The sequence below is a fragment of the Pseudarthrobacter sp. PvP004 genome (genome assembly GCF_017876035.1).
Taxonomy (GTDB): domain Bacteria; phylum Actinomycetota; class Actinomycetes; order Actinomycetales; family Micrococcaceae; genus Arthrobacter; species Arthrobacter aurescens_A.
Genome location: NZ_JAGINL010000001.1, coordinates 974,508 through 1,031,189, shown reverse-complemented (window position 1 = coordinate 1,031,189; position 56,682 = coordinate 974,508). Strand labels below are relative to the sequence as shown.

Genomic DNA, 56,682 nt, shown 5'->3' with positions numbered 1-56,682 from the left:
TCAACCGCCTTGTGGACCGGTACTCCAAGAAGGCGTTGAAGCAGGCCAAGAAGAACGGCTGGGGTGTTCCTGGACTGACCTGGATGCCTGGCGTCGATCCCGATCCGTTCGGGCACTAAGCCATGGCCACCAGCCCTCACGCGGAGCTTTTCGAGCTCCTGGACATCACCGGCGAAGATGCCGCTGAATGCGCGCACCTTTTGGAGACGCCTCCGGATGAGCCTGTTCTTCAGGCAATGGAGGCGATGCAGGAGAGGCTTGGGACCTTTCCGGTGGACAGCATCCGGGCAGACGGTGCCGCGGAGACGGTCTGGATCGAAGCCCTGCTCCGCTTCGCACCGTCAGTTCACGCATACCACCTGGATCTCGGAATTAGTCCGGCTGTGTCGGCCGCGTCCTTGGCAGACCTGGGTTTACAGCTCCGTATCAACCGACGAGTCCACGGCCATTTTGGGCTGGACACGTGGAGCTGGCTCACGCTGCACATGGCCGGCAATTTGTTCCGGCTTGGCCGGCTGCAGTTCCATTTGGTTCCAACCGACGGCCAGGGTTCAGACTGGGTTCTTGGCGTCCATATCCCCGAAGATGGAGGCCTCTCCCCCACGTTGGTGGATGCCAGCTTTGCCGAGGCGAGCTCTTTCTTCCCCCGGTATTTCCCCGACAAACCTGCCCGTAAGGCGACGTGCGATTCCTGGATGCTGGACCCGTATCTGATTGAGCGCCTGCCGGACAGCAACATTGCCTCGTTTGCCCGCCGCTTCACGCTGGACCGTTGCACTGATGCCCCTACGGATGCCGTCTATTTCACCTTCAGGCAACGGGGACTGGACAACCTGGATAGGCTTCCGCGGGAAACCTCACTCCAGCGCGTGGTCCTGGAACGGATCGACGACGGCGGCACCTGGCAACTGGGGCACGGTCACCTGGCACTGTAGATGGTTTGCTGGTCCGGGCAAGAGGACAGGACCCGCTTCATGGCATCCTTTTCGGCCTGCGTAATCCACAGCTGATATGCCGCTTTCACCGAGACTTGCCGGGCGACGTAATGGCAGCGGAAATTCTTGTTGGCCGGCAGCCACGTGGCGGCGTCTCCTGCACCCTTCTTGACGTTGGCGGGACCGTCCGCGGCGATCAGGTTCAGCGGATCGTTTGCGAACATTTGCCGCTGCTGAACAGTGAGCTGCTGGGCCCCTTTCTGCCACGCGTCGGCGAGGGCCACCACGTGATCGATTTGAACGGCGGCACTGGTGTCCTGGCCTCTTTGGAAGGTCACTTGTGCCCCTGTGTAGGGTTCGTGAAAGCTACCACCGGCGACCTTGCACGATGAACCCTCCGTGAATTCGACGCCCGAGAGGTCCCTCCGCAGGATGTCGTTTCGTGTATCGCATCCGTTACGGTCAGCGTCCGCCCAGGCTTGACCGAAAGCGGCCCTGTCGTAGTCCGTTTTTGCCCCCCGCCCTTTGACCGGGAGCCGCTCCAGGGCGTCGCTTGCCCTCTCCGGGGTAACGGGCGCCGCACCGCGAAGGGGTTTCATCCAACCGGGGTTGTAGACAGGGGCTTCGCTTGGGCCGACTGCCCACGGTTCAGCGGTACTGAATTGTCCGGTGGTGAAAAACCAGGACAGCCCTGCCACGATGGTGGCGGCCGCCAGTCCAAGAATGGCCCACGCTTGACGTGACCTTCTCCGGGCGCGCTTGTAGGCAGACCATGTGGTACTCAAGAGACTCCATCCAGTGGGGCAGGCAATGTCCTATGAGCGTAGGACAGGGCCCCGACAGTCAGAGCCGATATCCACAGTGTGTAGGAGAAGTCACACTGCGGGCATGGGGCTTTCTCAGCGGCCTATTGCTCACGCATTACACGCTGAAGGTCCTCCGTTGCCACCGCAAGGAGGCCACGCAACTGTTCAACGCGCTGATCCGTGACGTCACCGGCCGCGTTAGCTGCGATAGCTTGATCCAGAAGTTTCTGGGCTTGTTTGTGGTTGGCCTTCGCTACGTCCAGGGCGTGCTCCAGCGTGGTCTCATGTTCCAACGTTGATTCGTTTTCCATGAACCCATTTTGATCAGGTTTCCCGGTTGATACCAGTGACTCAGCCGGGAAACCCGCCAATAGTTCGGAGCGCCTAGGCTCCTGCCCCTTCAAGCACCGCGATGGGAGCAATCACGTCACGGGCGGGGAAGGACGGCGGGTTCACACCTGCCATTTCTTCCATGACACGCACAACCTGGCAGGAGTAGCCGAACTCGTTGTCGTACCAGACGTAAAGAACCAGGTTCTTGTCGTTGGAAATCGTTGCGAGGCCATCAACAATGCCGGCGCGACGCGAGCCAACGAAGTCAGTGGACACCACATCGGGAGAGTCGATGTAGTCGATTTGCTTGCGAAGGTCCGAGTGCAAGGACATTTCGCGGAGGAAGTCGTTGACTTCGTCGCGAGTAGTGCCGTTCTCAAGGTTGAGGTTCAGGATGGCCATGGAGACATCCGGGGTGGGTACGCGGATGGCGTTGCCCGTGAGCTTGCCCTGCAACTCGGGCAGCGCCTTGGCTACAGCCTTGGCGGCACCGGTCTCCGTAATGACCATGTTCAGTGCTGCCGAACGGCCGCGGCGGTCACCCTTGTGGAAGTTATCGATCAGGTTCTGGTCGTTGGTGAACGAGTGAACCGTTTCCACGTGGCCGTGAATGATGCCGAACTTGTCGTTGATAGCTTTCAGCACCGGCGTGATGGCGTTGGTGGTGCAGGATGCCGCGGTGACGATCTTGTCGTCATCGGAGATGTCCTTGTGGTTGATGCCGTGGACGATGTTCTTGAGGTCGCCCTTGCCTGGTGCCGTCAACAGGACGCGGGCAACGCCCTTGCTCTGCAGGTGCTGGGCGAGGCCATCGGCGTCGCGCCAGCGGCCGGTGTTGTCCACCACCAAGGCATCCTTGATGCCATATGCGGTGTAGTCCACAGTGGCAGGGTTGTCCGAGTAAATGACCTGGACCTGCACGCCGTTGGCGGTGATGGTGTTGGCTTCCTCGTCCACGCGGATGGTGCCCTCGAAGGAACCGTGCACGGAGTCGCGGCGCAGCAGGCTGGCGCGCTTCACCAGATCGTTCTCAGCGCCCTTGCGAACAACGATGGCGCGGAGCCGCAGACCGTGTCCGCCACCGGCCTTTTCAATGAGGATGCGGGCCAGGAGGCGGCCGATGCGGCCGAAGCCGTAGAGAACGACGTCGGTGCTGGTGCGGTCGTCGGCGCCACGCTTTCCCACGATCTCGGCGAGCTCGGCACGCAGGTACTCATCCAGCGAGGCGCCGTTGCCTTCGGCCCGGAACTTCTCGGTCAAACGTGCAATGTCAATGGCTGCTGCGCCGAGTTCCAGCTCGGACAGGGCGTTCAGCAGCGGTGCGGTCTCTTCGAGCAGAAGCTCGTGGTTGCTCATCCGGCGCGCAAAGCGGTGGGCCTTCAGGATGTTCATGGTGGACTTATTGATCAGGCTCCGGCCGTGGATGCTGGTGACCACGTTGTTTTCCCGGTACAACCGGCCGATCACCGGAATCATGGCCTCGGCGAGAGCCTCCCGGCCCATCCACTTATCAAGACAAGAATCTGACGTCTGGCTCACAGAACTACCTTCCTTGGGTCAACCACATACGTCCTCGTATGCAGATGGCAGCGGCCGCCCGGAGTGATCCTGCGGCACATGCGCCAGCGGGCTTCGGTCCACCCACAGCGCCTTGAACGAGAGCAAAGAAAATCCGCCGGCTGCGAACGCAGTCCCGGCGGCAGAACATCTACGTTCAGTAACCATTCTAGGGCGGAAGGAAGGGCTGCAGGCCGCCCCAGGGCGTGAAATCACTCACACGGCACAAATCCGGGAGTCATAAATGGATGGGTCGACCGATACGCCGGGTTCTGTCATCCCCTGCCGTTACCAGCAAGGGAGTAGCGGCCATCCATCTACGAACGCCGTTGCCGACGCCCTCCAGCAGCCTACCCGGACACTCGGGCGAGCAGCCCTCAAACGTGTCCTGTCTGGCCTTGCTCCGGGTGGGGTTTACCTAGCCTCCCCGGTCACCCGGGGAGCTGGTGGTCTCTTACACCACCGTTTCACCCTTACCTGCTGCCCCGCGATGCAAACATCACGACGCGCAGGCGGTCTGTTCTCTGTGGCACTGGCCTGCGGGTTACCCCGAGTGGGCGTTACCCACCACCCTGCTCTTCGGAGCCCGGACGTTCCTCGAGCCACTTCCGTGACGCGCGACCGCCTGGTCGACCCATCCGCCGTCCAGTCTACCGGCGTTGGGGCCAGGCAAAGTCCCCGGTAATATCGACTGGTGCTGATTCTGCTGCCGCCTTCCGAAGGCAAGACCCCCGCTGCCAACGGTCCCGCCATAAACTGGGAATCGCTCAGCTTCCCCGAACTGAACCCTTACCGGGCAAAAGTACTCGAAGCACTGGGTATGGTGAGCGCGCACGAGGATGCACTGACGCTGCTGGGGGTCGGTGCCTCGTTGCGGGACGACGTCGAACGTAATACCCGGCTGCATGCCGAACCAGCCGCTCCCGCGCATCAGGTCTATTCAGGGGTCCTCTACGACGCCTTGGGCTACAACAGCATGACGCCAACGCAACGCCGCAAGGCGAGCGAATCCATCCTGGTGGTTTCCGCCCTGTGGGGCGCCATAGGCTTCGGCGACCACGTGCCCGCCTATCGGCTGTCGATGGGAACGGCATTGCCCGACGTCGGGCGCCTCGCCTCCTACTGGAAGCCGCAGCTTAACGCAGCCCTCGCCTCACGCGCCGAGGGCGAACTCTTGGTGGATTGCCGTTCCAGCACCTATGCCGCTGCCTGGGCTCCCCCGGCGACGCAGACGGTTAACGTCAACGTGATCAACGAAGCGAACGGCAAGCGCACGGTTGTCAGTCACTTCGCCAAACACACCCGCGGCGAACTGGGCCGCCACCTGCTGACCCGGCGCGGCAAAGCGCCGGCAACCCCGGATCAGCTCCTGAAGGCTGCCCGGGAGATTTGGACTGCGGAACTTGTTGAGGGCACGGCCCGCAAGCCGCACGCGCTCAACATCATCCTCACCACCTGAGTGTCCAACCGGCGTTGGGCTGCGTCAGTTCCACTCCGCCGAACGGACCAGGATGACACCTGAGTCCGGGCAAAACACGATCTCGTCCTCTGCTGCAGCTTTGACTTCGGCAAGGTCGCCGGGGCTGAGCATCATGCCGGAGCCTTCGGACTTGCCGTGGAACAGACGGGCTGCGCCGACACCGCGCTTGGCAATGGTCTTCTCGTAGATGGCAAGTACTCCCGCGTCCAGCGATTCCGCGAAGGCGGCGCGCTGTCCACGAACCACCGTTTCCTCGGCTGCAATCTCGGCAATGGCTTCGTCCAGCTCCGCCCGGATGCTGCCGAACGAGCCTTGGATATCGTCCACGATCGACTGCTGAGCGGCCTGACGCTCGCGCAATGTATCCAAGCGTTCCAGGATTTCGAGCTCAACGTCTTCAAGGTCCGAGCGGCGCTTGTTGAGTGAGGCAATGTCACTCTGCAGCGCCACCAGGTCCTTGGACAGGCCGGTGCCGCTGTTAAGCCGGGTCTCGTCCCGTTCAATGCGGGTTGCTACCTGCTCCACATCGGCTTCTGCCCTGCGAAGTTCGGTCTCGGCGTCATGGACGGCAATTTTGGCAGCGCCGAGTTCGCCGTTGGCTACATTCAACGCATCCGTGAGGTCAGTGATGCGTGGATCGGTTTCCAGGACCTTCCGGCGGCCGGCAAGCGACCTGAGCTTGGCATCCAGTCCCTGCAGTTCAAGCAATTTCAATTGTTCTGCCGGTGCTGCTTTCGCCACGCTTACCTCCGCTAATCGCCACCGGGCCTGGGGATCAGGTCCGGCCGGACCGCCACTATCTGTCAGGGCTGTCCGTATCTTTCTAGACTCTAGTCCCCGCCGGGAGTGAGTATGAAGTCCCAGGGATCGCTGTTGGTGCTGCTGACGCGGATCTCGACGTCGTAGCCTTGGTCCGCGAGCACGTTGCCCAGCGCTTCAGCGGCAGCAGGGAGCCACAGCCATTCACTGGCAAAGTGCGAAACGTCGATCAGGTAGGGTCGGCCGTTGGTGGCACCTTCGCGCGCCTCGGATGCCGGGTGGTGCCGCATGTCTGCTGTGACGTACACATCCGCGTGGCTGGCCCGAACGGCATCGAACAAGCTGTCCCCCGCACCACCGCAGACGGCAACGCGCCGGATCAGGCCGTCTTTGTCTCCAGCCACCCGGACTCCGCCTGCGACGGCGGGCAGCATTTCAAAGACGCGGGCAGCGAAATCACCGAGCGTCTCGAGATCAGGCAGGTCGCCTACCCTGCCAATACCTTCCTCCGGCAATCCGTTGCTTGCAGCCGTCAAGGGCGTAACGTTCTCCAACCCAAAGGCGTCAGCCAGGACATCGGAAACCCCGCCAACGGCTGAATCACCATTCGTGTGCACGGTCAGCAGACCAGTCCCGGCCTCTATCAATCGGTGTACCGCAAGGCCCTTCGCGGATGTGGCCGCCACGGAGTTGACCCCTTTGAGAAGCAAGGGGTGGTGGGTGATGAGCAGTTCGGCCCCCCACTCCACGGCCTCATCGATCACGGCCAGCGTGGGGTCAACGGCAAAGAGGACTTTGGTGACAGGGACGTTTGGCCGTCCGACAACCAGGCCCACCTCGTCCCAGTCTTCAGCCAAGGACTCCGGCCAGAGTTCCTCGACAGCCAGCAACACCTGACCGAGCGTAGGATCACCGCTGGCGTCAACTGTTTCGTCTTCTTCGACGGAATCCGCATCCGAAATGTCGGTGTTTACTGCTTCCATGCTCTTATTCTTCCCTACTGAGGCCGATTTCTTCCCTACTGAGGCTGATCAGGCAGTCGCCGCTCCCACGGCACCTCCCCGGTGCCGTAATTCTCCCGTAAGGTGAAGCGGGAATCATCAGGCCCTCCGATCCATTGAAGAGAACATGAAAACTTTCGTACTTGGCGGCGGCTGCTTCTGGTGCCTTGATGCCGTTTACCAGAAGACCCGCGGCGTCAGCTCGGTGGTGTCCGGTTACACGGGCGGCCACGTCCGCAATCCCGACTACTACGAGGTCTGCTCCGGCACCACTGGTCATGCAGAAGTAGTCGCGGTGACATTTGATGAAACCGTAGTTCCGGAGGGAGTCATCCTGGACATGTTCTTCGCCCTCCACGACCCCACCACATTGAACCGTCAGGGCTATGACGTGGGGACGCAGTACCGTTCGTCGATGTTCTACACAACCACGGAAGAAAAAGTGTTGTTCGAGGAAGCCATTGAGCGCGCCCAGGCCCTCTGGTCCGATCCGATTGTGACCGAGGTCAGCCGCCTTCCCGAATTCCATGAGGCCGAGGAAGTCCACCAGAATTACTACGCAAAGTTCCCCTATCAGGGGTATTGCCAGGTGATCATTAACCCGAAGCTGGCAAAGGCCCGGAAATATTACTCTGCATGGCTTACTGCTTAGCAGGGTTTCGACCCTGCTGGTTAGGCTGACCTCAGCATTCCCTCTTCAGAGATAGGCGTAATTTTCATGGCAAGGATCTACGACGACGTCACGCAGCTGGTCGGTCGCACCCCGCTGGTCCGTCTGAACCGGCTCACAGAAGGCCTCGACGCCACGGTTGCAGTCAAGCTTGAGTTCTACAACCCGGCCAACAGCGTCAAGGACCGCATTGGCGTGGCCATCATTGATGCTGCCGAAAAGTCCGGCGCCCTGAAGCCCGGCGGAACCATCGTCGAAGGTACTTCCGGCAACACCGGCATCGCCCTGGCACTGGTGGGTGCAGCCCGCGGATACAAGGTCATCCTGACCATGCCTGAGACCATGTCCACCGAGCGCCGCGTCATGCTGCGCGCTTACGGTGCAGAAATCGTCCTGACGCCCGGATCCGAAGGCATGCGTGGCGCCGTCGAGAAGGCACAGGAAATCGTCGCCAACACGGAGAACTCCATCTGGGCGCAGCAGTTCGCCAACGAGGCCAACCCGGCGATCCACCGCACCACTACCGCCGAGGAAGTCTGGGAAGACACCGACGGCGAAGTGGACATCTTTGTTGCCGGCGTGGGTACCGGCGGTACCATCACCGGTGTTGGCCAGGTCCTCAAGGAGCGCAAGCCGGGCGTGCAGATCGTGGCTGTTGAGCCCAAGGACTCCGCGATCCTCAACGGTGGAGCCCCCGGCCCGCACAAGATCCAGGGAATCGGCGCCAACTTTGTTCCGGAAATCCTGGACACCAACGTTTACGACGAAGTCCTGGACGCCACGCTGGAAGATTCAGTCCGCGTAGCCCGTGAACTCGGAGCCCGTGAAGGCATCCTTGGCGGTATTTCCTCCGGCGCCATCGTGTGGGGTGCACTGGAACTGGCCAAGCGTCCCGAGAACGCCGGCAAGCTGATCGTCGCCGTCGTCTGTGACTTTGGAGAGCGTTACATTTCCACGGTCCTGTTCGACGACATCCGTGGCTAACACTTAGCCCGCACACCTTCATTTCCTGTAGAAAGGTCTTTGTGAGCTTCTTCGCAAGGCTTAAGGAAGACCTCGATGCCGCCCGGTCACACGACCCGGCGGCTCGAGGCTCTTTTGAGAACTTTTTCGCTTATTCCGGTTTGCACGCCATTTGGGCGCACCGGGTGACTCACCGGCTCTGGCAGAATCCGGCACTCCGTTTTCCTGCCCGCCTGATTTCCCAGTTGGCCAGGTTCCTTACCGGCATTGAGATCCATCCCGGTGCAACCATTGGCCGGCGATTCTTCATTGACCACGGCATGGGGGTGGTGATCGGTGAGACCGCTGAGATCGGCGAGGACGTGATGATCTATCACGGCGTCACGCTCGGCGGCCGTTCATTGGCCAAGGTCAAGCGTCACCCGACCATCGGCGACCGCGTCACCATTGGCGCCGGCGCAAAGGTTCTGGGTCCCATCACCATCGGTGCGGGAAGCGCCATCGGCGCCAACGCCGTGGTGGTGAAGGACGCACCACCGGAGTCCATCATCACAGGCATCCCAGCCACGTGGCGGCACCGCGACGCCAGGTCCGAAACGAAGCCCGCTGTGGACCCGGCTGAGTACTACATCGAGTATCGGATCTAGCCGGCTAGCCTTCTGTATAAATTCCAGAAGACAGCGTCGAAGGCGCGGTCCGGAAGAACCCTTCGCAATGCCAGGACGCTCCAGGCCCCCCTGCCCACCGGGTAACGGGTTCTGGGGCGTTTTGCCGTTGCGGCGCGAACTATGGTTCTTGCTACAACACGCGCCGGCGTCGACAACACGTGGCCTGATCCGGAGGTGGAGGCCAGTGCTGCAGCCACGATGTGCGCTTGTTCTTTGTAAGGTCCACCACCCGATATAGTCAACAGGCCCTCGCCCGCGATGGTGCCCCATTCACTATCCGTTCCCGACGGCTCGATAACGACGACGTCGATGCCGTGTGGCTTAAGCTCCAGCCGCAGGGAATCGCTCAACCCCTCCACCGCAAACTTTGTCCCGTGATACCAAGCCCCCAATGGTTCATATATTTTGCCGCCAATGGAGGTTACGTTGATGATCCGGCCCGAGCCGGCGAGGCGCATCCCGGGAATGACAAGTTGGCTCATCCTTGCCAGGCCTATGACGTTGACTTCGAACTGGCGCCTGCCCTCAGCCATCGGAACTTCCTCGAGTGAGCCGTAGGAACCATATCCGGCATTGTTGACCAGCAAATCGATCCGCCCGTGGGCCGCTTCAACCAGCCCCACCGCAGACGCCATCGATTCTTCCGAGGTGACGTCCAAGGACATGACAGTGATGCCGTGCTGCTTCAGCGGTTCCATCTTGTCCACACGGCGTGCGCCTGCATAGACAGTGAAACCGGCTGCCCTGAGTGCTATGGCCGTGTCGAAGCCGATCCCGGTGGAGGCCCCGGTGACAAACGCGATACGGGATGCCATGGGTGGTCTCCTTCAGTTCATAAGGGGAACGGCAAACAATTCACTACGGCAAAGGCCGGTCCATCCCAGAGTATCTGGGAGGAACCGGCCTTAAGGAAAGGTGCTGCTAGTGGGTGTCGACTGCCGAGATCTCGGACTTGTCTTCGCCCCAGAGGGTGTGGAACGTACCCTCGGTGTCCACGCGACCGTAGGTGTGTGCACCGAAGAGGTCGCGCTGGCCCTGGATCAGGGCAGCGGCAACGCGCTTGCGGCGCAGGCCGTCGTAGTATGCCAGCGAGGAGGAGAACACCGGTACCGGGATGCCCAGCTGGACGGCGGTGGCCACAACCCGGCGCCACGCCGGAAGTGCCTCGGCGATGGCCTTGGTGAAAGCCGGCGCGAACAGCAGGTTGGCGGGCTTCTCCTCGGCTGCGTAGGCCTTGGTGATGTCCTTGAGCAGCTCTGCACGGATGATGCAGCCTGCACGCCACAGCGAAGCGATCTCGTCCAGCTTGAGGTCCCAGCCGTACTCCTTGGCAGCGGAGGTCAGCATGTCCAGGCCCTGAGCGTAGGAGACCAGCTTGGAGGCGTAGAGCGCCTGGCGGACATCCTCGACGAAGGTCTCGGGGATTTCCACAGAGGCTTCTTCGCCGGCCAGCAGTTCCTGGCCAAGTTTGCGCTGCTCCGTCTGGGAGGACAGTGCGCGGGCAAACACGGACTCGGCAATGCCGGAGACCGGGGACCCGAGTTCCAGGGCGGAGATGACCGTCCAGCGGCCCGTGCCCTTCTGGCCTGCTGCATCCACCACGACGTCGACGAACGGCTTGCCCGTCTTTGCGTCAACGTGTCCCAGGACCTCGGCGGAGATTTCGATCAGGAAGGAGGAAAGGTCGCCCTTGTTCCATTCAGCGAAGATCTTGGACTGCTCGGCGGGCTCAATACCAGCGCCGGAGCGGAGGAGATCGAATGCTTCACCGATGACCTGCATGTCGGCGTATTCAATACCGTTGTGGACCATCTTGACGAAGTGGCCGGCGCCGTCGGTGCCGATCCATGCACAGCAGGGTTCGCCGTCGACCTTTGCGGAGATCTTTTCCAGCAGCGGGCCGAGCGCGTCGTAGGACTCGCGCGAGCCACCGGGCATGATGGACGGGCCGTTCAGCGCGCCTTCTTCGCCACCGGAAACGCCGACGCCTACGAAGTGCAGGTCCTTCTTTGCCAGCGCGGCTTCGCGGCGGCGGGTGTCCTCGTAGTGCGAGTTACCGGCATCGATGATGATGTCGCCGGCTTCAAGCAGCGGTTCCAGCTGCTCGATCACGTTGTCAACGGGAGCGCCTGCCTTGACCATGATCAGGACACGGCGGGGCTTTTCGAGGGAATCGACGAGTTCCTGCAGCGTTTCCGTGCGGATGAAGTCGCCGTCCGTGCCGTGCTTTTCCAGCAGGGCGTCAGTCTTTTCCACGGAGCGGTTGTGGAGAGCCACGGTGAAGCCGTTGCGGGCGAGGTTGCGGGCCAGGTTGGCGCCCATCACCGCAAGGCCGGTGACACCGATGTGTGCTGACATCAAAACTCCAATTCGTTCGTGTACAAACAGTCCTCTGTTTCCCGATAGGGCACGCAGGAAGCGATTTCAAAACCAGGGGCTGCAATAAACCATACGTATTTAAACCTTGGGCGGGAAAGCGGCGCCCACGTTTTGGAACGGTGCCGCGTCATAAACAGTCTATGATGCCGCCCCGGTTCCAGCTGCGCGCAGGACGCCTCCGCGCCATTATGCTTACCTCTATGTCAACCAGCCTCCACCACCGCGCCGTAGAGCACCTGGGCACCAGGATCGTCGGTGGTGCCCTTCCCACCGGCCACGTCATGTTGGCGGAGCATCTGGAAGACGAACTGAAAGTCTCCCGCTCCGTGGTCCGTGAAGCTGTCCGTGTGCTGCAATCGCTGGGACTTGTGGAGACCATCAAGCGTGTGGGCATCCGGGTTCTGCCGGCCCATCGATGGAATCCTTTCGATCCTTTGGTGATTCGTTGGCGTCTTGCCGGCGAGGGGCGTGGCGCCCAGTTGAGGTCGCTCGCCGAGCTGCGTTCCGCCGTCGAGCCTGTCGCAGCAGAACTGGCCGCCGGGAACGCGCCCGAAAGTCTTCGGCAGGAGTTGGTGGGCATCTCGTTGGCCATGAAGGAAGCCGGCGATGCCGGTGACATGGCCCGGTTCCTGGACCTCGACATCCGGTTCCATGCACTGGTCCTCTCGGGCTCGGGCAACGAGATGTTCGCCAACTTGATCGGCCAGGTCACGGAGACCCTCACGGGCCGAACCGTCCACGGGCTCATGCCTGAACACCCCCAAAAGCAGGCGCTTCAGTGGCATATGGACGTGGCCCATGCGATTGACGCCGGAGACGGTTCCCTGGCGCGCGACGCCGCCGCAAAGATTATGCGTCAGACCATCGCGGAGCTGGCACCCAGCTGGAATGACCAGCCCCGCGTCTTCGTCCCCGTAGCCAAAAACTAGCTACGGCTGGAAGTTCAGCAGCACTTTTCCGGATTCAGCGGAGTTCTTCGCCACCTCAAAAGCCTCCAGGCCTTGGGCCAGGCCGAATTCGTGCGTCACCACAGGGTCGACGAACAGCGAACCATCGGCCAGGGCAGCAATGACCTCATCGATTTCGTCGTTGAAGCGGAACGAGCCAAGGAGTTCCAGCTCGCGGGTGATGGCGAGGGAGATGAACACCGGCTGTGGTCCGGATGGCAGTAGTCCCACCATCACCACCTTGCCGCCACGGGTAGCACCCTTGATGGCCGAGGCCAGTCCAAAATGGCTGCCTGATGATTCAATGACCACGTCTGCGTCCACCGCCGCGATAGCCTCCGCATCGTCGCCTTTGAGGACGTCATCCGCCCCCACGGCGCGCGCAATCTCCAGGGGCTTGTCATGCATGTCGACGGCGACAATCCGGGCCGCGCCGGCACGCTTCAGGACAGCGACCGCCAGCGCACCGATCGGACCACTGCCGATCACGAGCGCCGTTTTTCCTTCGACGTTTCCCGCGCGGCCTACAGCATGCCAAGCGACACTGGCGGGCTCAACCAGGGCGGCAGTGCGGAGATTCAGGTTCTCCGGAAGAGGGCGCAGCATCCTTGAGGGAAGGTTTGCGTAGCGGCTGAACGCGCCGTCCGTGTGGGGGTACCGGGCAGCACTGCCAAGGTAGGTGCAGCCCGGGGAGAGGTTGGGCCGGTCCTCGGGGTATCTAACATCGCCGGGTGCCGGGGTTGCCGGGTGGACGGCCACTGGGGTCCCCTCAGCGGGGCCGGTACCGTCCGCTGCCTGCTGGACCACCACGCCAACGATTTCGTGGCCCAGGACCATGGGCTCTTTGAGGATGGACTCCCCCGCTGCGCCATGCAGCCAGTAGTGAAGGTCTGATCCGCAGATCCCGCCGTAGGCGATCTCCACGATCGATTCGTCTTCTGCCGGAGTGGCCAGCGGGACGTCCTCAATCCGGAGGTCACCTTTGCCGTGGGCAACTACAGCGGGGCCGGAAGCTGGAAGGTTGATGCCCATCAGACCACCACCGTCATTCCGCCGTCGACGAAGATCGTCTGGCCGTTCACGAAGTTCGAGGCCTGGGAGGCGAGCCATACGGTGGGGCCGGCAAGGTCTGCCGTGGTGCCCCATCGGTTGGCCGGGGTCCGGCCAAGGATCCAGGAGTTGAAGTCAGCATCATCCACCAGGTTTTGGGTCATTTCCGTGTGGATGTACCCCGGCGCGATTCCGTTAATCTGCAAACCGGAGGCGGCCCACTCCGCGGTCATGGCGCGGGTGAGGTTGCGGAGACCGCCCTTGGCAGCCACATAGGGGGCGATCGTGGGGCGTGCCAGGTCCGTTTGGACCGAGCAGATGTTGATGATCTTGCCGTGACCCCGGGGGATCATATGCCTTGCCGCTTCCCGGCCTACCAGGAAGGCGCTGGTGAGGTCGGTGGTGATGACGCGGTCCCAGTCCTTGACGTCGAGCTCCAGCATGGGGACACGGTGCTGAATTCCGGCGTTGTTCACCAGGATGTCCAAAGGCCCGACGTTCTGTTCGATCCAGGCCACCCCCTCAGCGGCGGATCCAGCGTCCGTGACGTCGAAGGCCCGGCTGTGGACCCTGCCCACCGGATAGTCAGCGGCCATGGCCTGGTGGGCTTTCTCCAGGCGTTCAGTGCTGATGCCATTGAGCACCACCGTCGCTCCGGCATCGGCGAGGCCCCTGGCCAGGGCGTTGCCGATTCCCCGGCTTGAACCAGTGACCAAGGCAACCCGCCCGGTCAGATCGAAAAGTCCACTCATAGTTTTGTTCTTCATTCCTTCTGGTGTTGCGCCGGTTCAGTTGCTGTTCGACGTCGCGGCTGGTGAAAGGCTTAGGTTTGCGATGGTCTGACGGACAACGGCAAGGTCGTGATCTCCGAGTCCTTGGCGTTTGAGTTCGGCATAAAGGTCGATTGCCGCCGATGCCATGGGGACGGCGGAGCCAACGGCTTGTGCGCTGGTGAGCACGAAGCCGAGGTCCTTGTGCATAAACTTTGCCGGCCCGGTAGGCGCATAGTCCTTGGCGGCCAAGCGTGGGCCAACGTTTTCCAGCACCCGGCTTCCGGCCAGCCCTCCGGAAAGGACCTCAAAGAGTGCCTCCACGTCCATGCCGGCGCGTTCCGCGAGTTCGGCCGCTTCGGCGAGGGCCGCCGTCGTTGTTCCGACGATGAGTTGGTTGCACGCTTTGGCGAGCGACCCCGAACCCAGCGGCCCCATGCGCCGGACGGTAGTCCCCATGGTTTCCAGGAGTGGTTGGAGAGCTTCGAACTGGCCTTCGGTGGCCCCCACCATGATGGCGAGGCTTCCGCGTTGCGCCCCGGCGGTACCGCCGCTGACCGGCGCATCCACCACCTCGGCGTTGCCGCCGGATGCCTGGTGAACAGTTTCGCCAAACAGTTGGACCGCAGTTGGCGAGACGCTGCTCATGATGACGACGGCGGTGCCCGGCCGGGGTGCCTTGTTCCGCCATGATTCGAGCAGGTCCGCTGCGGCTTCCTCGATGAAGGGCAGATCGGGGAGCATGAAGATGATGGTGTCTTCGTCCCGCAGCTCCGCCACGGCTGCTGCGCGCCGGACGCCGGAAAGGCCTTCAAAAACGGTCTCGGATCGGTTCCAGGCGGTGACGTTCCAGCCGGCTGCCGCCAGGTTTGAGGCCATGGGCGCTCCCATGAGTCCCAAGCCAACGAAGCCCACGCGTTTGCTGGTCATGGTAGGTAACACCTCACTTCTTTGTGGTCATCTACGAGATTACTGTTCAATATCCTAGCCTCCATTCAGTATGATGAACACCATGACGACTGATGAACTTACCATCGCCATCGCTGTACCGCTCGAAGCAGAGCACGTAGAGCTGATCCGCGCTGTAGATCCTTCCGTAACAGTTCTCTACCACCCCGAGCTTCTTCCGCCTGAACGCTTTCCCGCAGATCACGCGGGCGATCCGGAGTTCAAGCGCACTCCGGAGCAGGAGGAACGCTACTGGGACATGCTGAACCGGGCGCAGGTCCTGTACGGCTTCCCCAACGAAAGTCCAGCCGGCTTGGCACGCATCGCCGCGAGCAACCCGCACTTGCAGTGGATTCATGCCATGGCAGCGGGAGCGGGTGGCGCGGTCAAGGCTTCCGGGCTCGACCCGGAAACCCTGCAGAAGTTCCGCGTGACAACGTCCGCGGGCGTCCATGCCCTGCCCTTGGCGGAATTTTCAGCCTTCGGCATCCTCAACGGGTTCAAGCGCAGCGCCGAGATGGCACAAGATCAAGCCGCCAAGGTTTGGCCCGAGCTGAGAACACCCACCAAACTTGTCAACGGCTCAAAGGTGGTCATCGCAGGCCTCGGCGAAATTGGCTTGGAGACTGCCCGAATTGCCCGGGCCTTGGGTATGAAAGTCAGTGGAACCAAGCGCACTGTGGAAACCATTGAGGGAATCGAGGAGGTCACCAACAATGATGGTCTCCCCGGCCTGGTGGCTGATGCCGACGCAGTGATCAATACACTTCCCGGCACGCCGTACACGGAGAAGCTGTTCAACAAGGACATTTTCTCGGCCATGAAACCCGGAGCCGTGTTCGTCAACGTGGGCCGGGGAACAGTGGTGGATGAGGACGCTTTGCTCGAGGCCTTGAACAATGGCCAGGTGTCGTATGCCTGCCTTGACGTCTTCGCGGTGGAACCCCTTCCACAGGACAGCCCCTTGTGGAACCATCCCAAGGTCCTGGTGTCCCCGCACACTTCTGCGTTGAGTGCTGCCGAGAACCGGCTCATCGCCGAACGCTTCTGCAGCAACCTGCGCACCTTCCTGGACGGTGGCGAACTCCCCCATCTGGTTGATCCGGTCCACTTCTACTAAGCCGGCAACTACCAACCTGTGGCGTCAAACCACCTCTCGGACAACGTGTCGGTCATGGTCCTGACATAAGTGCTCGAGAGGTGGTTGTCGTCGAGGTAAACATAAACGTTGCCCACGATGCCTGGACAGGCCGTGCCGTCGCAGATCAAGTCCGTCATGTCCAGGATGGACAACCCCGTGAAAGTTCCCTCCAACTGGTCCAAGGGATTGCTTTCGGCGAGAACCGAGGACTGGGCGGGACGGCAGCGTGAGTCATCCACGCCGGACGCCATTGCGCACTCACTGGGGCTGAATGAGAAGCGCGGGTTGTCCCTCATGGCGATGACTTCCACACCTTGATCAGTGATCTCACCCACCAGCTCGTCGAGCCCCCATGTGAGGTCCTCGTCCGGCGAGTCGGGGACCGCCGCCGTTCCCACAAGGAAAACGGCATCCGGCTGATGGATACGGATGTGTTCCCGGACGTTCCGATTGAAGGTGTTGCACTCGTCCCCCACCTCGTCCGTTTCGGTCATGAAGGGACAGGCTCCAAACGTGATGGCTTGAACCCGCCAATGGTGTTCCTTGGCCAGGGGGCCGATGGCCCCGAGCCACTGCAGGGAATGCGATTGACCCACTACAAAGACGGTCCTCTCGGCGTCAGCGCCGACGTCGTTCTGCTGGCATTCCGCAAACAACACCGGGTCCGTTGGCCGGAGATCCCCTATACATGCGCCATCGAGCCTTCCCCAGTCTTCCGGAAGCTGCTCAGGGGTTGGCAGTGTCCGCGCGCCCTCGCCAACACGGTCAACATAGCCAGGCAACAACGCCCTGGCCCCCGGGTTGTCGTCAGCATCCTGCGTGGCGATGATGTTCTTCTCCGCTTGCTGCTGGAAGCCAAACTGCACCATCGGTGCTGCAGCGACGGCCAAGCAAACAAGCACCGCCAGCGCCAGGCGCCAACGTTTGGCTTCCGGCCATCGCCATGCACGCAGTGGCTGCTCAACAAACCGGGTAGTGAGGAACGCCAACAGCAGCGACGCACCCACGATCAAGGTGCCGGTGATCGCGTCTGCATGGTCTTGGCCGATCCACACCAAAGTGATCACCAACAGCGGCCAATGCCACAGGTAAAGGGCATATGAAGTAGAGCCCAGCCCCACCAGAAGCTTGGACGAGAGGATCCTGTCAACTCCGAAGCGGCTGCCCGATTGCCCCGCGACGATGACAGCCACCGCTGCGAGGGTCGGCCACAGCGCCACGAAGCCCGGAAACGCGGTCTGGACCTGAAGAACAGCGCCACAGCTCAGCATTGCGGCTATGCCCACCCACCCCAGCACGCTACTCAGCCCGAGACCGGGCCGAAGATAGGGAAGCAACAGTGCCACCAGGGTGCCCAACGCAAACTCCCACAACCGGGCAAAGGTGTCGAAATAGGCCAGTTCCTGATTGGCCGCCGTGAAGTAGATCGAATACGCCAGCGATACTGCGAAGATCAGCCCGAAGATTCCAAGAAGCACGGCCCGATACCGCAGGTTTAAGCGGCGGCACACCCAGGCCGTGGCAACAAAAATGGCCGGCCAAAGAATAAAAACCTGCCCTTGGATGGACAGCGACCAAAAATGCTGGAAAGGACTCGCCAAGCTGTGGTCCGCCGCATAGTAGTTGACCACCTGCCGCTGGAGCAGCCAATTTTGGACGTAGAACAGCGAAGCCCATCCTTGGCTGACTATTTCGATCCAGCGTGTGCGGGGAATGAACACGTACGTAGCCGCCAAAGTGCTCAGCAGGACCACGACGACGGCGGGCAACAACCGCCAGAACAGGTGCAGCCAGTGCCGCACCAGTGATACCGGCCGTGCGTCCTCATAGCGGCTGACGAATTGCAGCGTCATGAGGAACGCTGAAATCAGCAGGAACACGTCCACGCCGCCGGAAACGCGACCGAACCAGATGTGATACGAGACAACCATGAGAACGGCCAAAGATCTAAGGCCCTGGATCTCGGGCCGAAACTTGGTACCCCCGCTGGCGGCCCGGACCTGCCCGGGACTTTCCGGTGATGCAAGGCCCTTGGTTGCCGTCATCGACACCCTCCTCATTCGCTGCACCAATTCTGCACTGCCACAGGTGAATTTCCACCAGCTTCGGAGGACATTTTGTGTTCAAGCGCAAAGCAGCGCGGCACCTTCGCATGAAGGGATACCGCGCTGCCAGGCGTGTGGTCTGTATGGTGCCTCGAGTTAGGGCGTTGCCTCAGGTTTGGGTGTTGCCTCGGCCTACTTTGCGTCTTCCGTGCTGACGAGGTCCCTGCCTGCCGTCTCCGGGGTGAAGAAGGTTGTGACGAAGGAGATGAGCGCAAGGACCAGGGAGTAGATGGCCAGGACCAGCCAGGAGTGGTTGGTGGCGGCCAACATGAGCGCCCCGAGCAAGGGCGCAAGACCGCCTGCCAGGACCGCTGAAATCTCGCGGCTCATAGCGACACCCGTAAAGCGATACTGGGATCCGAACAGTTCAGGCAACAGCGGGCACTGCGGCCCCAGCATGGACTGAACACCGATTGCGATGCCTACGGCCATGACCACCCATACCAAGGTGACGTTGCCCAAGGTCACCAGATAGAACGCCGGAACCGCGATGATTGCTTGGAACAGTGCCCCGTACCGGTACACCGGGACACGACCGAACCTGTCGGACAAGGCACCGAACGTGACCACCATAACGGCGGCGAACCCGGCCGCGATCAACAAACCCACAGGACCGATGGAGTTGTTCCCGGCGAAGACACCCGCCGGCATGCTCATGAAGGACACCAGCAGCGCGGAGTAGATCGAAGAGTTGCCGTTCTCGCCCATGCGCAGACCGATTCCCAGCAACACGTTCTTCTTGGAGTGCTTCCAGAGAGCACCAATGGGGTTCTTGACCACGTTCTTGTGCTTTTCCAACTCTTGGAACGCGGGCGTTTCCTTGAGCTTCAGGCGAATGAAGATGGCCACGGCGATCAGAATGAAACTGGCAAGGAACGGCACGCGCCACAACCAGCCCTGAAGGACGGACTTGTCCGCCATCGTGATGAGCGCGAAAGTTCCGGCACCGAGGAGCGTGCCCAGCTGGATGCCGACGAACGGCAGAGATGCGAAGAACCCACGACGGCGACGCGGCGCCACTTCAGATATCAGCGTCGTGGCGCCGGCCTGCTCCGCACCGGCCCCCAGGCCCTGAATGATTCGCAGCGTCACCAGCAGGACAGCGCCGAGCATGCCGGCTTGCTCGAACGTGGGGAGCAGGCCAATGGCAAAGCTGGCTGTTCCCATCAGCGCGATGGTCAGGATGAGGACCATCTTCCTGCCGAATCTGTCCCCGATGTAGCCGAAGATCAAACCGCCGAACGGACGTGCAGCAAAGCCAACGCCGTATGTGGCGAACGAAGCAATCAGAGCACCGTCCGGGCCGAGCGGGGAAAAGAACAACGGGCCGAAGATCAGGGCCGAAGCCAAGCCATAAATGTAGAAGTCGTAGTACTCCAGCGCGGAGCCGACAGAGCTGGCCAGCGTAGCCCGCCGGAGCTGTTCCGGCTCAACTACAGCGTCGTCAGCCTCGGCCGCGAGCGTTTCATTTGCACGAGTTATCACAAGCACTCCCTCAAAATCACCCCGGGCCCCCGTTGGCCCAGCGAGATAGTGATGGCATCACCGCCAAGATCACTATGATGAACAGCGTACAGCTTGTTGAACGTACTGCCAAGGTTGTAATCAGATTTATTTAGACGTGCTCCGGTTCCTAGCCCATCGGGTTCCCCAAGGAACGCGCCAGCTCTTTGAGTTCCTTGACCATCAGGGCGCCCTGCTCCTCCGAGTACGTGGCCTTCAGCGCGGTCACCGACAAACCCAGACTTGGGCCGTGAGCTCCGTGGGTCGGCACCGGCACGGCCAGACACACCACACCAACCGTGGACTCTTCATCCTCGAAGGCGAAGCCCTGCTTGCGGATGGCGGAAATCTGGGCCTTGAGTTCCTCGGCGGTCTTCAGCGAATTGGCCGTCATAGTGGGCAGCTGCATGCCATCCGGGAACATCGAGTCGATATCGTGATCATGCAACTGGGCGATCAGAGCCTTCCCGACGCTGCAGAGCGAGACCGGCATCTTGTCACCGATGTTCGACGTCAACCTGACCGCAGGATGGCCCTCATACCGCGCCAGGTAGATGACGTGGTCGCCGTCGAGCATCGCAATCCTCACGGTCTCTCCGGACAGCGTAGGCGCCTGCTCACAGTACTTATAGAACTCCTGCACCTCGTCGAGTCGGCTCAGGTATGCGGCACCCAGTTCCACAAGCTTCCTTCCCAAGGCAAAGTCCGCACCCTGCCTGGTAATGAGGCGCGCTTCTTCCAGCGCCAGCAACAGGTTCGACGTAGAAGACTTGGGGATCCCGAGTTCACGCGAGAGATCACTCAGCGTCAGCCGGCCCGTTGGGGACTCAGCGAGCACCTCCAATACAGCCGCAGCGCGGGTGACGGCAGGCGCCGGCGACGAAGCGCCCAGCCCTTCGGAACGGGAGGTGCGGGAATCGGCCATGATTCTCCTTAGGCATCGCAATTCGATTGTTCATTCTGCTGAACAATTCTCATCATAGTGGAATGAGTATGCGGGAGTAAGGCGTGTTTAATGCCCCCATCTCCGCCCTCAGCGGGGCCTCACTTTCCAAACCCGAAAGTTCTCTGTATATTCATCTTCGAGCTCTCCACCGCGGCATCCCCCAATAGTCGTGGTGGAGAGCTCATCCATTTCCCGGGCAGGAGACTACGCCGCGGCGACTTCCTCGCCCCTAAGGCGCCAGCCCCCACCGGAGCCATCCCGGACCAGTTCCCAAGTCGCCGTACCTGAGCGGGGGTTGTTCCCCAAGCGAACCTGGACCTGCCAGACTTCAACGTCAACCCGCCCCTGTCCTCGCGGCATACGGCGGGACTCCTCCCACCACGCGACCCGCTCAAACCAGCGGACAGGTTCCACCATAATGCGCCACTCGCGGCCGCCCCTCACAACGACTGCAGGGGCGCCTTGCGCAGCCGTGCGGATGTATACGTGCTCCATGGATGAAACCGTAGGGTGGGGGTCTGACATTCAAGACCCACCGGAGGAAAGGGGCAGGCAAACAAAAACCCCGCCACCCAAGTCTTTTGACTTGAAATGACGGGGTTTTTCTTGGTGGGTCCTACCGGGATCGAACCGATGACATCCACGGTGTAAACGTGGCGCTCTACCAGCTGAGCTAAAGACCCAAATCGCGGCTTCCGTGCTTCGTAACTTCCTCAGCGCTTCAACCAACGAACAATGACTCTACATGATCAACCGCCGGAAACACCAATCGGCCCTGGTGCCTCCGGAATATCCGGTAAAGCGCGCGCAAGGTAGTCCAATGCGCCGCTTACGCCCAGTTCCAATTTCAGCTCGGCAAAGTCGTCGCCACGGGTGGTTCCGCGGTTGATGATGACCACTGGTTTCCCCGTTTTTGCAGCGTGGCGCACGAACCGCAGACCGCTCTGAACCGTCAGCGATGATCCCGCCACCAACAGGGCCTCCGCGTTGTCCACCATCTCGTAGGCGCGGGCCACCCGATCCTTGGGGACGTTCTCTCCAAAGTAGACAAAGTCCGGCTTCAACGTTCCTCCGCAGATCGGACACACAGCCATGACGAACGATGTGATGAGATCAGGGTCCTCAACTATTGCGTCGGCATCGGGGGCCATTTCTACCACTCCGGACTTCAGCGCCTCCTCCAGGAAACCAGGATTGATTTCTTCCAGGATGGCGGCAATCAAACGCCGACTGAAGGTATGCCCGTTGCTGAGGCAAATCACTTGGTCAAAACGGCCATGCAGGTCCACCACGTTGACACTTCCGGCGTCCTCATGGAGCCTGTCAACATTTTGGGTAATGAGTCCGGTCATCAGGCCGCGGCGCTCCAGGAGCGCGACTGCGACATGGCCGGCATTCGGATCAGCATGCCGAAGGTGGGACCAGCCGATATGGTTCCGCGCCCAATAGCGCCGCCGATTGGCCTCCCCGCCAATAAACTCCTGGTAGGTCATAGGGTTTCTGGGCGCAGAACCTGGGCCACGGTAATCAGGAATTCCGGAATCGGTACTCAAGCCGGCACCGGTGAGTACCGCCAAACGCTTGCCTCCCAGGAGATCCACGGCAAGCCCAAGTGCTTCCAGCTCCCTGGGGTCCAGTTGCGCCACCGCCGCGGGTGCCATGCTGGCAAATCCAGTCATGCCAACTCCGGGCCTGGGATGGTTCATGACTATTGATCCGCCAACGACGACAATGCCCGGCGATATTCGGAAAAGTCCCTTGCCTGACCCCGCGGATTAACAACCACATAGCGGATGATGCCCGCGTCGTCGATGATGAACGTCCCCCTCAAGGCCATTCCACTCGCTTCATCAAAGATGCCGTACTTCTGCGCCACCGCTCCATGCGGCCAGAAGTCCGCCAGGAGCTCGAAGCCAAATTGCTCGTGCTCAGCGTAGGCACGCTGCACGAACTTACTGTCGACCGAAATCGCCAAGACCGCGGCATTCGAATCCTTGAAGGCGGCTATGTTGTCGCGAATCTCACAAAGCTCCCCCGTGCAAATCCCGGAGAAGGCGAAAGGAAAGAACACCACAACAACGGTGCGGCCCCGGAAGTCAGCCAAACGGACTGGCTCGCCGTACTGGTTCAGCAGTTCAAAATCCGGTGCGAGTTGTCCTGCCTGGGGAACGAGCCCTGAGGCAGGCGCCTGCTGGACTTCCGTCACTTGTTCTTCTTGGGCACCAAACGCGTGGCGCTCCAGTCCTTTGAAACACCTGCCGATGTGGTCAGATGCAGACCGGACGTCGGGGCGGCATCCTGGATGTCCGCCGGAGACACGTAGTTGTCACGGCCTGACTTTGGAGTCAGCACCCAAACAACCCCGCCTTCCTTCAGGTTGGTAAGCGAATCCATCAGGGCATCAACAAGGTCACCGTCGCCATCCCGCCACCAGAAAACAACAGCATCTACGACGTCATGATCATCTTCATCCAACAACTCGGAGCCTGTGACATCTTCGATGTCGTCACGCAAGTCGAAATCGACGTCGTCGTCGTAGCCGCGTTCCTGAATCAGATCCCCATCTTTGAAACCCATTCTTTCCGCCACATTTACCGATGTGGCGGCGTCGGCCTCGCTCACGTTTCCTCCTTTTGCAGTGACTTCCATTACTAACAGCCAACACCCTTTGGGCGTGTGCTTCAAGCTATTGTCCCAGCCAGCGGCCATATTCCGCATTCCACACGGTGTTTCGCCACCATGAGGATTGCGTGCTTTGCGTCACGGAGGCCGCCGGGGTGTGACATACAACGCCCCTCGGGCCCCGCGGCTACGCATCGCGACGCCGCGAAAGCTAGAGTGGCCATGAGCGCTACGGCTGCAGGGCGATCGCCCCGGGAATTTCCACAAGCAGCCAAGCGCTCACAAGACCTGCCCGGCGCATCCGACCGGGCTGTTGAAACAGAGATGTCGCACACGACGCGTTCACGACGGGCAGTTACCCTGCCGGACTTGAGGCGGCGATGCATGCGCCTAAAGGAAGGTTGGACGTGGCTGCAGGAGAAGAGACCTCACACATCCTCAGCGGGTTGACTGCCCAGCTGCCTGATCGTGATCCGGAAGAGACCGCGGAGTGGATTGAGTCCCTTGATGCGTTGATCGCGGAGCAGGGTACCGAGCGTGCTCAGTACATTATGCGTTCGTTGTTGCAGCGTGCCGGTGCCAGGTCGGTGGGTGTGCCGATGGTGACGACCACTGATTATGTGAACACGATCCCGGTGGACCAGGAAGCTCAGTTCCCGGGCAACGAGGAGTTCGAGCGCCGGTACCGGGCGTACATGCGGTGGAACGCCGCGGTGATGGTCCACCGTGCGCAGCGTTCCGATATCGGTGTCGGCGGGCATATTTCCACCTATGCCGGTGCTGCGACGTTGTATGAGGTGGGCTTTAATCACTTCTTCCGCGGCAAGGACCACCCCTCGGGCGGGGACCAGGTGTTCTTCCAGGGCCACGCGTCCCCGGGCATGTACGCCAGGGCGTTCATGGAAGGCCGCCTCACGGAAGAGGATCTGGACGGGTTCCGTCAGGAAAAGTCCAAGGCCGGTCATGCCCTGTCCTCGTACCCGCACCCGCGGTTGATGCCGGACTTCTGGGAATTCCCCACCGTGTCCATGGGTATCGGCCCGATGAACGCGATCTACCAGGCCCAGTCCAACCGGTACCTGCAGAACCGTGGCATCAAAGACACCTCGGACCAGCAGGTCTGGGCGTTCCTCGGTGACGGGGAAATGGACGAGCCCGAATCCCGTGGCCTGCTCCAGCTCGCCGCGAACGAGAACCTGGACAACCTGAACTTCGTGATCAACTGCAACCTCCAGCGCCTGGACGGACCGGTCCGCGGCAACGGCAAGATCATGCAGGAACTCGAGGCGTTCTTCCGCGGTGCGGGCTGGAACGTGATCAAGGTCGTCTGGGGCCGCGAATGGGACTCGCTCCTGGAAGCGGACACCGACGGGGCGTTGGTGAAAATCATGAACGAAACCCCCGATGGTGACTACCAGACCTACAAGGCCGAGTCCGGCGGGTTCGTCCGTGAACACTTCTTCGGCAAGTCCCCGCAGACCAAGGACATGGTCGCGGACCTGGACGACGAACAGATCTGGGGTCTGAAGCGCGGCGGTCACGACTACCGCAAGGTCTACGCCGCGTACAAGGCAGCGACCGAGTTCAAGGGCAAACCCACCGTGATCCTGGCCAAAACGGTCAAGGGCTACGGCCTGGGCCCGCACTTCGAGGGCCGCAACGCGACCCACCAGATGAAGAAACTGACCATGGAAGACCTCAAAGCCTTCCGTGACCACCTGCGCATCCCCATCAGCGATGACCAGCTCGACGCGGACCTCTACCGGCCCCCGTACTACCACCCCGGCATGGACGCCCCCGAAATCAAATACCTGATGGAACGCCGGGCAGAACTTGGCGGGTTCGTGCCCGAACGCCGCCGCAAACACACCGAGGTGGTGTTGCCCGAGGCGAAGTCCTACGAGGTCGCAAAACGCGGATCCGGGAAACAACAAGCCGCCACCACCATGGCCTTCGTGAGGCTCCTCAAAGACCTCATGCGGGACAAAAACTTCGGTGCCCGGTTCGTGCCCGTCGTCCCGGACGAATCCCGGACCTTCGGCATGGACGCGTTCTTCCCGACCGCGAAAATCTACAACCCCAAAGGCCAGAACTACCTCTCCGTGGACCGCGACCTCGTCCTGGCCTACAAAGAATCACCCGCCGGGCAACTGATCCACCCCGGCATCAACGAAGCCGGCGCCGTCGCAGCCTTCACCGCCGCCGGCACCGCGTACGCCACCCACGGCGAACCCCTGGTCCCGATCTACGTGTTCTACTCCATGTTCGGCTTCCAACGCACCGGAGATTCCTTCTGGGCCGCCGCGGACCAAATGACCCGCGGCTTCATCATCGGCGCCACCGCAGGACGAACCACCCTCACCGGCGAAGGACTCCAACACGCCGACGGGCACTCCCCCATCCTGGCCTCCACCAACCCCGCCGTGAAAACCTACGACCCCGCCTACGGCTACGAAATCGGCCACATCATCCGCCACGGCCTCGAAGAGATGTACGGACCCGACAGTACTGACGGCACCGGTGAAGACCGCAACGTGATGTACTACCTCACCGTCTACAACGAGCCCATCACCCAACCCGCCGAACCCGACAACCTCGACATCAACGGACTCCTCAAAGGCATCTACAAACTCGCAGACGCCCCCGAAAGCACCGGGAACGGGAACCGGCCCACCGCGACCATCCTCGCCTCCGGCGTCTCCGTCCCCTGGGCCCTCGAAGCACAACGCATCCTCAACGAAGACTGGAACGTCGCCGCCGAAGTCTGGTCCGTGACCTCCTGGAACGAACTCCGCCGCGACGGACTCGCCGCCGAAGAACACGCCTTCCTCAACCCCGGCCAACCCGCCCGCACCCCGTTCATCACCGAACAACTCAAAGACACCAACGGACCCGTCATCGCCGTGTCCGACTACATGAAAGCCGTCCCCGACCAAATCCGCCAATTCATCCCCAACGACTTCGCCTCCCTCGGAGCAGACGGCTTCGGCTTCTCCGACACCCGCCAAGCCGCACGCCGCTACTTCAAAAACGACACCCACTCCATCGTCGCCAAAACCCTCCAACTCCTCGCCGCCAAGGGAGAAGTTGAAGCTGGTGCGCTGGAAAAGGCGATCGAAAAGTACCGGCTCCTGGATGTAAACGCCGGCACCACCGGCGGAGCAGGCGGCGACGCATAACAAACTGCGGGCAAGCCCCACAGGAACAGCAGTATCCGCGACGGCGGCTTTCACCGAAAGGTGAGGGCCGCCGTCGGGCTTTAACCTGGCTGGGACATGCATCCCAAGGACGTGATCAGCAACAACACGAGTTGTAGCCTTCTCACAAATGGAGCTTGCCGGGGATGGGCCGTATGCTCGTTCCATGGCAGAGCCGAGCAAAACAACCACCAAGCGCAAGGCAGCACCCCAGGCATTGTCACCCGAAAAGGCCGAGACACTGCGGCAACTCCGCGCCAACGTGGGCCAACTATCCACAAGCACCATGAGGCAACTCGAGAAATCGCTGCCTTGGTATGGCCGCCTGAGCTCGGATGAACGCTCGGCCTTGGGCCTGGTGGCCCAGAACGGCATTGCCGCCTTCGTGACGTGGTATGAGCGGCCCAGTTCTCCGTCGTGGATCCTCACAGACGTCTTCGGAAACGCTCCTACCGAACTGACCCGCTCCATCAGCCTGCAAAAGGCGCTGCAACTGATCCGCATCGTGGTGGAAGTCGTCGAGGACCAGGTTCCCGTGATCGCTCCGGAGTCGGACCAGCCTTCCCTCCGCGAAGCGGTGCTGCGCTATTCGAGGGAGGTAGCCTTCGCGGCCGCCGATGTGTACGCGAGGGCCGCGGAATCCCGCGGATCCTGGGACACGCGCTTGGAAGCACTGATCGTTGACGCCATTCTGCGAGGCGAAAACACTGATGCCTTGAGGTCCAGAATCGCGGCCCTCGGCTGGAAAGCCCAAGAGCGTTTCACGGTAATGGTGGGAAATTCGCCCTCGGAGCCAAGCGCCAGCTATGTCAGCGAACTACGCCGCACCGCCGGGCGGTTCGCCGAGGACGCACTGGTGGGAATCCAGGGTGACAGGCTCATATTGATCCTTGGCGGCTTACAGGACCGCGACACAGCTTACGTCAAGCTCAGCGAGCTTTTTGCCCCGGGAGCCGTGGTTTATGGTCCGGAAGCAGGCTCACTCCTGGAGGCGAGCAGTTCCGCCCAAGCCGCCTTCGCGGGGCTCACTGCGGCCCGTGCATGGCCTTCCGCGCCCCGACCTGTTGCTGCCGACGACCTCCTGCCCGAACGTGTTGTTTCCGGTGATGACGCCGCGCGCCGCTCCCTGATCAAGAACATCTACAGGCCCCTCCTGGCGGCTTCAAATGGCTTGGTGGAGACCTTGGGAACGTACTTGGAGCTGGGCCATTCGTTGGAGGCTACGGCGCGCGAACTGTTCGTCCATGCCAACACCGTGCGCTACCGTTTGAAGCGTGTCTGCGATGTGACAGGCTGGGATCCGCTCCTCCCCAGGGAGGCGTTTGTGTTGCAAACGGCGTTGGTAGTGGGTCGTCTTTCGGCCCAACCGAAAGCCGCCCCGGAACGTCACGCGTCACGTTCACAGAACTGAACCGTTGTAGACTTCCTACAAACTGACCCAGTGAGCTTGGTGTACCAAAACACCAGTGGATCACGTGGCAATTTGGAAAGCTGGATACGTGCTTGCAATCGTCTGCCCTGGACAGGGCTCCCAGACCCCCGGATTTTTGGCCCCTTGGCTGGAACTCCCCTCCGTCGAAGGCCAATTGGCCGCACTGAGCGAAATCGCAGGCATTGACCTCAAGGCCCACGGAACCACCTCGGATGAAGAGACCATCAAGGACACTGCCGTAGCGCAGCCGCTGATCGTCGCTGCCGGCCTCGTTGCTGCCAAGTCCTTGTTCGATGTGGAACTCAGTACCCTTCCCGTCATCCTTGCCGGTCACTCCGTCGGCGAAATCACGGCCTCAGCCCTCGCGGGCGTCCTCACGGAGTCCGAGGCCATGACATTCGTTCGGGAACGCGCCAACAGCATGGCTGCAGCAGCTGCGGTGACGCCCACGGGCATGAGCGCAGTTGTGGGCGGAGACCCTGCCGAGGTCCTGGCGGCCATTGAGGCTGCAGGCGCCACTCCGGCCAATGTGAACGGGGCCGGACAAACCGTGGCCGCAGGCACGTTCGAACAGCTCAAGGCCTTGGCGGAAAACCCCCCGGCGAAGGCACGCGTCATACCCCTCAAGGTTGCCGGCGCCTTCCACACTTCCCACATGGCACCGGCAGTCAGCGCCCTTGAAGACCTCAAGCCGTCGCTGTCGCCGCAAAACCCGGCAGTTCCGCTGTTGTCGAACTATGACGGCAAGGAGGTCACGGCCGGGCCTGCCGCCGTCGAAAGCCTGATCGCACAGGTCTCACGCCCCGTCCGCTGGGATCAGTGCATGGAAACACTGGTTGAACGCGGCGTCACCGGCGTGATCGAGCTTGCCCCTGCAGGCACGCTCGCGGGGCTTGCCAAGCGCGGAATGCCCGGCGTGAAGACGGTTGCCGTCAAAACCCCGGAAGACCTCTCCGCGGCTCTCGCACTTTTCGCTGAATTGGAGGGACAGGCATGAGCACTCCCGTACTGAACAAGACTGCGGTCAACGAAAACGCCCGCATTCTGGGCATCGGCGCCTACCGCCCGGATGTCATCGTCACCAACGACGACGTCTGCCAGTGGATCGATTCCTCGGACGAGTGGATCCGCCAGCGCACCGGCATTATCACGCGTCACCGTGCAGCCGCAGATGTCAGCGTGATCGACATGGCTGAAGGCGCCGCACGTGAGGCACTCAAGCAGGCGGGAATTGAACCGTCCCAGCTGGGAGCCGTCATCGTGTCCACCGTGACACACCCTTACGCCACGCCGTCGGCTGCCGCTGCACTCACCGACCGTTTGGGCGCGACGCCGGCACCCGCCTTTGACATCTCTGCCGCCTGCGCGGGGTACTGCTACGGCGTGGCCCAGGCCGATGCCCTCGTCCGTTCAGGCGCCGCCGAGTACGTACTGGTGGTCGGCGCCGAGAAACTCTCGGACGTCATCGACAACCACGAGCGAACCATTTCGTTCCTCCTCGGCGACGGCGCCGGCGCCGTGGTGGTCGGCCCATCCGACACCCCCGGCATCGGACCTTCCGTGTGGGGATCCGACGGCAGCAAGTGGGATGCCATCGGCATGACCCACTCCCTGGAAGACGTCAAGAAGCTCGGCGAATCCGCCCGCCACTCGGACGAAATCGACGATCCCGCCATCCTTTCCGCGACCCAGGACGTCTGGCCGACGTTGCGCCAGGATGGTCAGACAGTGTTCCGCTGGGCCGTCTGGGAAATGGCAAAGGTAGCGCAGCAGGCATTGGATGCCGCAGGCATCGAAGCCAGCGACCTCGCTGCTTTTGTTCCCCACCAGGCCAACATGCGCATCATTGACGAGATGGTCAAGAAGCTCAAGCTTCCCGAATCTGTTGTCATCGGCCGCGACATCGCCCAGGCGGGAAACACCTCCGCGGCGTCCATTCCGCTGGCAACGCACCGCTTGCTTCAGGAGAATCCTGAACTGAGCGGCGGCCTGGCCCTGCAGATCGGCTTCGGTGCCGGTTTGGTCTTCGGCGCCCAGGTAGTGGTTCTGCCGTAGATCGGGACACGTCCCGGCTATCAGCCAACTGAATACGACTTACAAACCCAAGCCGCAACCCGCGGTTTGCCCCCTTTCCGGCAGTAGCCGGTACAACAAGAAAAGGAGCCAACAATGGCTAGCAACGAAGAGATCCTGGCCGGCCTGGCTGAAATCGTCAACGAAGAAACCGGCCTCGCCACCGAAGCCGTGGAGCTGGACAAGTCCTTCACCGAGGACCTGGACATCGACTCCATCTCGATGATGACCATCGTCGTCAACGCCGAAGAGAAGTTCGGCGTTCGCATCCCGGACGAAGAGGTCAAGAACCTCAAGACCGTCGGCGACGCCGTCAGCTTCATCGCTAACGCACAGGCCTAGTCCTGACACCTGCTGTGCCGGGCCGGGATTCCTATCCTTGAGCCCGGCACAGCCGCAGTAACCCATAGATTTTCTTGCCTCCCCGTGTGAACAGCGCATGTGGGACGGCTATCCGACAGAGAGTGATCGCATGGCACGCAAAGTAGTCATAACCGGTCTGGGGGCCACCACTCCCATCGGCGGCGACGTCCCCACAATGTGGCAGAACGCGCTGAAAGGGGTCTCCGGCGCCCGCACGCTCGGCGACGAGTGGGTGGCCAAGTACGACCTCCCCGTCCACTTTGCTGCCCGGTGCTCGACGCCGGCACTTGACGTCCTGAGCCGCGTTGAGGCAAAGCGCATGGACCCGTCCACACAGTTCGGCGTCATCGCAGCCCGTGAAGCCTGGTCAGACTCCGGGATCGAAGAAATCGATCACGACCGGCTCGCCGTAGCATTTGCCACAGGCATCGGCGGCGTCTGGACGCTCCTTGATGCTTGGGACACGCTCAGGGACAAGGGCCCGCGCCGGGTCCTGCCCATGACTGTTCCCATGCTCATGCCCAATGGCGTGGCAGCAGCTGTCAGCCTCGACCTCGGCGCCCGTGCCGGAGCGCACACTCCCGTATCGGCCTGTGCATCCGGCACCGAGGCCCTCCACCTCGGATTGGACTTGATCCGGTCCGGCAAAGCAGACGTTGTGGTGTGCGGTGGCGCTGAAGCCGCAATCCACCCGATGCCGTTGGCCGCCTTCTCCTCCATGCAGGCCTTGTCGCGCCGCAACGACGAGCCGGAGCGCGCCTCCCGCCCGTACGACATCGACCGCGACGGTTTTGTCATGGGTGAAGGTGCCGGTGCTCTGGTCCTCGAAGCCGAAGAGCACGCCATCGCCCGCGGCGCGCGCATCTACGCCGAGCTCGCTGGAACCTCGGTGACAGCGGACGCCTACCACATCACGGCACCGGACCCCGAGGGCTTGGGTGCCACCCGCGCACTGAAGGCCGCGATGTTCGATGGCCGGATCCAAGCGGAGGACGTGGTCCATGTCAACGCGCACGCCACCTCCACTCCTGTGGGCGATAAGCCCGAGTACACGGCCCTCCGTGCCGCCCTGGGGACCCATGTAGACAATGTGGCGGTCTCCGCCACGAAGTCGCAGATGGGCCACCTCCTGGGTGCTTCAGGGGCCGTTGAGGCTGTACTGACCGTACTGGCCGTCTACGAGCGCAAGGCGCCGGTCACTATCAACCTCGAAAACCAGGATCCCGAGATCCCCCTCGACGTTGTCACCTCCGTCCGTGACCTTCCCGCCGGCGACATCGTGGCGCTGAGCAACTCCTTCGGCTTCGGCGGTCACAATGCCGTCATCGCAGTCCGGAACGTCTAAGCGCGGTTAGGCAGTCGCCTCAATGAGACATAGGAAGGGCCCCACCAGCAGGTGGGGCCCTTCCTATTGCTATGGGGAAACGCTTAGGTCGGTGCTGTTACCCGACCTGGTGCAACCAGCGCACGGGCGCTCCTTCAGCTGCATGGCGGAAGGGCTCCAGTTCCTCGTCCCACGCTTCACCGAGCGCCAATGACAGCTCATGATAAACGGCCGAGGGGTCTCCTGCGCCGGATTCGTACGCGTAGCGGATGCGGTCCTCCGTCACCATGATGTTGCCGTGTACATCCGTGACGGCATGGAAGATACCCAACTCAGGGGTGTGCGACCAACGCGCTCCATCCACACCTTGGCTGGGTTCTTCGGTGACCTCGTAACGCAAATGAGCCCAGCCCCTCAGCGCCGAGGCCAATTGGGCTCCGGTACCGGGGGCCCCTGTCCACGACAACTCCGCCCTGAACATTCCCGGCGCAGCTGGCTGAGGGGTCCACTCAAGATCGGTTCGCTTATCCACGACCGATCCAATGGCCCATTCAACGTGCGGGCAAAGTGCCGTCGGGGCCGAGTGCACGAACAGGACACCGCGGGTTGTTGCAACAGACATTCCATCCTCCATAGCTGTAGGTACGTCTTCCCCAACGACCTCTGCCTGGATGTTTGCTGTTGCTGCCGGATGCCATGTAAATCACGTGGGCCCTGACAGGCTATTTAGTTTTCTTGGTACTAAAGACGATATTGGCACAGATTTAACCCTCAACCGTGAATTGAAGGTTTCCCCGTGGTGCTTTCATTTTGCCGTACGGTGCCCTTTTCCGCCAGTGCGGCTCTTGCGGGGTCATGCTCAGGCCCTCGGGTGCGCCTGCTGGTAGCTCTTCCGCAGACGATCGACCGATACATGGGTGTAGATCTGAGTGGTGGCCAGGCTGCTGTGACCAAGTATTTCCTGCACCGCCCGCAGGTCCGCTCCCCCGTCAAGCAGGTGAGTGGCCGCGCTGTGCCTGAGCGCGTGCGGTCCTGTGGCAGATGTGTCACCCAAAGCCTGCAGCAGCTCGCTGACCACCGCCCGGATTTGGCGCGGATCAACCCGGTTGCCACGCACGCCCAAGAACAAGGCCGGTCCGCTCGTGGCTCCCACAACGGCGGGACGGCCCCGCCTGAGCCAATCGTCCACGGCTACGGCTGCCGGAACGCCGAACGGAACAGTACGCTCCTTGTTGCCTTTACCCAGCACTCGTACAGTACGTCGATCGGGATCAAGGTCATCGATGTCCAGCCCCGCCAGTTCCCCCACGCGGACTCCCGTGGCATACAGGAGTTCCACCATCGCCCTATTGCGCAGAGCCATGGGCCCACCGTCAGCGGCCGCAGTGTTCAGATCATCCACCATCCGGGAGACCTGCTGCTGCTGTAGGACCCCTGGCAGGGACTTGTCCCGCTTGGGAGCCTGTAGACGGACGGCGGGGTCAGTCTCGATAAGTTCTTCCCGGAGCGCCCAGCCAGTGAACGACCTGGCGGTTGCAGCCCGGCGCGCCAAAGTGGCCCGTGCCATGCCAGCCTCACTTTGCGCCCCAAGCCAGCGCCGCAGGGAGCCTAACTCCAGTTGCCTGAGTTCTTGGACTCCCTCCTGCACCGCAAAGCCAAGGAGACTCTCAACATCGGACAGATAGGCACGGACTGTGTGCGCAGACCTTGCACATTCGCCCTCCAGGTAGCGTCGAAAGCCATCGACTGCCTTTTGAAGGGGTCCTGGAAGTAGTTGCGTGTCCACCCTTCCCACTGTGCCAGTCGCCGGTACAAAGTCGGCGTATCAACATGCTTTTCCTCTGCGTCTAGGCCTTTCCGGTCCGTTTCCACCCTCCGCGTTCCGAGCGCGCCAACCCCAGCAGCCCCAGCCGGCCAAGGCCCGCGCGCACGGCATCCGGACTCAGTCCCGCCACCACAGTCAGCTTCTCCACCGAGCTTGTGGACCTAAGAGGCAGAGCGTCCAAGAGAATGAGATCTTCCAAAGACAGGCCGTCGTGCACCGCAGCGGCGCCGGCGTCCTTTTCCTCACTGCCGGTTTCCCCGATGGCGCCGGCAAGCTCGGAAATCTCGCCGACGTCGGTGACGCAGACAGCTCCCCCGTCCCGGAGGAGGCGATGACAGCCGGCCGAGTTGGCACTATGTATTGATCCGGGAACAGTGGCAACAACCCTTCCGATGGCTTCAGCATGATGGGCTGTGTTGAGGGCTCCCGACCGCCAGCGTGCCTCAACCACAACCGTGACTGACGCCAAGGCCGCAATGATCCGGTTCCGTTGCAGGAATCTGTAACGCGTTGGAGCGGATCCTGGTGGCACCTCCGAGATGACAGCCCCCTGCGTGGCCACCGCCCGGAGCAGGTCCTCGTTGCCCGATGGGTAGAAGCGGTCCACGCCTCCAGCCATGACGGCGATGGTGGGCACGCCGGCCACCCCGCCGCTCAGAGCTCCCCGATGGGCATGGGCATCGATACCATAGGCTCCACCTGAAACCACGGTATATCCGCGTTGTGCCAGGCCATAGGCGAAGTCCCCCGTGACGGATGCTCCGTAGTTGGTACTGTCCCTCGAACCTACAAGGGCGATGGCTTGGCGGGCGGAGGGCAGCGGCTGCTCCTGTCCTCGCCACCACAAGCAAAGCGGCTCTTGGAGTCCAAGGTCTTCCAACTGCTCCGGCCACAAATCATCACCCGGGATGATCAAGCGTCCTCCGAGTCGACGAACGGTCTCCAAATCGCGGTCCGGCGCGAGGTCGGCGACACGCGGCGCCCAACGTCGAAGGCTGGCCGGGAGCCCGGCCCAAGACGATGGCCCTCCTCCGTCAGCAAGCAGGGAAGAGATCTCCCGTTCCAGGTCTGGACCTGTTCCCAGCTCCCCTGTTGCGATGCCCAGAGTATCCACGGCCCCTACTGCCCGCACCAATGCGAGGCCTACCGAATCCTGGGGCTCCATGAGGCGGGCCAGTGCTGCCCTGGCAATGCGTTCTTTGTCCTGCTTCCCCACTACAGCCACTGCTGTGAATCCCTTCGTGTCGGTACTGCTCATGTCGCGGCCGCCGCTTGGCGCAGGCCTAATGCTTGGCCAATGTGATCGATGTCCGGCGCATCGCAGTGCCCCAGATCTGCCAGCGTCCAAGCCAGCCTGAGGACGCGGTCGTAGCCGCGGGCAGTGAGGGTGCCACGTTCCAACGCAGTGTCCAGAATCCGGGTCGTTCCGGGAGACAACCGCAGTTCTCCCCGCAAGGTGCGCCCCGGAACCTGCGAATTTGTCTCGAGCCCCATGGCCAGCAAGCGCTCGAGTTGCCGTTGCCGGGCCGCCAGCACCCGTTCTGCGACAGTGTGGGTATCTTCTTCTTCGCCCGCATGGCCAAAGTCGGCCAATGACACCCGTTCGACCGGCAATTGAATATCCACGCGGTCCAACAATGGTCCTGAGATCCGTCCAAAATACCTGCGACGCATCATGGCAGTGCACGTACAGTCCATTCCCTTGCCGGAAGCTTTGCCGCATGGGCAGGGATTGGCGGCCAGTACCAGCTGGAACCGGGCAGGGTATGCCGCAGTCCCCGCCGAGCGGTGTATGACCAACTCTCCGCTCTCCAGGGGTTGCCGAAGGGCGTCCAGCACCCGGCGCTCATACTCTGGAGCTTCGTCAAGGAACAACACACCGCGATGTGCGCGCGAAGCGGCACCGGGCCGGGGAAGCCCTGAGCCGCCTCCGATGATGGCAGCGGCTGTGGCACTGTGGTGGGGATTCTCGAAAGGGGGCCTCCGCAGGAGCCGCACCGGAGAGGATTGGACTGCGGCCAACGAGTGGATGGCCGTGACCTCCATGGCCGCTGTATCAGCCAAATCCGGAAGCAAGCCCGGCAAGCGTTCCGCCAGCATGGTCTTGCCGGCACCCGGCGGCCCGGTCAGCAACATATGGTGGCCGCCAGCAGCAGCTACCTCCAGGGCACGGCGAGCCTCGCCCTGTCCGGACACATCGCAAAGGTCCGGCACGATGAGAGCATCATCGCTGTCTTCGCCCGGCTCGTCGACGTCCAGGGGGTCGTAATCGAGGGCGAGGTCCTTGGGATCCGCGCCAAAGTCGAAGGCAAGCCGGGCAAGGGTCTTGTAGCCGCGAACCTTCGCTCCCGGGACCAGTGACGCTTCCGCAGCGTTGGCTTCAGCCACCACAATGTCGGGGTAGCCTGCCTGAACAGCGGCCATTACGGCAGGAAGTATGCCACGTACCGGCCTCAATCTGCCGTCCAGGCCAAGCTCCGCGATGAACACAGTCCCGCCGATTTCACGGATGTCGTCCGCCGCTCGGAGCACAGCCATAGTGATGGCGAGATCGAATCCAGAGCCCCGCTTGGGGAGCGAGGCCGGAATAAGGTTGGCGGTGATTTTCCGTCTACTCAGGGGAATGCCGGAGTTCCGGGCGGCAGATCGGATACGTTCCTTGGCCTCGTTCAATGCCGCATCAGGCAACCCCAGGATGATGAAGTTGGGGAGCGTTTGGCCGATGTCGGCTTCTACTTCCACGATGTAGCCGTTGAGTCCGACGAGGGCAACGCAGTAACTGCGTCCGACCCCCATCAGCAAACACCCCGTAAATGCTCCAGCTGCGGCTCGACCACGCCGTTGACAATCACGGACACAACATCGATGCGCCTTCGCGGGGCATTGAGTTGGTGCTGCCGGCACCACGATGACGAGAGCCGGTGAAGACGCGCCAGCTTGGCTGCATCCACCGCCTCAAAAGGATGCCCGTAGTCCAAACTCTTACGGGTCTTCACTTCGGCAACAACCAGGGTGTCGCCGTCGATCGCCACGATGTCGATCTCGCCGTCCGGGCACCGCCAATTACGATCGACGATCCGCATTCCCTGGTTCTCCAGAAAATCGGCCGCCAGCGCTTCGCCGCTTCGGCCAAGCAGGTCTTTTGCTCTCATGACCACCACCTCCGCTCACCAGCTTTCAGGCTGGCGGAGTGCAGCGGCAGAGCGTTACGACGCTATGTGGGTAAACCTGCCCATATCAGTGTCTGTGGAGGAATACTCGCGGAAGGTGCCGCGCTAGTTTCCGAGATCTCCCAAGTCCCCAAGGCCGCCATCCTTCGGCAAAGCCAAGTCTTCGCTTCGCGGCAGTTCTTCCACATTGACGTCCTTAAAGGTGATCACCCGGACGTTCTTGACGAAGCGAGCAGAGCGGTAAACGTCCCAGACCCAGGCGTCCTGCAGGGTCAGGTCAAAGTAGACTTCGCCGTCGGCGCTGCGAGCCTGGAGATCTACGTGGTTGGCCAAGTAGAACCGCCGCTCAGTTTCCACCACGTAGCTGAACAGACCAACAACATCCCGGTACTCGCGGTAGAGCTGAAGCTCCATGTCGGTTTCATAGTTCTCAAGGTCCTCGGCGCTCATAGTTCCATCTTGCACTATCAGCCGGGCAGCACGCGCCATGGGACGCGTCGGCGCCGTTCAGGACAACGTCACAACAGCTCAGGCCCAGTAAGGTTCCAGCTGGTCCGGTGGTGTGCGCTTGGGCCCTGCAGTCGGATCACGTCCCGGTGAGCAGAGGTGGCGTAGCCCTTATTCACGTTCCAGCCATAGGAGGGAATCTCCGAATGCAGGTCCACCATGATCCGATCACGGGCAACCTTCGCCAGAACACTCGCTGCGGCAACACTGAGGCAGCTCATATCGGCTTTCACCCTGGTGTAGACAGGCGCTTCGCACCATGGACCCGAGTCGGGTGTGTCGAAGAGAGAGGCTTGAACGTCGGGCGAAAGCCAGTTGTGGCTACCGTCCAACAGCACGACATCCGGCGTGATGCCGCCGGCCAGGATCTCAAACCAAGCGCGGGTTCCGGCCAGGCGGAGTGCTGCAATGATGCCTATTTGGTCAATCTCCCGCGACGATGCGTGCCCGACGGCGGAGGCGACGGCCCATTCCCGAACAAGTGGTTCCAGCCTGTCGCGGTCCTCGGGCTTGAGCAGTTTGCTGTCCCGGACGTCTGCCAGCAAGCCGTGGTTTTCGAGGTTGACCACGGCAATTCCCACGCTGACGGGACCAGCCAGTGCTCCCCGCCCAACCTCATCCACACCGGCCAGCAACCGCACTCCGGAGGACAAGAACGATCGTTCGACGTCAAGGGTAGGGAAACCCACCGGGCTCTTGGCCTTAGTGGTGGATTTAGCCTTCGTCTTGGCTTGGGCTTTGACCTTCGCCTTGCCCTTGGAGCCGGTAGCCGTTGTAGCCATTACGTCGCCGGTGTTGCCTTACTTGGTAGGGGTACCTTCAGGGACGTCACGGAAAACGTCCTGGTAGTTATCGAGGATGGTCCAACGGTTGATCGGCCAGGCAATGACGGTGGCCTTGCCTTCAACATCCTCAATGTTAATGAAACCACCATTGACTTCCTGGTGCGCCCGGGAATCCTCGGAATGGTTTCGGTTGTCGCCCATCACCCACACCTTTCCTTCCGGAACAACGATGTCGAAAGGCTGCGGAGAAGGTACTTCTGCCGGGTTGATATACGTCTCATTGACCGGCACACCGTTGATCGACAGACGGCCCTCAGCGTCGCAACAGGAAACCCTGTCGCCCGGGAGCCCGATGATTCGCTTAACAAGATGTTGATCATTGTCATCAGCAGCCAAACCGACGAACTCCAGGCCGTCCCCCACCCAGTCCATGGGTCCGGCCGGCTTCTTGGCCACGGGCGGTAACCAGGCCTGAGCGTCCCTGAAGACCACAACGTCCCCGCGTTCCAGGTCGAAAGGCCCAGGCACCAAGAGGTTGATGAAGATGCGATCGTTGACGTCCAAAGTGCTTTCCATGGACTCGGACGGAATGTAAAACGCCCTGAACAGGAAGGTCTTGAGAAGGAAGGACAAAACCAGCGCAATGGCCACCACTGTGACAATCTCTTTGACCCATACGAGCACCGGGTTCTTGCGCGGTTTCTCGGCTGCGTGGGATCCACCTTCGGAATCCCGGGAACGCGGCCCGTCCGCCCCATCTCGCGAACCAGATGCGACGTCGTCAACCGGGCGGGGCTCCGCCACGCCGGCGGCACTTGCCGTTCCGTCCGAGAACCGGGCGTCGTCGTCGTACCGCTCGGGATTCTCTGGAGCTTTGTCCGGCATTTACTGTCCGTTCTTCGATGATGGTTCGGCCTGCGCTGAGCGAGGCATCTCTGCAAATCTATCAAGTGGCCAGACGATCTGGACCGGACGGCCTATAACGCGTTCCACCGGAACCATACCGCCGCCCGGGGCTCCCAGCAGTCCACGGGAGTCAGCAGAACGTGAACGGTGGTCACCCATCAGCCAGAGGCGGCCATCAGGAACTACGACGTCGAATTTCTGATCGCTGGGGTCATCCCCCGGATACAAATATGGTTCCTCAAGAATCTGGCCATTCACCGTGAGTTGTCCTGCTGCGTCGCAGCACTTAACCTGGTCTCCTCCAACCCCGATGACCCGCTTTACGTAGGTGGTGTCGCTGCCGGTCAGCCCGAACCATTGGCTCGCAGCCGACACCGCATCAACAAACGGGCCTTGTCCGCTGCTCAGGGGTGCGAAGGAACCGCGGCCATCGAAGACCACTACGTCCCCGCGGCGAATCGGCTCGCCGTTGAAGGCCGTCCGCGATACCAGGATCCTGTCCCCTTCTCCGAGGAGGGGTTCCATGGACTCGGACGGAATGTAGTAGACATCCAGCCACAAGGAACGGACCAAGCCACTGATCGCTACGGCCAACACCAGTGCGAGTAAAACAAAACGCCAGCCCTGTTTACGGGGCTGGCGTTCTGATGTGTCCATGACTCGTATCCCTGTTGCGTTGCGGATTGCTCCGGAACTACCGGGCACGAATCCTGGACCCGTTGCGTAAGTCGCAGGACTTACTTGGCGAAGTCGCGCTTTTCCTTGATCTTCGCAGCCTTACCGCGCAGTGCACGCATGTAGTAAAGCTTCGCGCGGCGGACGTCACCCTTGGTGACGACCTCGATCTTGTCGATGATCGGGGAGTGTACCGGGAAGGTACGCTCTACGCCGACACCGAAGGAAACCTTACGCACGGTGAAGGTTTCGCGAACGCCGTCACCCTGGCGGCCCAGGACGAAGCCCTGGAATACCTGGACACGGGAGTTCTTGCCTTCGATGATGTTGACGTGAACCTTGAGGGTGTCGCCCGCGCGGAACTCCGGAACATCGTTACGCAGCGAGGCTGCATCTACGCTATCGAGGATATGCATTAATCCACTCCTGGTGAACGCCACAGGTCATTCACTTTGGGTTACGGCGGACAAGCCCGGGGCACGAAGGCTAACCGGAAATCTCCGCCGAAGTTTCTTAGTGTCCGGCTCCGCCACTGATTGGCGTCGCCGGGTTGTCCGACTGTTGGCTGAACTCCCCCTGTGGCAGGTGTCAGCCCAGCAGACACAAGGGTTAATTCTGCCATAGTCGCCACCATCAGGCCAACTGCAGCAACGTTCGACGGCGGGAGGTGGACTTAGTTTTCGGTGTCGCCGCCGGGCTTGGCACGGAGGCGGCCATCAACGACGTCGTACCCGAGGTCCGCGAGGGCCTGCCGGTCCGCGCGACTCAACACGCCGGCGTCGAGCCCTTCCATAAGGTCCGGCCTGCGCTCAGCCGTCCGGCGGAACTGCTCGTGGCGCCGCCACTGTGCAATCTTGCCGTGGTTGCCGCTAAGGAGGATCGGCGGGACGTCGTGATCTCGCCACGCTGACGGTTTGGTGTAAACGGGATACTCCAGGAGACCATCGGAGTGGGACTCCTCTACCAAGGATTCGGGGTTTCCGACTACACCGGGAAGGAGGCGGCCAATGGCTTCGACCATGGCCAACACGGCCACTTCTCCGCCGTTGAGGACGTAATCACCGAGGCTGACAGGCCGGACCCTGAAGTGATCCTGAGCCCAATCAATGACGCGTTCGTCGATGCCTTCGTAGCGTCCGCAGGCGAAGACGAGCTGCTCTTCTTCTGCGAGTTCATATGCCAAGGCCTGGTTGAATTTCTCCCCTGCCGGCGAGGGAACAATCAGCACCGGCTTGGAGTTTTCGCGGGCGGCGGCAACCGACTCGAGGGCTTGTGCCCATGGCTCCGGTTTCATCACCATTCCAGCGCCACCACCATACGGCGTGTCATCCACTGTCCGGTGCTTGTCCGTGGTGAAGGTGCGAAGATCGTGGACGTTGAGCTCCAACAATCCGTCCTGGCGGGCCTTGCCTATGAGTGACAGCTCCAGCGGGGCGAGGTACTCAGGAAAAATGCTGACAACATCGATCCTCATTCAGGCATCATCCCCGGCGCTGTCCTTGGGCTCCTTGGCGTTCTCGTCGTTGATCTCAAACAGGCCAGATGGTGGGGTGATGAGGATGTACCCGCCCTCCACATTGACCTCCGGCACGATTTCGTCAACGAAGGGAATGAGAATTTCTTTACCCTCCTCTGTCTTCACCGTGAGCAGGTCCTGGACCGGCAGGGTGCTGAGCGCTGCTACTTTGCCCACTACCTGTGAACCAACGCGGGCCTCCAAGCCAACGAGCTCGTGCTCGTACCAGCCTTCATCGTCATCTTCGTCGCTGAGCTCCTCGGTTTCGATGAAAAGCTTCGCACCACGGATGACTTCGGCAGCGTTGCGGTCGGCGATTTCCTCAAAGCCAAGCAGGAGGATGTCCTTGTTCCACCTGGCGCTCCGGATGGTCAACGGGCCGGCGGAGGCGGGCTCCACGACGAACTCGGTTCCGGCGACGAATCGCTCGGAGGGTGCGTCGGTGAGTACCTGCACCGTCACCTCGCCGCGGATGCCATGGGGTTTGCCGATCCGGGCCACCTGGAGCTGCATGGGTTCCTCTGAATTCTTGTAGTGCCCGCGCTGCCGGGCAGCAACGGACAGTAAATTGTGGATAAAGCAATCCGGCCCCTCCACCATATTCGGTGAAGGGGCCGGATCTAAGACAAGTAGTGCTGAGCGCGTTACCGGCGACGGTCGGTGTCGACGACGTCGACCCTGACCTGCTCGCCACCAGCCAAAGCTGCAACCACTGTGCGCAATGCACGTGCGGTGCGTCCTTGACGGCCGATCACCCGTCCGAGGTCCTCCTGGTGAACACGCACCTCGAGGGATTCCCCGCGGCGGTTGTTCTTGGCACTGACCTTGACATCCTCAGGGCTGTCAACAATCCCACGGACCAAGTGCTCGAGCGCTTCTGCCAGCAACTTACTCAGCCTCGGTGGTCTCTGCTTCAGCCTCGGCCGGAGCTTCGGCTTCGTCCTTCTTGGCCTTCTTGGTGATGGCTTCCGGAATGATGACGGAACCCTTCTCCGGGGCTACGAAGGCTTCCTTCGGAGCTTTGGTCTTCAGGGTGCCTTCCTGGCCCGGCAGGCCCTTGAACTTCTGCCAGTCACCGGTGATCTTGAGGATCGCGGCGACCTGCTCGGTCGGCTGGGCGCCAACGGAAAGCCAGTACTGGGCGCGCTCGGAAGCGACCTCGATGTACGACGGCTCTTCGGTGGGGTGGTACTTGCCGATTTCTTCAATGGCACGGCCATCGCGCTTGGCGCGGGCATCCATGACGACGATGCGGTAGTACGGTGCGCGCATCTTACCGAAGCGCTTAAGGCGAATCTTTACGGCCACTTTTGTGGTCACTCCTGTTTCTGAAACGAGGTTGAACCCGACGTTCTGCACCCGTGGGGCGGGCCATACTTGACGGTTCGAAGGACAAGATACGAGCACGGAGAGAGGGGCCGCACCGATCGAGTACCTGTCTATTGTGCCAGATGCCCGGAGCAAATACGACTTAGGCCACGCGGGGCGGCGTGTTCTTCCTCACTCCCCGGGTTGAACGTGCGGCCATACCCGGATCGGTGGGTTACTCAGACCACACATAGAGGCCCGTGCGCTCAGCCTTCTCCACGTCCGTCGCGAGGGCAGCGAGCTGTTGGACGTACTGGCGTGACTGGGCGGCATCGAAAGGCATGTCGTCCTGCGCGGCCCAGGCAGCAGCGACGTCGTCGAGAACGTTCGCGTCGCCTTCGCTCTCATAAGTCAGCAGTTCAGCAAGGGCCCGCACCATGGCTTCGGGAACCCCCAGAAGTGCGTCACTCGTCACATCAACCAGGGCAAGCTCGTAGTCAGCTCCGGCGGCGTGGACAGCCTGTCCTGCGAGGTCGCCCAACTGTTCGACTTCGAAGTCGGTAATGCCGTCAATCCTGACGGCCGGGCCGGTCACATCCGCGCCCTTCTCCAGGGCAGCTGCCCGTTTGAGTGCTTCATCGTGGGTGGCTACAAAAATTTCGGCAAAGCCCATGGAAAGTACTCTCATTCCTTCGTGCTGACGGGGCGGCGGCACGGAATCCATATCGGCTCCGTGCCGTCACTGCCCAGCCTAATGCAGCGGGAGGGGGCCAGCGGATCAGGCGCGGGTGGCCACGGCTTAGCAGGTGGCCGCGGCTTAACAGGTGGCCGTGGCTTATTTGGCGGCGACCCGCAGCTTGTTCCGCCAAGGATCCTCAAACTGAAGCTCAGCTCCGGTGTGATGATTCTGCACACCCGCAACTTTCAGGCGATCCGCCAGCGCTGCTACGTCTTCACTGCCGGGGACTTCGATCAAGACTTCACCCAGGCCGAGCGTGTCCTTCCGGGGTCCGGCTCCGCGACTGTTCCAAACGTTCATCGCCATGTGATGGTGGTAGCCGCCGGCGGAAACGAACAGCGCCTGACCATGCCAGCCTGCAGTCCGCTCGAAGCCAAGGGTCTCAACGTAGAACTTCTGCGCAGTCTCCACGTCGCCCACCTGCAGGTGCACGTGTCCAACGCCGGCAGCGGCCTCCCGCTGCCCCGTTACGGCAGCTTCGCTCAGGTGCTGCTGGAGGAAGCGCTGCGGCGGCAAGGCCACATTATCCATCACTACATTCTTGCCATCCCACTGCCAGAGTTCACGCGGCTTGTCGTAGTAAAGCTCGATTCCATTGCCTTCGGGGTCAGTGAAGTAGAACGCTTCGCTGACCAGGTGGTCGGCGCTGCCCGCGAACGCCCGGGGCTCATATTCAGCGGCCGTGGCGATGGTTGCGGCCAGTGAGGGCTGATCCTGGAACAGGATGGCTGTGTGGAACAGGCCAGCCTCCCCCCGCCCCGGTATCTGCAAGCCAACCGCCGGCGCAAGATGGACAACGGGCTTACCTACGCGTCCCAAATAGAGCCCGCCATCCTGCTCGGCCACGACGTCCAGCCCCAGGGCGCGCTGGTAATAGTCACTCATGACCTTCATGTCGCCGACCTTGAGCATGACGGTGCCCATGGTGAGTTCGGCGGGAAGAAGATCCTGGCTGGAGGTGGTGGTCATGTGAAGCTCCCGGTCTTGAGGATGCCGCCTTTCGGTACCCTGCTTACCTTACTAAATTACTTGAAGCTTCAATTTATTCCTAACGTACGATCTCGCCTCGCAGGACGATGTGCTTTAGTTCGAGCACTGTCTCCAGGTGGCGCCGTGGATCGGTACTGCACAGCACGACGTCGGCACTCGCCCCGTCGCTGATGCCGTCGGCTCCCAGCCATGGACGGGCACTCCACGCGGCGGCGTCCAGGACCGCCGCCGGCGGCAGGCCGGCGTCGTGCAGTTCCTTCATTTCGTCGGCAATCCTGCCGTGCTTGATCACGCTGCCGGCGTCGGTGCCTGCATAGATGGAAACACCCGCCTCGAAGGCCTCAAGCACACGCTCACGCCGCCCCTCCCAGAGACGGGTCATATGGTCCGCGTACTCCGGAAACTTCTGCCCGGCCTGGGCTGCTATATCCGGGAAAGTAGCGATGTTGACCAAGGTGGGAACGATCGGCACTGACTGTTCCACCAAGCGGGGAAGGTGTCGCGGCAGGAGACCGGTGGCGTGCTCTATGCAGTCGATATTGGCATCGAGCATGTCGTCGATGGTGTCCTCGGCGAAACAGTGAGCCGTGACCCTGGCACCTTCATCATGCGCGGCCGAAATGGCGTCCCTCACGATCTTCGCCGGGAAAGAGGCAGCGAGATCGCCAACGCCGCGATCGATCCAGTCACCCACCAGCTTTACCCAGCCGTCGCCGTCGCGGGCTTCCTTTCGGACGGTCTCCACGAGGTCGCCGGGCTCAATCTCGTGGCCCAACCCGCGGAGGTAACGTCGGCTCCGCGCGATATGCCGGCCTGACCGGATCAACCGGGGCAAGTCCGATCGCTGCTGTACCCAGCGGGTGTCTGAGGGCGATCCGCAATCGCGGATCAGCAGCGTCCCGGCGACGAGGTCTGCTTGTGCCTGGGCAAGCGTGGCCTGCTCGTCAACCGCTCCTCCAACGCCGAGTCCGATATGGCAGTGTGCGTCAACAAAACCCGGCAGGACCCAGCCATCCAATACCTTGTCCGGCGAGGCAAGGGGACGTTCAAACGTCAGTTTGCCGTCGATGGACCACAGCCCGCGGCGCTCTTCGTCCGCCGAGACGAGCACGGGTCCACTGAATTCGATGATGTTGGCCATGGCAAAAGCGTAGCTGCGGTGGCTAACCAGAGCCTGCTGTACTCATGTGACTGGGAGCCCGCCGGGAGCTGTGGTAGCTTCGTCTACGACCACACGGGAGCCCTTGCAGGGGCTGAGATCGGACTGATGCAGTCTGCGACCGTTGAACCTGTCCGGGTAATGCCGGCGAAGGAAGTGAGTATTCCCTTGAGCACCGCAGAAACACAGCACAGCCCTGTTCAAAATCAGATCAACGCAGGCCAAAACCAGATCAACGCAAGCGAAAACGCTCCTGAGCCCGTCACGCAATCGTTGAAGTCCCACTCGTTGGCGTGGCTGGAAGACCGCGACAACGGCATACGTGTCCCCGTCACGGAGATCGCTTTGGAGCCCTCCCCCAACGGGCAAGCCAATCCCCCTTTGCAGGTGTACCGAACAGCAGGCCCGGGCAGCGATCCGGTGGTGGGGTTGGAGCCGTTCCGTGCACCGTGGATCGAAGCCCGCGGAGACACGGAGGCCTATTCTGGTCGGGAACGAAACCTACTCGACGACGGCAAGTCCGCGGTTCGGCGTGGAGCAGCGTCAGCGGAGTGGAAGGGCGCGCAACCTGTGCCGCGCCGCGCCGTCGAGGGTAGGACCGTCACGCAGATGCACTACGCGAAGCAGGGAGTTGTGACTCCTGAAATGCAGTTCGTCGCGTTACGGGAAAACTGCGATGTTGACCTTGTCCGCAGCGAAGTTGCCGCGGGAAGAGCGATTATCCCGAACAACATCAACCACCCCGAATCCGAGCCGATGATCATTGGCAAGGCTTTCTTGGTGAAGATCAACGCCAACATCGGAAACTCTGCAGTCACCAGCTCCATCGCCGAGGAGGTGGACAAGCTGCAGTGGGCAGCCCAGTGGGGCGCTGACACAGTGATGGACCTCTCTACGGGAGATGACATCCACACGACGCGCGAATGGATCATCCGCAACTCCCCCGTTCCGATCGGAACAGTCCCTATCTACCAGGCGCTGGAAAAAGTGAACGGCGAGGCCAACAAGCTGACGTGGGAAATCTTCCGCGATACCGTGATCGAGCAATGCGAGCAGGGCGTGGACTACATGACCATCCACGCGGGCGTTCTGCTGAGGTACGTGCCGTTGACCGCCAACCGGGTCACGGGCATCGTGTCCCGCGGCGGTTCGATCATGGCCGGCTGGTGCTTGGCGCACCACCAAGAGAACTTCCTGTACACGCATTTTGACGAGTTGTGCGAAATCTTCGCCAAATACGATATCGCGTTTTCCTTGGGTGACGGGCTCCGCCCCGGTTCCATCGCCGACGCGAACGACGCCGCGCAGTTCGCCGAGCTGGATACGCTCGCTGAGCTGACACAACGGGCGTGGGAGTTCGACGTGCAGGTCATGGTGGAAGGCCCGGGGCACATTCCCTTCCATCTGGTGCGTGAAAATGTGGAGCGCCAGCAGGAACTGTGCAAGGGTGCGCCGTTCTACACGTTGGGTCCGCTGGTTACCGATATCGCCCCCGGCTATGACCACATCACCTCGGCCATCGGCGCCACGGAAATTGCACGCTACGGCACGGCCATGCTCTGTTATGTGACCCCGAAGGAGCATCTGGGGCTTCCCAACAAGGACGACGTCAAAACGGGCGTCATCACCTACAAGATCGCGGCGCACGCTGCGGACCTCGCCAAGGGACATCCGGGGGCTCATGAACGTGATGATGCACTTTCCAAGGCGCGGTTTGAATTCCGGTGGCGCGACCAGTTCGCGTTGTCCCTCGATCCCGTGACTGCCGAGGCCTTCCATGATGAGACGTTGCCCGCCGAACCGGCGAAGACCGCCCATTTCTGCTCCATGTGCGGACCCAAGTTCTGTTCGATGCGCATCAGCCAGGACATCCGTGACGAGTATGGTTCGGCAGAATCGCAGGCGGCCATCGCTGGAATGTACAGCGGCATGCGGGAAAAGAGCGAGGAGTTCCTGGCTTCAGGTGGAAAGGTGTACCTGCCGGAGCTTCAGGTCCCGGCAAACCAGGGCGTCAGCCGCTCAGGAAGCTTGAACTGACATAGCCCGGCCGACATCCGCGATGAACGAGCGGATAGCCTGATCTCCGTCAACGGAATCCTGGGGCCGGTGTCCTCCCGCTGCTACGCGGCGGAGGGCACCGGTTTCCTGCAGATAGCCGGCGATTTCCTCATACAAGGGCTCCCAACCTCCCGTGAGGACGAGTGTGGGAACGCCCGGCACGATATGGAGCGGGGCATCCCATGGCGGTGCTTGGAGCCGGAGCCTGCGGGCTGACCGCCGGGCCTCCGGGGTGTCCAGCCCGCCGGTTTCGGCCGAGAAAGCACGCCGGTAGAACTCGCGCTGGTAGTCGGCGTCGTTGAGCTGGTTTCTTACGTCGAACAGCGGTTCCATGAGGGCCCGGTAGGAAGCAGTCGCCGGAAGCTCAGCGGTCAGAGACAAGCAGGACGGCTCTACCAGGGAGAGCGAGTGCACCAGATCGGGGCGCTCGACGGCGGCAAGCATGGCGGATATAGCGCCTTGTTCGTGGGCAACGACGTGGCCGCCGCCGGAGTCCACCAGCGCGTTGATCAGGATGGCCACGTCCGCCGCGACGTTGGACTCCAGAGGTTCGGTGACGGCATCAAAGCCGTGCCGCCGAAGGAAGAGTGCGTCATAAGCAAGAGCCATGCCATGTTGCTTCGGCCATGCGGCTGAACCGAAACTGCCCAAACCGTGGACGAAGACTACGCGCTGCTTATGCATTGGTTCAGCCTATTCCACGGCTCTGACATCCCAACTGACCGACATTTGTGGTTGCTTTGAGTGTTCAAAACAACCACTAATGTCAGCCAGTCGGGTTGCAACGTTTACTTGCCGAGGAACTTGTCGAAGCCCTTGGGAAGGTTGAGCGATGACGGGTCGAAGTCTGCTGCGCCCTGGCCGAAAGCCGCACCCGTGGGTGCCGCCGAGGCTGCGTTTGCCCGCTTGGCTTCGGCATCGCGAAGTTCCTGGGCTGCCTTGGCGGGATTGCCGGAGCGTGCTTTCTTCTTCGGGGCATTCTTGCTGCCCTTGCGTCCGCCACCGGGGCCTCCGAGGCCCGGCATTCCGGGCATACCCGGCATGCCGCCACCCTGAGCGAGCTTCTTCATCATCTTCTGGGCCTGGGCGAACCGCTCCAGCAGGCCATTGACCTCGGACACATGCACACCGGAGCCCCTGGCGATACGGGCGCGACGTGAGCCGTTGATGATCTTCGGAGCCACACGCTCGTGGGGAGTCATGGAGCGGACGATTGCCTCGACGCGGTCGATCTCTTTTTCGTCGAAGTTCTCCAGCTGCTGACGGATGTTCTGCGCACCCGGCATCATCATGAGCATCTTTTTCATGGAGCCCATGTTGCGGATCTGCTGCATCTGGGCGAGGAAGTCGTCCAGGGTGAAGTCTTCCTGGTCAGCGAACTTCTTCGCCATCCGGGCGGCTTCGTCCTTGTCCCACGCCTTTTCCGCCTGTTCGATCAGGGTGAGGACGTCACCCATGTCCAGGATGCGGGAGGCCATGCGGTCTGGGTGGAAGAGCTCGAAATCGTCCAGGCCTTCGCCGGTGGACGCGAACATCACCGGCTTACCGGTCACGGACGCTACCGAAAGCGCGGCACCACCGCGGGCGTCGCCGTCGAGCTTGGACAGCACGATGCCCGTGAAGTTGACGCCTTCATCAAAAGCCATCGCCGTGTTGACGGCGTCCTGGCCGATCATGGAGTCGATGACGAAGAGGACCTCGTTGGGGATGATCGCCTGACGGATGCGGCGGGCCTGGTCCATCATTTCGGCGTCGACGCCAAGGCGGCCGGCGGTGTCAACGATCACGACGTCGTGCAGCTTCTGGCGAGCTTCCTCAACACCGGCCTTGGCGACGGCTACCGGGTCACCGGCAGGGTGCTCGAGCTCGGACGTAGCACCGGGGTGCGGAGCGAACACGGGAACGCCCGCGCGCTGGCCGACAACCTGGAGCTGGGTCACTGCATTGGGGCGCTGAAGGTCACAGGCCACCAACATGGGGCTGTGGCCCTGTGCCTTGAGCCACTTGGACAGCTTGCCGGCGAGGGTGGTCTTACCGGCGCCTTGGAGGCCGGCAAGCATGATGATGGTGGGGCCGGTCTTGGCCAGGCGGATGCGGCGGGTTTCGCCACCAAGGATCTCTTTGAGTTCCTCGTTGACGATCTTCACGATCTGCTGGCTCGGGTTCAAGGCTCCCGAGACTTCGGCGCCGAGGGCACGTTCGCGGATACGGCCAGTGAACTCGCGGACCACGGATACGGCAACGTCCGCATCCAAGAGGGCACGGCGAATCTCCCGAACGGTGGCATCGACATCAGCCTCGGTGAGGCGGCCCTTGCCACGAAGGTTCTTGAAGGTTGCTGTCAACCGGTCAGAGAGTGAATTGAACACGCGCCGTGCACTTCTTTCGATGGTCTACGAATGGCGGCCAATGCGGCACGCCAGAGTCTTGACGATTGCCCCCAAATAAAAATGTCTCAACCCAACAAATCTGAATCGACAAGGGGACTCGACTATCTAGGGTACCAAGTCGCACCTGCAAGATGGCATGCTGGCACAGTGACCAGCAAAACGACGGTAAAAACGTTGCTCATCCTCGGCGCGTCCGGGGACCTCACAGGCAGGCTGCTGCTTCCCGGACTCGCCGGGCTACTGGCTTCGGGCCGGGCTCCCGGTCTTCGGTTGGTCGGAGCCGGCTCCGACCCTTGGTCCCCTGAACAGTGGCAGGAAAGAGTCAAGGGCGCCTTTGAAGCTGCCGTGCGCGGGGCCGACGCCACCGGGCAAGCTGCTTTGGCCGCCGTTGCCGCCGGCACGGAATACCACCAAGTGGATGTCACGGCGGACGGACCCCTGGCGGAGCTGCTCGCGACGTTGGAGGGGCCTATTGCCATCTACTTCGCCCTGCCCCCGCACGTCAGCCAGAAGGCTTGCGAGGTCCTGCACAGGGATCAGCTGCCCGCCGGTACACGCTTGGTCATGGAGAAGCCCTTCGGTTCGGGAACGGAATCGGCGCATGAGTTGAACAAGACGTTGGCCGCTTTGGTGCCTGAAGATCACATCCACCGGGTGGACCACTTCCTGGGCAAAGCCACGGTGCTGAACATCCTGGGCCTCCGCTTTGCCAACAGGTTCCTGGAACCAGTGTGGAACCGGGACCACATCGAAAAAGTGGAGGTCATCTTCGACGAGGACCTGGCACTCGAGGGTCGGGCCCGCTATTACGACACCGCCGGGGCGCTCCGCGACATGATTCAGAGCCACCTCCTGCACATCATGGCTTTCCTCGCCATCGATGCCCCGGCCACCATCGAGGAACGGGACCTTCGTGACGCCGTGGCAACGGTCCTGCGGGCCAGCAGCATCAAGGCCCCTTACACCGGCTCGACGCGGCGCGCCCGGTATGCAGCGGGAACCATCGGGGAACGCAAGGTACCGGACTACGCCGCCGAGGAAGGTGTGGACCCGTCCCGAAATACCGAAACACTCGCAGAGGTCAGGGTGGACATCGACAACTGGCGATGGAAGGGCGTCCCCTTCATCCTTCGATCGGGCAAGGCCCTGGGGCGCCGGCGCAAAGAGGCAGTGATCACCTTCCGCCCTGTGCCTCATCTGCCAAAGGGCTTCTCCGGTATGGACTCCCCCAACCAGCTGCGGATCGGTTTCGGTCCGGACGTGCTCCAACTCAACGTCGACGTGAACGGCCCCGGAGACATCTTCACCTTGGACCGCGCCAGTCTGGTGGCCGAGCTCAACGCACCCGGCATGCTGCCCTACGGAGAAGTGCTGGAGGGCATCCTGACTGGGGATCCGCTGCTGTCCGTCCGTGGCGACACGGCTGAAGACTGCTGGAGGATCATCGAGCCGGTCCTTCGGGCGTGGGAGAGCGGTACCGTCCCCTTGGACGAGTACGACGCCGGCAGCGCGGGGCCGGCGAACTGGCCCACCGACGTCGAGGACTAAAGTCAGCGGATACACCAAAAGCGGGCCGGGTACCTTGATTGGTACCCGGCCCGCTTTATGTTGAGTGGAGGACTTAGATTGCGGCTGCGCCGCGCTCTCCGGTCCTGACCCGGACTGCTTCGTAGACATCCACGGTCCACACCTTGCCGTCACCGGCGCGGCCGGTGTTGGAGCTGGCGATGAGAACATCCAGGATGTCGTCTGCCTGCTCATCCGTAGCGAGGACCTCTATGCGGATCTTGGGCAGCAAATCCACGTTGTACTCGGCTCCGCGATACACCTCGGTGTAACCGCGCTGACGGCCGTACCCGCTGGCCGCGCTGACCGTCAGGCCCTGGACCCCGTATGATTCGAGGCCTTCCCGGACTGCTTCAAGCTTTTCGGGACGGACGATCGCTGTGATGAGCTTCATGCCTGGACACTCTCCTTGCCTTCTGCGGGGGTCTTGGCTGCTGCGGGATCGCTCTTTCCAGTCATCGCCTCGTGCAGGGGCTGGAAGCTGCCGCCGTGGCCGTTGACACCGAATTCGTAGGCCGTCTCAGCGTGGAGGCTGAGGTCGACGCCAACGTTCTCCTGCTCAGTGGAGACCCGGAAGCCCATGGTCTTGTGGATGGCGAAGGCGATGATGGCCGTCATGATGGCCGAGAAAGCAATGGCGATACCGGCTGCCGCGAGCTGTGCCCACATCTGGGCCATGCCGCCACCGTAGAAGAGGCCGCCACCGACGCCGTCGGTGGGCAGGGCGATGAAGCCCAATGCCACGGTGCCGATGATGCCGGAAACAAGGTGGACGCCTACGACATCCAGCGAGTCGTCGAAGCCCCAGCGGAACTTCAGGCCAACGGCCAGGGCCGACGCCACACCGGCAACCACGCCGAGACCGAGTGCACCTATGGGACTGACGTTTGCACAGGCGGGGGTGATGGCCACGAGGCCGGCAACCACACCTGAAGCTGCACCGAGGGAGGTCGGGTGGCCGTCGCGGATGCGTTCGGTGATGAGCCAGCCGATCATGGCTGCTGCAGGTGCTGCGAGGGTGTTGATCCAGATGAGGCCACCCTGTTCAGCGGTGGTTGCTGCACCGCCGTTGAATCCGAACCAGCCGAACCAAAGGATTGCAGCGCCAAGCATCACGAACGGGATGTTGTGCGGGCGGTGGTTCGGGTCCTTGCCGAAACCACGGCGGTTACCAATGATGAGGACCAGGACCAAGGCTGCTACACCGGCATTGATGTGCACCACGGTGCCACCTGCAAAGTCAATGGCCGGGCCAAGGGCCTTGCCGATAGCGCCTTCCGGGCCGAAGAGTCCGCCGCCCCACACCATGTAGGCCAGCGGGCAGTAAACCAGCGTGACCCAAACCGGGACGAAGATGCTCCAGGCGCCGAACTTTGCGCGGTCAGCGATCGCGCCACTGATGAGGGCGACCGTGATGATGGCGAAGGTGGAAGCGTAGCCGACCTTGATCAAGCCATCCGGGGTGTCAATGCCTTCCAGGCCGAAGGTGGCAAACGGGTTACCCACGATCTGCAGGAAACCTTCACCGGAGCTCATCGAAGCGCCCCACAGCACCCAGACGACGCCCACGATGCCGATGGAGATGAAGCTCATCATCATCATGTTCAGGGCTGCCTTGGCGCGTGTCATGCCGCCGTAGAAAAATGCCAGACCAGGTGTCATGAACAGCACAAGCGCCGCCGCCACCATGACCCATACGTGACCTGCGGTAAGTTCCATGGTGCACGTTCCTCTCTTGCTAGATCTGCGGTTCAACCGCTGTCCTGACGCCGTTTGCGTCCTGCTTAAGAGTTTTGTGCCGCCGTGTTTCACCTGCGCAGGTTTTACATTGCGGGCTCGTTACAACAACCTCCCCAACGTAAATGGTGCATATCCCCGGTGTTACGGATATGTTTCAGGCGTCGGACTTCACAGGAAATACCCGGTTTTCGACCACACGCACCCCAATAGCCCCAGACATCCCACCTGAAGGACCAGTACCGTATGACCGAGTCGCCCAGATCCGTCAAAGCTCCAAGGATCAGGCCGGAGAAGGCTCCCCTTCCGCGCGACATCAAGGTGATGTTGGCTGCGGCTTTCCTGATCGCGCTGGGCTTTGGTCTGGTGGCTCCTGTCCTGCCGCAGTTCGCCACAACGTTCGACGTCGGCGCCACGGCTGCCGCAGTGATTGTCAGCATCTTCGCCTTCATGAGGCTGGTCTTCGCCCCGGCAGGCGGCGCGTTGATCGGACGCTTTGGCGAACGGAATGTCTACGTCTCAGGCTTGCTGATCGTGGCGGTGTCCACGGCGGCTTGCGCCTTTGCCCAAGACTATTGGCAACTGCTGATCTTCCGCGGTCTGGGCGGGGCCGGCTCGGTGATGTTCACGGTTGCCGCCATGGGACTGCTCATCCGGCTCGCACCACCCGAACGGCGGGGACGTGTGTCCGGTGCTTACGCCTCAGCTTTCCTGATCGGAAGCGTCCTGGGGCCGGTAGTGGGCGGCTTGCTGGCGGGCTTTGGCCTCCGGGTGCCCTTCCTTGCCTACGCCGGAGCGTTGTTGGTGGCTGCCCTGGTGGTGCGCACCATGCTCAGCGGGGAAGGCAATGCGGCGGAGGACGCAGCACCTGCCCCGGCAATGACTTTGAAGGAAGCTCTGGCGGACTCCGCGTACCGTGCCGCCATTTTTTCGAGCTTCGGCAACGGCTGGGTGACGTTCGGCGTCCGCATGGCCACTATCCCACTGTTCGCCGTTGCTGTCCTGCAGTCCGCGCCGGAGACCGCCGCTTGGGCCCTGGCTATCTTTGCCGTTGGCAACGCCTTGGCGCTGACCTTCAGCGGGCGGCTCGCGGACGCTTGGGGAAGAAAGCCCTTGCTGATCCCCGGTCTGGTCATCACGGGCGCGGCCACCGGGGTCATTGGCCTCACATCAGACCTGCCCGCATTCCTCATAGCTTCGGCTGTGGCAGGATTCGGCTCCGGTTTGCTGGGGCCGGCGCAACAGGCCGCCGTCGCCGATGTTATCGGCCGGGGACGTTCGGGAGGGAAGGTACTCGCCATCTTCCAGATGGCGGCTGACACAGGCGCGATCGTCGGTCCCATCGTGGCGGGACTCCTCGCTGACCGCCTTGGCTACGGCTGGGCGTTCGGCATCACAGGAGGCGTGCTCCTCCTTACCGCCGCGGCGTGGCTGCCGGCACGCGAACCCTTAAACCGAAAAACTGACTGGCATTAGTGGTTGCTCTGAGGGCTCAGAACAACCGCTAATGCCAGTCAGTTGGGCAGGCAGCGCTAGTTAAGCAGTGCGTCCACGAAGCTTTCGGCATCGAACGGTGCGAGGTCGTCCGGGCCTTCGCCCAAGCCAATGAGCTTCACCGGGACCCCCAATGACTTCTGGATGGCCACAACAATGCCGCCCTTGGCGGTTCCGTCCAGCTTGGTCAGGACGATGCCCGTGATGTTGACTACCTCCGCGAAGACGCGCGCCTGGTTGAGGCCGTTCTGTCCGGTAGTGGCGTCCAGGACCAGCAGGACCTCATCCACTTCGGCCAGCTTTTCGATGACGCGCTTGACCTTTCCGAGCTCATCCATCAGGCCGGTCTTGTTCTGCAGGCGTCCGGCGGTGTCCACCATGACCACATCGACTTCCTGGTCAATGCCGGCCTTCACGGCCTCGTAGGCCACGGAAGCTGGGTCCGCGCCGTCGATATCGGATTTGACGGTGGGCACACCCACACGCTGTCCCCACGTGGCCAACTGCTCGGCCGCTGCCGCACGGAACGTGTCAGCCGCCCCCAACAGCACGTCCTTGTCTTCAGCCACCAGCACACGTGCCAGCTTGCCTACGGTGGTGGTCTTGCCAACGCCGTTCACACCAACAACAAGGACGACGGCGGGACGGTCACCCTTGCGCTCGACGTTCAACGAACGGTCCATGCCGGGATCCACCAGCTTGATGAGCTCCTCACGGAGCATCGCCTTGACGTCCTCGGGGCTGCGGGTGCCCAGCACCTTCACGCGCTCCCGCAAAGCATCGACCAGCTGCATGGTGGGTTCGGTGCCAAGGTCGGCCAGCAGGAGGGTCTCTTCAACCTCGTCCCACACGTTCTCGTCGATCTTGTCGCCTGACAACAGTGCGAGGAGGCCCTTGCCAAGGATGTTGTTGGACTTGATCAACCTGGCACGGAGACGGGTCAGGCGACCCTCCACCGGCGCCGGTGTATCGATGGCGATGGTCTCGAGCCCGGCGGCGTCATCCGGGACGTCCGTGTCCTCGACGGTTCCGTCGAAGGTCGGGGCCGGGGCCTTTACCGCATCCGGGCGGTCCTCCACAAGGGTTCCGCCGCCTGCTGCCGATGACTGGACGGGATCATTCGCGTCACGTGTTCCGGGGTACTTTGCGCCGGTCTTCCGGGCTTTCATCAGTACCGGCACGAGTCCGCCGACCACTACGAGCGCAGCGAGAATGGACAGAATTATGGGTAGGAAATCGTTCACTCCCCTACCTTCTCATAAAGCTATGCCCCGGCACCGAGCCTCTGGCTGATCACGGTGGAGACGCCGTCGCCCCGCATCGTGACTCCGTAAAGTGCGTCGGCCACTTCCATGGTTCGTTTCTGGTGGGTGATCACGATCAACTGGCTGGACTCCCGCAGTTCCTCAAAAATGGTGATGAGCCGGCCCAAGTTGGTATCGTCCAACGCCGCCTCCACTTCATCCATGACATAGAACGGCGAGGGACGGGCTTTGAAGATCGCCACCAATAGTGCCACTGCCGTGAGTGAGCGCTCCCCGCCGGAGAGCAGCGAAAGCCTCTTGATCTTCTTGCCAGCGGGCCTGGCCTCTACTTCTATTCCCGTGGTGAGCATGTCGTCAGGGTCAGTGAGTACCAACTTTCCTTCGCCGCCGGGAAAGAGCCGGGCAAAGACGTGGTCGAACTGCGCTGAAGTATCAGCAAAGGCTTCGGTGAACACCTGCTGGACACGGTTATCCACCTCTTTGATGATGTCCAGCAGGTCTTTGCGGCTGGATTTGAGGTCTTCAAGCTGCGAGCTCAGGAACTGGTGCCGTTCTTCCAGCGCGGCGAACTCTTCCAAGGCGAGGGGGTTCACTTTCCCCAGCGCCGCAAGTTCTCGTTC

57 protein-coding genes, 1 tRNA gene, 1 other RNA gene and 1 riboswitch (2 of these 60 running past the window's edge) are annotated in these 56,682 nt (G+C 61.9%); of the genes, 17 read left to right on the top strand and 42 right to left on the bottom strand.

Features of this window, described 5'->3' with window-relative positions; translation table 11 throughout:
* On the top strand, positions 1-119 hold the end of the coding sequence (gene def / locus J3A64_RS04695; protein ID WP_014922054.1) for a peptide deformylase. Its footprint begins 454 nt before the window's first position; the window shows 119 of its 573 coding nt (coding positions 455-573); the start codon falls outside the window, past its left edge; the stop codon is at positions 117-119.
* A 3-nt stretch (positions 120-122) separates the two neighbouring features.
* A complete protein-coding gene (locus tag J3A64_RS04690; RefSeq protein WP_210063717.1) occupies positions 123-935 on the top strand; it encodes an acyltransferase domain-containing protein in 813 nt (270 codons plus the stop codon).
* Here the strand turns inward: J3A64_RS04690 and J3A64_RS04685 are convergent.
* The 4 genes from J3A64_RS04685 to rnpB all read right to left on the bottom strand — a co-directional run bounded on the left by J3A64_RS04685 (position 920) and on the right by rnpB (position 4,268).
* Positions 920-1,720, bottom strand: a complete 801-nt coding sequence (locus J3A64_RS04685) for an HNH endonuclease family protein (RefSeq protein ID WP_210063716.1) — start codon at positions 1,718-1,720, stop codon at positions 920-922. The genes J3A64_RS04690 and J3A64_RS04685 overlap by 16 nt on opposite strands.
* Before the next feature lie 122 nt (positions 1,721-1,842).
* Positions 1,843-2,052: a hypothetical protein gene (locus J3A64_RS04680; protein WP_014922057.1), complete on the bottom strand. Its 210-nt coding sequence runs from the start codon at positions 2,050-2,052 to the stop codon at positions 1,843-1,845.
* Positions 2,053-2,125: 73 nt separating this feature from the next.
* Positions 2,126-3,613: a glyceraldehyde-3-phosphate dehydrogenase gene (locus tag J3A64_RS04675; RefSeq protein WP_210063715.1), complete on the bottom strand. Its 1,488-nt coding sequence runs from the start codon at positions 3,611-3,613 to the stop codon at positions 2,126-2,128.
* A gap of 263 nt (positions 3,614-3,876) precedes the next feature.
* Positions 3,877-4,268, bottom strand: an RNA gene (rnpB, locus tag J3A64_RS04670) — RNase P RNA component class A.
* Between the two features lie 57 nt (positions 4,269-4,325).
* Between rnpB and J3A64_RS04665 the strand changes: the two genes are divergently transcribed.
* A complete protein-coding gene (locus J3A64_RS04665; protein ID WP_210063714.1) occupies positions 4,326-5,090 on the top strand; it encodes a YaaA family protein in 765 nt (254 codons plus the stop codon).
* Positions 5,091-5,114: 24 nt separating this feature from the next.
* Here J3A64_RS04665 and J3A64_RS04660 read toward each other — a convergent pair whose 3' ends face one another.
* Both J3A64_RS04660 and J3A64_RS04655 read right to left on the bottom strand, forming a co-directional pair.
* Positions 5,115-5,852 (bottom strand): zinc ribbon domain-containing protein, encoded by a 738-nt coding sequence (locus tag J3A64_RS04660; protein WP_011775085.1) that lies wholly within the window; start codon positions 5,850-5,852, stop codon positions 5,115-5,117.
* A gap of 89 nt (positions 5,853-5,941) precedes the next feature.
* A complete protein-coding gene (locus J3A64_RS04655) occupies positions 5,942-6,853 on the bottom strand; it encodes a Nif3-like dinuclear metal center hexameric protein (protein ID WP_210063713.1) in 912 nt (303 codons plus the stop codon).
* 145 nt (positions 6,854-6,998) lie between these two features.
* Between J3A64_RS04655 and msrA the strand changes: the two genes are divergently transcribed.
* From msrA to epsC, 3 genes are all read left to right on the top strand, one after another.
* Positions 6,999-7,523, top strand: coding sequence for a peptide-methionine (S)-S-oxide reductase MsrA (msrA, locus tag J3A64_RS04650; protein WP_210063712.1), 525 nt, complete (start codon positions 6,999-7,001; stop codon positions 7,521-7,523).
* A 66-nt stretch (positions 7,524-7,589) separates the two neighbouring features.
* Positions 7,590-8,525, top strand: coding sequence for a cysteine synthase A (gene cysK, locus J3A64_RS04645; RefSeq protein ID WP_011775088.1), 936 nt, complete (start codon positions 7,590-7,592; stop codon positions 8,523-8,525).
* A gap of 41 nt (positions 8,526-8,566) precedes the next feature.
* Entirely contained in the window at positions 8,567-9,151 is a 585-nt protein-coding gene (gene epsC, locus J3A64_RS04640; protein ID WP_011775089.1) for a serine O-acetyltransferase EpsC, read from the top strand.
* Here epsC and J3A64_RS04635 read toward each other — a convergent pair.
* Together J3A64_RS04635 and gndA are read right to left on the bottom strand one after the other, a co-directional pair.
* Positions 9,148-9,987 carry an oxidoreductase gene (locus J3A64_RS04635; protein WP_011775090.1) on the bottom strand — a complete coding sequence of 280 codons (840 nt, stop codon included), beginning with the start codon at positions 9,985-9,987 and terminating at the stop codon, positions 9,148-9,150. The genes epsC and J3A64_RS04635 overlap by 4 nt on opposite strands.
* A 106-nt stretch (positions 9,988-10,093) precedes the next feature.
* A complete protein-coding gene (gene gndA, locus J3A64_RS04630; RefSeq protein ID WP_014922062.1) occupies positions 10,094-11,530 on the bottom strand; it encodes an NADP-dependent phosphogluconate dehydrogenase in 1,437 nt (478 codons plus the stop codon).
* 221 nt (positions 11,531-11,751) lie between these two features.
* On the opposite strand from gndA, the gene J3A64_RS04625 reads away from it, so the two are divergent.
* Positions 11,752-12,480 (top strand): FadR/GntR family transcriptional regulator, encoded by a 729-nt coding sequence (locus J3A64_RS04625; RefSeq protein WP_043471334.1) that lies wholly within the window; start codon positions 11,752-11,754, stop codon positions 12,478-12,480.
* On the opposite strand, the gene J3A64_RS04620 is transcribed toward J3A64_RS04625, so the two are convergent.
* From J3A64_RS04620 to J3A64_RS04610, 3 genes are read right to left on the bottom strand one after another with little or no spacing between them, the layout of a single operon-like run.
* Positions 12,481-13,530 carry an L-idonate 5-dehydrogenase gene (locus J3A64_RS04620; protein ID WP_210063711.1) on the bottom strand — a complete coding sequence of 350 codons (1,050 nt, stop codon included), beginning with the start codon at positions 13,528-13,530 and terminating at the stop codon, positions 12,481-12,483.
* Positions 13,530-14,300 (bottom strand): SDR family oxidoreductase, encoded by a 771-nt coding sequence (locus J3A64_RS04615; RefSeq protein ID WP_210066053.1) that lies wholly within the window; start codon positions 14,298-14,300, stop codon positions 13,530-13,532. The genes J3A64_RS04620 and J3A64_RS04615 overlap by 1 nt, the downstream gene beginning before the upstream one ends.
* Before the next feature lie 36 nt (positions 14,301-14,336).
* Positions 14,337-15,248, bottom strand: coding sequence for an NAD(P)-dependent oxidoreductase (locus J3A64_RS04610; RefSeq protein WP_210063710.1), 912 nt, complete (start codon positions 15,246-15,248; stop codon positions 14,337-14,339).
* 70 nt (positions 15,249-15,318) lie between these two features.
* Here J3A64_RS04610 and J3A64_RS04605 point away from each other — a divergent pair, with 70 nt between their 5' ends.
* Positions 15,319-16,386: a D-2-hydroxyacid dehydrogenase gene (locus J3A64_RS04605; RefSeq protein WP_210063709.1), complete on the top strand. Its 1,068-nt coding sequence runs from the start codon at positions 15,319-15,321 to the stop codon at positions 16,384-16,386.
* Between the two features lie 8 nt (positions 16,387-16,394).
* Here the strand turns inward: J3A64_RS04605 and J3A64_RS04600 are convergent, their stop codons facing one another.
* The 8 genes from J3A64_RS04600 to J3A64_RS04565 all read right to left on the bottom strand — a co-directional run bounded on the left by J3A64_RS04600 (position 16,395) and on the right by J3A64_RS04565 (position 23,583).
* The gene (locus J3A64_RS04600) at positions 16,395-18,452 is read right to left on the bottom strand and encodes an acyltransferase family protein (protein ID WP_043806150.1); all 2,058 of its coding nucleotides are present in this window, start codon (positions 18,450-18,452) and stop codon (positions 16,395-16,397) included.
* A gap of 192 nt (positions 18,453-18,644) precedes the next feature.
* Positions 18,645-20,003 (bottom strand): MFS transporter, encoded by a 1,359-nt coding sequence (locus J3A64_RS04595; protein WP_011775098.1) that lies wholly within the window; start codon positions 20,001-20,003, stop codon positions 18,645-18,647.
* Positions 20,004-20,145: 142 nt separating this feature from the next.
* Positions 20,146-20,940: an IclR family transcriptional regulator gene (locus J3A64_RS04590; RefSeq protein WP_014922069.1), complete on the bottom strand. Its 795-nt coding sequence runs from the start codon at positions 20,938-20,940 to the stop codon at positions 20,146-20,148.
* 225 nt (positions 20,941-21,165) lie between these two features.
* Positions 21,166-21,456 (bottom strand): hypothetical protein, encoded by a 291-nt coding sequence (locus J3A64_RS04585; RefSeq protein WP_210063708.1) that lies wholly within the window; start codon positions 21,454-21,456, stop codon positions 21,166-21,168.
* Positions 21,457-21,568: 112 nt separating this feature from the next.
* Positions 21,569-21,644, bottom strand: a tRNA-Val gene (locus J3A64_RS04580).
* A gap of 66 nt (positions 21,645-21,710) precedes the next feature.
* Positions 21,711-22,667 carry an NAD-dependent protein deacetylase gene (locus J3A64_RS04575; RefSeq protein WP_011775101.1) on the bottom strand — a complete coding sequence of 319 codons (957 nt, stop codon included), beginning with the start codon at positions 22,665-22,667 and terminating at the stop codon, positions 21,711-21,713.
* A 2-nt stretch (positions 22,668-22,669) separates the two neighbouring features.
* Positions 22,670-23,167, bottom strand: a complete 498-nt coding sequence (locus J3A64_RS04570; RefSeq protein WP_011775102.1) for a peroxiredoxin — start codon at positions 23,165-23,167, stop codon at positions 22,670-22,672.
* Complete coding sequence (locus J3A64_RS04565; protein WP_026005795.1) at positions 23,164-23,583, bottom strand: DUF3052 domain-containing protein; 420 nt, start codon at positions 23,581-23,583, stop codon at positions 23,164-23,166. Before J3A64_RS04565 ends, J3A64_RS04570 begins: the two co-directional genes overlap by 4 nt.
* 380 nt (positions 23,584-23,963) lie before the next feature.
* On the opposite strand from J3A64_RS04565, the gene aceE reads away from it, so the two are divergent.
* From aceE to J3A64_RS04535, 6 genes are all read left to right on the top strand, one after another.
* Complete coding sequence (aceE, locus tag J3A64_RS04560; RefSeq protein ID WP_210063707.1) at positions 23,964-26,762, top strand: pyruvate dehydrogenase (acetyl-transferring), homodimeric type; 2,799 nt, start codon at positions 23,964-23,966, stop codon at positions 26,760-26,762.
* A 184-nt stretch (positions 26,763-26,946) separates the two neighbouring features.
* Positions 26,947-28,191: a CdaR family transcriptional regulator gene (locus J3A64_RS04555; RefSeq protein ID WP_014922072.1), complete on the top strand. Its 1,245-nt coding sequence runs from the start codon at positions 26,947-26,949 to the stop codon at positions 28,189-28,191.
* 88 nt (positions 28,192-28,279) lie between these two features.
* Positions 28,280-29,209, top strand: coding sequence for an ACP S-malonyltransferase (locus tag J3A64_RS04550; RefSeq protein ID WP_187329881.1), 930 nt, complete (start codon positions 28,280-28,282; stop codon positions 29,207-29,209).
* Positions 29,206-30,267, top strand: coding sequence for a beta-ketoacyl-ACP synthase III (locus tag J3A64_RS04545; RefSeq protein ID WP_011775107.1), 1,062 nt, complete (start codon positions 29,206-29,208; stop codon positions 30,265-30,267). Before J3A64_RS04550 ends, J3A64_RS04545 begins: the two co-directional genes overlap by 4 nt.
* A 114-nt stretch (positions 30,268-30,381) precedes the next feature.
* Positions 30,382-30,627, top strand: a complete 246-nt coding sequence (locus J3A64_RS04540; protein ID WP_011692310.1) for an acyl carrier protein — start codon at positions 30,382-30,384, stop codon at positions 30,625-30,627.
* A 130-nt stretch (positions 30,628-30,757) separates the two neighbouring features.
* Positions 30,758-31,993 carry a beta-ketoacyl synthase gene (locus J3A64_RS04535; protein ID WP_043806151.1) on the top strand — a complete coding sequence of 412 codons (1,236 nt, stop codon included), beginning with the start codon at positions 30,758-30,760 and terminating at the stop codon, positions 31,991-31,993.
* Positions 31,994-32,090: 97 nt separating this feature from the next.
* Here J3A64_RS04535 and J3A64_RS04530 read toward each other — a convergent pair whose 3' ends face one another.
* The 17 genes from J3A64_RS04530 to J3A64_RS04450 form a co-directional block, all read right to left on the bottom strand.
* Positions 32,091-32,594: a DUF3145 domain-containing protein gene (locus J3A64_RS04530; RefSeq protein WP_018776197.1), complete on the bottom strand. Its 504-nt coding sequence runs from the start codon at positions 32,592-32,594 to the stop codon at positions 32,091-32,093.
* Positions 32,595-32,831: 237 nt separating this feature from the next.
* Positions 32,832-33,758, bottom strand: a complete 927-nt coding sequence (locus tag J3A64_RS04525; protein WP_187329882.1) for a tyrosine recombinase XerC — start codon at positions 33,756-33,758, stop codon at positions 32,832-32,834.
* Positions 33,759-33,819: 61 nt separating this feature from the next.
* A complete protein-coding gene (gene dprA / locus J3A64_RS04520) occupies positions 33,820-35,055 on the bottom strand; it encodes a DNA-processing protein DprA (protein ID WP_210063706.1) in 1,236 nt (411 codons plus the stop codon).
* Positions 35,052-36,593, bottom strand: a complete 1,542-nt coding sequence (locus J3A64_RS04515) for a YifB family Mg chelatase-like AAA ATPase (RefSeq protein ID WP_014922075.1) — start codon at positions 36,591-36,593, stop codon at positions 35,052-35,054. The genes dprA and J3A64_RS04515 overlap by 4 nt, the downstream gene beginning before the upstream one ends.
* Positions 36,593-36,958 carry a YraN family protein gene (locus tag J3A64_RS04510; RefSeq protein ID WP_210063705.1) on the bottom strand — a complete coding sequence of 122 codons (366 nt, stop codon included), beginning with the start codon at positions 36,956-36,958 and terminating at the stop codon, positions 36,593-36,595. The genes J3A64_RS04515 and J3A64_RS04510 overlap by 1 nt, the downstream gene beginning before the upstream one ends.
* 114 nt (positions 36,959-37,072) lie before the next feature.
* On the bottom strand, positions 37,073-37,417 hold the full coding sequence (locus J3A64_RS04505; RefSeq protein WP_018776202.1) for a DUF2469 domain-containing protein: 345 nt from the start codon (positions 37,415-37,417) through the stop codon (positions 37,073-37,075).
* Between the two features lie 68 nt (positions 37,418-37,485).
* On the bottom strand, positions 37,486-38,256 hold the full coding sequence (locus J3A64_RS04500; RefSeq protein ID WP_210063704.1) for a ribonuclease HII: 771 nt from the start codon (positions 38,254-38,256) through the stop codon (positions 37,486-37,488).
* Between the two features lie 18 nt (positions 38,257-38,274).
* A complete protein-coding gene (lepB, locus tag J3A64_RS04495) occupies positions 38,275-39,144 on the bottom strand; it encodes a signal peptidase I (protein ID WP_043806153.1) in 870 nt (289 codons plus the stop codon).
* Complete coding sequence (gene lepB / locus J3A64_RS04490) at positions 39,145-39,822, bottom strand: signal peptidase I (protein WP_210063703.1); 678 nt, start codon at positions 39,820-39,822, stop codon at positions 39,145-39,147.
* Positions 39,823-39,902: 80 nt separating this feature from the next.
* Positions 39,903-40,256: a 50S ribosomal protein L19 gene (gene rplS / locus J3A64_RS04485; RefSeq protein ID WP_014922079.1), complete on the bottom strand. Its 354-nt coding sequence runs from the start codon at positions 40,254-40,256 to the stop codon at positions 39,903-39,905.
* A 257-nt stretch (positions 40,257-40,513) separates the two neighbouring features.
* Positions 40,514-41,314: a tRNA (guanosine(37)-N1)-methyltransferase TrmD gene (trmD, locus tag J3A64_RS04480; RefSeq protein ID WP_011775117.1), complete on the bottom strand. Its 801-nt coding sequence runs from the start codon at positions 41,312-41,314 to the stop codon at positions 40,514-40,516.
* The gene (gene rimM, locus J3A64_RS04475; protein ID WP_210063702.1) at positions 41,315-41,869 is read right to left on the bottom strand and encodes a ribosome maturation factor RimM; all 555 of its coding nucleotides are present in this window, start codon (positions 41,867-41,869) and stop codon (positions 41,315-41,317) included. It abuts the gene before it with no gap.
* A gap of 131 nt (positions 41,870-42,000) precedes the next feature.
* Positions 42,001-42,243 carry an RNA-binding protein gene (locus J3A64_RS04470; protein ID WP_011775119.1) on the bottom strand — a complete coding sequence of 81 codons (243 nt, stop codon included), beginning with the start codon at positions 42,241-42,243 and terminating at the stop codon, positions 42,001-42,003.
* A gap of 1 nt (position 42,244) precedes the next feature.
* Positions 42,245-42,664: a 30S ribosomal protein S16 gene (gene rpsP, locus J3A64_RS04465; RefSeq protein WP_017199647.1), complete on the bottom strand. Its 420-nt coding sequence runs from the start codon at positions 42,662-42,664 to the stop codon at positions 42,245-42,247.
* A 235-nt stretch (positions 42,665-42,899) separates the two neighbouring features.
* Entirely contained in the window at positions 42,900-43,337 is a 438-nt protein-coding gene (locus J3A64_RS04460) for a hypothetical protein (RefSeq protein ID WP_238324316.1), read from the bottom strand.
* Between the two features lie 162 nt (positions 43,338-43,499).
* Positions 43,500-44,372 (bottom strand): VOC family protein, encoded by an 873-nt coding sequence (locus J3A64_RS04455; RefSeq protein WP_014922082.1) that lies wholly within the window; start codon positions 44,370-44,372, stop codon positions 43,500-43,502.
* 79 nt (positions 44,373-44,451) lie between these two features.
* Entirely contained in the window at positions 44,452-45,534 is a 1,083-nt protein-coding gene (locus J3A64_RS04450) for an amidohydrolase family protein (protein ID WP_210063701.1), read from the bottom strand.
* A gap of 83 nt (positions 45,535-45,617) precedes the next feature.
* Positions 45,618-45,725, top strand: a riboswitch (TPP riboswitch).
* On the opposite strand from J3A64_RS04450, the gene thiC reads away from it, so the two are divergent.
* Positions 45,721-47,589 (top strand): phosphomethylpyrimidine synthase ThiC, encoded by a 1,869-nt coding sequence (gene thiC, locus J3A64_RS04445; protein ID WP_210063700.1) that lies wholly within the window; start codon positions 45,721-45,723, stop codon positions 47,587-47,589. (Overlaps the previous riboswitch by 5 nt.)
* On the opposite strand, the gene J3A64_RS04440 is transcribed toward thiC, so the two are convergent.
* Both J3A64_RS04440 and ffh read right to left on the bottom strand, forming a co-directional pair.
* The gene (locus J3A64_RS04440; protein WP_014922085.1) at positions 47,572-48,294 is read right to left on the bottom strand and encodes an alpha/beta hydrolase; all 723 of its coding nucleotides are present in this window, start codon (positions 48,292-48,294) and stop codon (positions 47,572-47,574) included. The genes thiC and J3A64_RS04440 overlap by 18 nt on opposite strands.
* A gap of 104 nt (positions 48,295-48,398) precedes the next feature.
* A complete protein-coding gene (gene ffh, locus J3A64_RS04435; protein WP_210063699.1) occupies positions 48,399-49,979 on the bottom strand; it encodes a signal recognition particle protein in 1,581 nt (526 codons plus the stop codon).
* Positions 49,980-50,009: 30 nt separating this feature from the next.
* On the opposite strand from ffh, the gene J3A64_RS04430 reads away from it, so the two are divergent.
* Complete coding sequence (locus J3A64_RS04430; RefSeq protein ID WP_286176164.1) at positions 50,010-51,548, top strand: glucose-6-phosphate dehydrogenase; 1,539 nt, start codon at positions 50,010-50,012, stop codon at positions 51,546-51,548.
* 73 nt (positions 51,549-51,621) lie between these two features.
* Here the strand turns inward: J3A64_RS04430 and J3A64_RS04425 are convergent, their stop codons facing one another.
* Both J3A64_RS04425 and J3A64_RS04420 read right to left on the bottom strand, forming a co-directional pair.
* The gene (locus J3A64_RS04425; RefSeq protein WP_011775128.1) at positions 51,622-51,960 is read right to left on the bottom strand and encodes a P-II family nitrogen regulator; all 339 of its coding nucleotides are present in this window, start codon (positions 51,958-51,960) and stop codon (positions 51,622-51,624) included.
* Entirely contained in the window at positions 51,957-53,285 is a 1,329-nt protein-coding gene (locus J3A64_RS04420; RefSeq protein ID WP_014922087.1) for an ammonium transporter, read from the bottom strand. Before J3A64_RS04420 ends, J3A64_RS04425 begins: the two co-directional genes overlap by 4 nt.
* A gap of 264 nt (positions 53,286-53,549) precedes the next feature.
* Here J3A64_RS04420 and J3A64_RS04415 point away from each other — a divergent pair, with 264 nt between their 5' ends.
* Entirely contained in the window at positions 53,550-54,779 is a 1,230-nt protein-coding gene (locus tag J3A64_RS04415) for an MFS transporter (RefSeq protein WP_210063697.1), read from the top strand.
* Between the two features lie 56 nt (positions 54,780-54,835).
* Here J3A64_RS04415 and ftsY read toward each other — a convergent pair whose 3' ends face one another.
* Together ftsY and smc are read right to left on the bottom strand one after the other, a co-directional pair.
* Entirely contained in the window at positions 54,836-56,041 is a 1,206-nt protein-coding gene (ftsY, locus tag J3A64_RS04410) for a signal recognition particle-docking protein FtsY (RefSeq protein ID WP_141285266.1), read from the bottom strand.
* A gap of 20 nt (positions 56,042-56,061) precedes the next feature.
* Positions 56,062-56,682, bottom strand: the end of a protein-coding gene (smc, locus tag J3A64_RS04405) for a chromosome segregation protein SMC (protein WP_210066052.1). The gene runs 2,958 nt beyond the window's last position; only the last 621 of its 3,579 coding nucleotides appear in the window; the start codon falls outside the window, past its right edge — the gene reads right to left on this strand; its stop codon occupies positions 56,062-56,064.

Bases quoted from the DNA above. Each gene is read 5' to 3' on its own strand.
- trmD (WP_011775117.1), bottom strand. From the start codon at position 41,314: ATGAGGATCGATGTTGTCAGCATTTTTCCTGAGTACCTCGCCCCGCTG.
- lepB (WP_043806153.1), bottom strand. From the start codon at position 39,144: ATGCCGGACAAAGCTCCAGAGAATCCCGAGCGGTACGACGACGACGCC.
- J3A64_RS04545 (WP_011775107.1), top strand. From the start codon at position 29,206: ATGAGCACTCCCGTACTGAACAAGACTGCGGTCAACGAAAACGCCCGC.
- J3A64_RS04535 (WP_043806151.1), top strand. From the start codon at position 30,758: ATGGCACGCAAAGTAGTCATAACCGGTCTGGGGGCCACCACTCCCATC.
- J3A64_RS04690 (WP_210063717.1), top strand. From the start codon at position 123: ATGGCCACCAGCCCTCACGCGGAGCTTTTCGAGCTCCTGGACATCACC.
- rplS (WP_014922079.1), bottom strand. From the start codon at position 40,256: ATGCATATCCTCGATAGCGTAGATGCAGCCTCGCTGCGTAACGATGTT.
- aceE (WP_210063707.1), top strand. From the start codon at position 23,964: ATGCATGCGCCTAAAGGAAGGTTGGACGTGGCTGCAGGAGAAGAGACC.
- J3A64_RS04530 (WP_018776197.1), bottom strand. From the start codon at position 32,594: ATGTCTGTTGCAACAACCCGCGGTGTCCTGTTCGTGCACTCGGCCCCG.
- J3A64_RS04515 (WP_014922075.1), bottom strand. From the start codon at position 36,593: ATGGGGGTCGGACGCAGTTACTGCGTTGCCCTCGTCGGACTCAACGGC.
- J3A64_RS04430 (WP_286176164.1), top strand. From the start codon at position 50,010: ATGGCGGCCAATGCGGCACGCCAGAGTCTTGACGATTGCCCCCAAATA.
- J3A64_RS04420 (WP_014922087.1), bottom strand. From the start codon at position 53,285: ATGGAACTTACCGCAGGTCACGTATGGGTCATGGTGGCGGCGGCGCTT.
- J3A64_RS04590 (WP_014922069.1), bottom strand. From the start codon at position 20,940: ATGGCCGATTCCCGCACCTCCCGTTCCGAAGGGCTGGGCGCTTCGTCG.
- J3A64_RS04605 (WP_210063709.1), top strand. From the start codon at position 15,319: ATGATGAACACCATGACGACTGATGAACTTACCATCGCCATCGCTGTA.
- J3A64_RS04460 (WP_238324316.1), bottom strand. From the start codon at position 43,337: ATGGGCTTTGCCGAAATTTTTGTAGCCACCCACGATGAAGCACTCAAA.
- J3A64_RS04680 (WP_014922057.1), bottom strand. From the start codon at position 2,052: ATGGAAAACGAATCAACGTTGGAACATGAGACCACGCTGGAGCACGCC.
- J3A64_RS04625 (WP_043471334.1), top strand. From the start codon at position 11,752: ATGTCAACCAGCCTCCACCACCGCGCCGTAGAGCACCTGGGCACCAGG.
- J3A64_RS04585 (WP_210063708.1), bottom strand. From the start codon at position 21,456: ATGGAGCACGTATACATCCGCACGGCTGCGCAAGGCGCCCCTGCAGTC.
- J3A64_RS04505 (WP_018776202.1), bottom strand. From the start codon at position 37,417: ATGAGCGCCGAGGACCTTGAGAACTATGAAACCGACATGGAGCTTCAG.
- J3A64_RS04655 (WP_210063713.1), bottom strand. From the start codon at position 6,853: ATGGAAGCAGTAAACACCGACATTTCGGATGCGGATTCCGTCGAAGAA.
- rimM (WP_210063702.1), bottom strand. From the start codon at position 41,869: ATGCAGCTCCAGGTGGCCCGGATCGGCAAACCCCATGGCATCCGCGGC.
- J3A64_RS04575 (WP_011775101.1), bottom strand. From the start codon at position 22,667: ATGAACCATCCCAGGCCCGGAGTTGGCATGACTGGATTTGCCAGCATG.
- J3A64_RS04425 (WP_011775128.1), bottom strand. From the start codon at position 51,960: ATGAAGCTCATCACAGCGATCGTCCGTCCCGAAAAGCTTGAAGCAGTC.
- J3A64_RS04610 (WP_210063710.1), bottom strand. From the start codon at position 15,248: ATGACCAGCAAACGCGTGGGCTTCGTTGGCTTGGGACTCATGGGAGCG.
- msrA (WP_210063712.1), top strand. From the start codon at position 6,999: ATGAAAACTTTCGTACTTGGCGGCGGCTGCTTCTGGTGCCTTGATGCC.
- J3A64_RS04635 (WP_011775090.1), bottom strand. From the start codon at position 9,987: ATGGCATCCCGTATCGCGTTTGTCACCGGGGCCTCCACCGGGATCGGC.
- J3A64_RS04555 (WP_014922072.1), top strand. From the start codon at position 26,947: ATGGCAGAGCCGAGCAAAACAACCACCAAGCGCAAGGCAGCACCCCAG.
- gndA (WP_014922062.1), bottom strand. From the start codon at position 11,530: ATGTCAGCACACATCGGTGTCACCGGCCTTGCGGTGATGGGCGCCAAC.
- J3A64_RS04540 (WP_011692310.1), top strand. From the start codon at position 30,382: ATGGCTAGCAACGAAGAGATCCTGGCCGGCCTGGCTGAAATCGTCAAC.
- J3A64_RS04600 (WP_043806150.1), bottom strand. From the start codon at position 18,452: ATGACGGCAACCAAGGGCCTTGCATCACCGGAAAGTCCCGGGCAGGTC.
- J3A64_RS04500 (WP_210063704.1), bottom strand. From the start codon at position 38,256: ATGGCTACAACGGCTACCGGCTCCAAGGGCAAGGCGAAGGTCAAAGCC.
- dprA (WP_210063706.1), bottom strand. From the start codon at position 35,055: ATGAGCAGTACCGACACGAAGGGATTCACAGCAGTGGCTGTAGTGGGG.
- cysK (WP_011775088.1), top strand. From the start codon at position 7,590: ATGGCAAGGATCTACGACGACGTCACGCAGCTGGTCGGTCGCACCCCG.
- lepB (WP_210063703.1), bottom strand. From the start codon at position 39,822: ATGGACACATCAGAACGCCAGCCCCGTAAACAGGGCTGGCGTTTTGTT.
- J3A64_RS04620 (WP_210063711.1), bottom strand. From the start codon at position 13,530: ATGGGCATCAACCTTCCAGCTTCCGGCCCCGCTGTAGTTGCCCACGGC.
- J3A64_RS04440 (WP_014922085.1), bottom strand. From the start codon at position 48,294: ATGCATAAGCAGCGCGTAGTCTTCGTCCACGGTTTGGGCAGTTTCGGT.
- J3A64_RS04450 (WP_210063701.1), bottom strand. From the start codon at position 45,534: ATGGCCAACATCATCGAATTCAGTGGACCCGTGCTCGTCTCGGCGGAC.
- J3A64_RS04615 (WP_210066053.1), bottom strand. From the start codon at position 14,300: ATGAGTGGACTTTTCGATCTGACCGGGCGGGTTGCCTTGGTCACTGGT.
- J3A64_RS04415 (WP_210063697.1), top strand. From the start codon at position 53,550: ATGACCGAGTCGCCCAGATCCGTCAAAGCTCCAAGGATCAGGCCGGAG.
- J3A64_RS04455 (WP_014922082.1), bottom strand. From the start codon at position 44,372: ATGACCACCACCTCCAGCCAGGATCTTCTTCCCGCCGAACTCACCATG.